38 protein-coding genes, 2 tRNA genes and 3 pseudogenes are annotated in these 49,729 nt (G+C 70.0%); 20 read left to right on the top strand and 23 right to left on the bottom strand.

The genetic code is table 11. From position 1 onward, the window contains the following. The first annotated feature begins 96 nt into the window (after positions 1-96). Positions 97-1,746, top strand: coding sequence for an alpha-amylase family glycosyl hydrolase (locus NBX02_RS07035; RefSeq protein WP_250290520.1), 1,650 nt, complete (start codon positions 97-99; stop codon positions 1,744-1,746). 96 nt (positions 1,747-1,842) lie between these two features. Then, a complete protein-coding gene (locus NBX02_RS07030) occupies positions 1,843-2,256 on the top strand; it encodes a globin (protein ID WP_250283515.1) in 414 nt (137 codons plus the stop codon). A gap of 64 nt (positions 2,257-2,320) precedes the next feature. Here NBX02_RS07030 and ettA read toward each other — a convergent pair whose 3' ends face one another. From ettA to ssb, 3 genes are all read right to left on the bottom strand, one after another. Then, entirely contained in the window at positions 2,321-4,003 is a 1,683-nt protein-coding gene (gene ettA / locus NBX02_RS07025; protein WP_250290518.1) for an energy-dependent translational throttle protein EttA, read from the bottom strand. Positions 4,004-4,250: 247 nt separating this feature from the next. Next, positions 4,251-6,200 carry a DUF7846 domain-containing protein gene (locus NBX02_RS07020; RefSeq protein ID WP_250283521.1) on the bottom strand — a complete coding sequence of 650 codons (1,950 nt, stop codon included), beginning with the start codon at positions 6,198-6,200 and terminating at the stop codon, positions 4,251-4,253. A 312-nt stretch (positions 6,201-6,512) separates the two neighbouring features. Continuing rightward, positions 6,513-7,139 (bottom strand): single-stranded DNA-binding protein, encoded by a 627-nt coding sequence (ssb, locus tag NBX02_RS07015; protein ID WP_250283523.1) that lies wholly within the window; start codon positions 7,137-7,139, stop codon positions 6,513-6,515. A gap of 325 nt (positions 7,140-7,464) precedes the next feature. Here ssb and NBX02_RS07010 point away from each other — a divergent pair. After that, positions 7,465-7,537, top strand: a tRNA-Arg gene (locus tag NBX02_RS07010). 154 nt (positions 7,538-7,691) lie between these two features. On the opposite strand, the pseudogene NBX02_RS22985 reads toward NBX02_RS07010, so the two are convergent. Further along, a pseudogene (locus NBX02_RS22985) lies at positions 7,692-8,159 on the bottom strand (Fic family protein); the annotation flags it as partial. Between the two features lie 242 nt (positions 8,160-8,401). On the opposite strand from NBX02_RS22985, the gene NBX02_RS07000 reads away from it, so the two are divergent. The 4 genes from NBX02_RS07000 to NBX02_RS22980 all read left to right on the top strand — a co-directional run bounded on the left by NBX02_RS07000 (position 8,402) and on the right by NBX02_RS22980 (position 12,659). Further along, the gene (locus NBX02_RS07000; protein ID WP_250284772.1) at positions 8,402-9,151 is read left to right on the top strand and encodes an NUDIX domain-containing protein; all 750 of its coding nucleotides are present in this window, start codon (positions 8,402-8,404) and stop codon (positions 9,149-9,151) included. Next, a complete protein-coding gene (locus tag NBX02_RS06995) occupies positions 9,148-10,326 on the top strand; it encodes a 5'-methylthioadenosine/S-adenosylhomocysteine nucleosidase (protein WP_250284774.1) in 1,179 nt (392 codons plus the stop codon). Before NBX02_RS07000 ends, NBX02_RS06995 begins: the two co-directional genes overlap by 4 nt. Next, positions 10,323-12,278: a hypothetical protein gene (locus NBX02_RS06990; protein ID WP_250284776.1), complete on the top strand. Its 1,956-nt coding sequence runs from the start codon at positions 10,323-10,325 to the stop codon at positions 12,276-12,278. The genes NBX02_RS06995 and NBX02_RS06990 overlap by 4 nt, the downstream gene beginning before the upstream one ends. A 249-nt stretch (positions 12,279-12,527) precedes the next feature. Then, a complete protein-coding gene (locus NBX02_RS22980; protein ID WP_445548303.1) occupies positions 12,528-12,659 on the top strand; it encodes a hypothetical protein in 132 nt (43 codons plus the stop codon). A gap of 103 nt (positions 12,660-12,762) precedes the next feature. On the opposite strand, the gene NBX02_RS06985 is transcribed toward NBX02_RS22980, so the two are convergent. Both NBX02_RS06985 and NBX02_RS06980 read right to left on the bottom strand, forming a co-directional pair. Further along, on the bottom strand, positions 12,763-13,611 hold the full coding sequence (locus NBX02_RS06985) for an ImmA/IrrE family metallo-endopeptidase (RefSeq protein WP_250284778.1): 849 nt from the start codon (positions 13,609-13,611) through the stop codon (positions 12,763-12,765). Then, complete coding sequence (locus NBX02_RS06980) at positions 13,608-13,985, bottom strand: helix-turn-helix domain-containing protein (protein WP_250284780.1); 378 nt, start codon at positions 13,983-13,985, stop codon at positions 13,608-13,610. The genes NBX02_RS06985 and NBX02_RS06980 overlap by 4 nt, the downstream gene beginning before the upstream one ends. Positions 13,986-14,650: 665 nt before the next feature. On the opposite strand from NBX02_RS06980, the gene NBX02_RS06975 reads away from it, so the two are divergent. After that, a complete protein-coding gene (locus NBX02_RS06975) occupies positions 14,651-15,889 on the top strand; it encodes a PP2C family protein-serine/threonine phosphatase (protein ID WP_445548305.1) in 1,239 nt (412 codons plus the stop codon). 125 nt (positions 15,890-16,014) lie between these two features. On the opposite strand, the gene NBX02_RS06970 is transcribed toward NBX02_RS06975, so the two are convergent. The 3 genes from NBX02_RS06970 to NBX02_RS06960 all read right to left on the bottom strand — a co-directional run bounded on the left by NBX02_RS06970 (position 16,015) and on the right by NBX02_RS06960 (position 18,098). Beyond that, entirely contained in the window at positions 16,015-16,362 is a 348-nt protein-coding gene (locus tag NBX02_RS06970) for an aldo/keto reductase (RefSeq protein WP_250290516.1), read from the bottom strand. Positions 16,363-16,435: 73 nt separating this feature from the next. Continuing rightward, complete coding sequence (locus NBX02_RS06965; protein ID WP_250284783.1) at positions 16,436-17,242, bottom strand: alpha/beta fold hydrolase; 807 nt, start codon at positions 17,240-17,242, stop codon at positions 16,436-16,438. A gap of 10 nt (positions 17,243-17,252) precedes the next feature. Next, positions 17,253-18,098: an alpha/beta fold hydrolase gene (locus tag NBX02_RS06960; protein WP_250284785.1), complete on the bottom strand. Its 846-nt coding sequence runs from the start codon at positions 18,096-18,098 to the stop codon at positions 17,253-17,255. A 112-nt stretch (positions 18,099-18,210) separates the two neighbouring features. Between NBX02_RS06960 and NBX02_RS06955 the strand changes: the two genes are divergently transcribed. Further along, on the top strand, positions 18,211-18,681 hold the full coding sequence (locus tag NBX02_RS06955; RefSeq protein ID WP_250284804.1) for a MarR family winged helix-turn-helix transcriptional regulator: 471 nt from the start codon (positions 18,211-18,213) through the stop codon (positions 18,679-18,681). Positions 18,682-18,692: 11 nt separating this feature from the next. Here NBX02_RS06955 and NBX02_RS06950 read toward each other — a convergent pair whose 3' ends face one another. Beyond that, positions 18,693-18,905, bottom strand: a complete 213-nt coding sequence (locus NBX02_RS06950; protein WP_250284787.1) for a GNAT family N-acetyltransferase — start codon at positions 18,903-18,905, stop codon at positions 18,693-18,695. 163 nt (positions 18,906-19,068) lie between these two features. Between NBX02_RS06950 and NBX02_RS06945 the strand changes: the two genes are divergently transcribed. The 3 genes from NBX02_RS06945 (at position 19,069) to NBX02_RS06935 (ending at position 22,995) form a co-directional block, all read left to right on the top strand. Then, entirely contained in the window at positions 19,069-21,249 is a 2,181-nt protein-coding gene (locus tag NBX02_RS06945; protein ID WP_250290514.1) for a serine/threonine-protein kinase, read from the top strand. Between the two features lie 111 nt (positions 21,250-21,360). Beyond that, a complete protein-coding gene (locus NBX02_RS06940; RefSeq protein WP_250290512.1) occupies positions 21,361-22,449 on the top strand; it encodes an ImmA/IrrE family metallo-endopeptidase in 1,089 nt (362 codons plus the stop codon). A gap of 3 nt (positions 22,450-22,452) precedes the next feature. Beyond that, positions 22,453-22,995: a hypothetical protein gene (locus NBX02_RS06935; protein ID WP_250290510.1), complete on the top strand. Its 543-nt coding sequence runs from the start codon at positions 22,453-22,455 to the stop codon at positions 22,993-22,995. A 28-nt stretch (positions 22,996-23,023) separates the two neighbouring features. On the opposite strand, the pseudogene NBX02_RS22975 reads toward NBX02_RS06935, so the two are convergent. Further along, positions 23,024-23,131, bottom strand: a pseudogene (locus NBX02_RS22975) (hypothetical protein); the annotation flags it as partial. 195 nt (positions 23,132-23,326) lie between these two features. On the opposite strand from NBX02_RS22975, the gene recQ reads away from it, so the two are divergent. Next, positions 23,327-25,234: a DNA helicase RecQ gene (gene recQ / locus NBX02_RS06930; RefSeq protein ID WP_250290525.1), complete on the top strand. Its 1,908-nt coding sequence runs from the start codon at positions 23,327-23,329 to the stop codon at positions 25,232-25,234. A 95-nt stretch (positions 25,235-25,329) separates the two neighbouring features. Here recQ and NBX02_RS06925 read toward each other — a convergent pair whose 3' ends face one another. Both NBX02_RS06925 and NBX02_RS06920 read right to left on the bottom strand, forming a co-directional pair. Continuing rightward, entirely contained in the window at positions 25,330-25,581 is a 252-nt protein-coding gene (locus NBX02_RS06925) for a Txe/YoeB family addiction module toxin (RefSeq protein ID WP_047223211.1), read from the bottom strand. Continuing rightward, positions 25,581-25,826, bottom strand: coding sequence for a type II toxin-antitoxin system Phd/YefM family antitoxin (locus NBX02_RS06920; RefSeq protein ID WP_047223212.1), 246 nt, complete (start codon positions 25,824-25,826; stop codon positions 25,581-25,583). The genes NBX02_RS06925 and NBX02_RS06920 overlap by 1 nt, the downstream gene beginning before the upstream one ends. Positions 25,827-26,820: 994 nt before the next feature. Here NBX02_RS06920 and modA point away from each other — a divergent pair. The 3 genes from modA (at position 26,821) to NBX02_RS06905 (ending at position 30,346) form a co-directional block, all read left to right on the top strand. Beyond that, positions 26,821-27,627, top strand: coding sequence for a molybdate ABC transporter substrate-binding protein (gene modA / locus NBX02_RS06915; protein WP_250284886.1), 807 nt, complete (start codon positions 26,821-26,823; stop codon positions 27,625-27,627). Positions 27,628-28,417: 790 nt separating this feature from the next. Beyond that, the gene (locus NBX02_RS06910) at positions 28,418-28,651 is read left to right on the top strand and encodes a ferredoxin (RefSeq protein ID WP_250284884.1); all 234 of its coding nucleotides are present in this window, start codon (positions 28,418-28,420) and stop codon (positions 28,649-28,651) included. 525 nt (positions 28,652-29,176) lie between these two features. Further along, a complete protein-coding gene (locus NBX02_RS06905) occupies positions 29,177-30,346 on the top strand; it encodes an aminotransferase class I/II-fold pyridoxal phosphate-dependent enzyme (protein WP_445548302.1) in 1,170 nt (389 codons plus the stop codon). A gap of 313 nt (positions 30,347-30,659) precedes the next feature. Here the strand turns inward: NBX02_RS06905 and aat are convergent, their stop codons facing one another. From aat to NBX02_RS06885, 4 genes are all read right to left on the bottom strand, one after another. Next, positions 30,660-31,640: a leucyl/phenylalanyl-tRNA--protein transferase gene (gene aat / locus NBX02_RS06900; protein WP_250290506.1), complete on the bottom strand. Its 981-nt coding sequence runs from the start codon at positions 31,638-31,640 to the stop codon at positions 30,660-30,662. A 35-nt stretch (positions 31,641-31,675) separates the two neighbouring features. Further along, entirely contained in the window at positions 31,676-34,042 is a 2,367-nt protein-coding gene (locus NBX02_RS06895; RefSeq protein WP_250290522.1) for a GGDEF domain-containing phosphodiesterase, read from the bottom strand. A gap of 644 nt (positions 34,043-34,686) precedes the next feature. Continuing rightward, a complete protein-coding gene (locus NBX02_RS06890) occupies positions 34,687-35,682 on the bottom strand; it encodes a pirin family protein (RefSeq protein ID WP_250290504.1) in 996 nt (331 codons plus the stop codon). A 318-nt stretch (positions 35,683-36,000) separates the two neighbouring features. Continuing rightward, positions 36,001-37,104, bottom strand: a complete 1,104-nt coding sequence (locus tag NBX02_RS06885) for a ferritin-like domain-containing protein (protein ID WP_445548304.1) — start codon at positions 37,102-37,104, stop codon at positions 36,001-36,003. Between the two features lie 863 nt (positions 37,105-37,967). Between NBX02_RS06885 and NBX02_RS06880 the strand changes: the two genes are divergently transcribed. The 3 genes from NBX02_RS06880 (at position 37,968) to NBX02_RS06870 (ending at position 40,747) form a co-directional block, all read left to right on the top strand. Further along, positions 37,968-39,527, top strand: a complete 1,560-nt coding sequence (locus NBX02_RS06880) for a CoA transferase (RefSeq protein WP_250290503.1) — start codon at positions 37,968-37,970, stop codon at positions 39,525-39,527. 118 nt (positions 39,528-39,645) lie between these two features. Then, a complete protein-coding gene (gene orn, locus NBX02_RS06875; RefSeq protein WP_250284873.1) occupies positions 39,646-40,404 on the top strand; it encodes an oligoribonuclease in 759 nt (252 codons plus the stop codon). A 270-nt stretch (positions 40,405-40,674) separates the two neighbouring features. Next, a tRNA-His gene (locus NBX02_RS06870) sits at positions 40,675-40,747 on the top strand. Positions 40,748-40,906: 159 nt separating this feature from the next. Here NBX02_RS06870 and NBX02_RS06865 read toward each other — a convergent pair. The 4 genes from NBX02_RS06865 to NBX02_RS06850 form a co-directional block, all read right to left on the bottom strand. Next, entirely contained in the window at positions 40,907-41,908 is a 1,002-nt protein-coding gene (locus NBX02_RS06865) for a 2-hydroxyacid dehydrogenase (RefSeq protein WP_250290501.1), read from the bottom strand. Positions 41,909-42,047: 139 nt separating this feature from the next. Beyond that, positions 42,048-43,127: a hemolysin family protein gene (locus NBX02_RS06860; RefSeq protein WP_250284870.1), complete on the bottom strand. Its 1,080-nt coding sequence runs from the start codon at positions 43,125-43,127 to the stop codon at positions 42,048-42,050. After that, on the bottom strand, positions 43,124-44,641 hold the full coding sequence (locus NBX02_RS06855; protein ID WP_250290499.1) for a hemolysin family protein: 1,518 nt from the start codon (positions 44,639-44,641) through the stop codon (positions 43,124-43,126). Before NBX02_RS06855 ends, NBX02_RS06860 begins: the two co-directional genes overlap by 4 nt. 386 nt (positions 44,642-45,027) lie before the next feature. Next, on the bottom strand, positions 45,028-45,729 hold the full coding sequence (locus NBX02_RS06850) for a response regulator (RefSeq protein ID WP_250283122.1): 702 nt from the start codon (positions 45,727-45,729) through the stop codon (positions 45,028-45,030). Positions 45,730-46,240: 511 nt separating this feature from the next. Between NBX02_RS06850 and NBX02_RS06845 the strand changes: the two genes are divergently transcribed. Continuing rightward, positions 46,241-47,809, top strand: coding sequence for an aldehyde dehydrogenase family protein (locus NBX02_RS06845; protein WP_250283124.1), 1,569 nt, complete (start codon positions 46,241-46,243; stop codon positions 47,807-47,809). Positions 47,810-47,887: 78 nt separating this feature from the next. On the opposite strand, the gene NBX02_RS06840 is transcribed toward NBX02_RS06845, so the two are convergent. Both NBX02_RS06840 and NBX02_RS06835 read right to left on the bottom strand, forming a co-directional pair. After that, a complete protein-coding gene (locus NBX02_RS06840; RefSeq protein ID WP_250290497.1) occupies positions 47,888-48,748 on the bottom strand; it encodes a polysaccharide deacetylase family protein in 861 nt (286 codons plus the stop codon). A 199-nt stretch (positions 48,749-48,947) separates the two neighbouring features. After that, positions 48,948-49,729: pseudogene (locus tag NBX02_RS06835) on the bottom strand (hypothetical protein); the annotation flags it as partial.

Here is a 49,729-nt window from a genome sequence, read left to right as displayed (position 1 = left end):
GATGACGTTTGACGACGTTTGACGAGGACGCCGGGAGGACGCCGGACTGCGGCGGATCCCCCGGACTGGATGAGGTCCCTCGGATTGGATGAGGCCATGGGTGACTGGTGGCTCGACGCCGTGCTGTACGAGGTCTACATCCGCAGCTTCACCGACTCCGGCTCCGACGGGGTCGGGGACCTCGCCGGTATCACCAGCCGCCTGCCCTACCTGCGCGACCTCGGCGTGGACGGGATCTGGATCACCCCGTTCTACCGTTCCCCCATGGCCGACCACGGCTACGACGTCGCCGACCACCGTGCCGTCGACCCGCTCTTCGGCGATCTGGCCACCTTCGACACGCTGCTCGCCGAGGCGCACCGGCACGGGCTGAAGGTGCTCGTCGACCTCGTCCCGAACCACTCCAGCAACGCCCACCCGGCCTTCCGCGCCGCGCTGGCGGCCGGTGCCGGCTCCCCCGAGCGGGACCTGTACATCTTCCGCGACGGACGCGGCGCGGACGGCGACGAGCCGCCCAACAACTGGGTGTCGGTCTTCGGCGGGCCGGCCTGGACCAGGGCCACCGACGGCCAGTGGTACCTGCACCTGTTCGCCCCGGAACAGCCCGACTGGAACTGGCGGCACCCCAGGGTCCGCGACGACCACGACGCCACCGTCCGGTTCTGGCTCGACCGCGGCGTCGACGGTTTCCGCATCGACGTCACCCACGGCCTGATCAAGAACGACCTGCTGCCGGACAACCCGCCGCCCCCGTCCGACGGCATCCCCTTCTTCCGCGAGCGGGCCGAGCCCCACCACTGGGACCAGGAAGGCGTCCACGAGATCTACCAGCGCTGGCGCGCGATCGTCGAGGACTACCGCCGCCGCGACGGGCAGGCCAGGGTGCTCGTCGGCGAGACCTGGGTGGCCGACCCCCGGCGGCTGGCCCGCTACGTGCGTCCCGACGAGCTGCACCTGACGTTCGCCTTCTCGCTGCTGGCCGCCTCCTGGTCGGCGCCGGCCTGGCGGACGGCGATCGCCGCGGACCTGGCCGCCACCGCCGAGGTGGGCGCGCCCACCACCTGGGTGCTGGCCAACCACGACGTCACCCGGCCGGCGAGCCGGTACGGCAGCGGCGAGAGCGGCCTGCGCCGGGCCCGCGCCGCGCTGCTGACCCTGCTCGCGCTGCCCGGCCCGGTCTTCCTCTACCAGGGCGACGAACTGGGCCTGCCCGAGGTGGACGTGCCGCCGGCACACCGGCAGGACCCCGTCTGGGAGCGCTCCGGGCACAGCCGTCCCGGCCGGGACGGCTGCCGGGTCCCGCTGCCCTGGTCGGGGCGGGAGGCGCCGTACGGGTTCAGCGCGGACGGCGTGCCACCGTGGCTCCCCCAGCCCGACGGCTGGGCCGAACTGGCCGCCGCCGCGCAGGCGTCCGACCCGCTGTCGACGCTGGTCCTGGCGCGCGGGGCGCTGGCGTTACGGCGGGCGCTGCCCATGCTCGGCGCCGGCCTGCTGCGCTGGCGCGACGACACCCCACCCACGGTCCTGGCCTTCGACCGCCCGTCCCCACCGGGCCCGCCCGGCACACCGCCGGGCCCCTTCTCCGGCGCGACCGGTCTGACCTGTGTGATGTCCACCGCCGGCACGGATGTCGACCTGGTCATACCGGGGCGTCTCGTCCTGGCCAGCAGCCCGGTCGGCTACGACGGAACCACCCTCACGCTCCCCCCGGACACGACGGTCTGGCTCGCGCCGCACCCCGGTTGATGCGGTTGATGCGGTTGATGCGGCGGGCGGCAACCGATGATCTGAAAGAATGCCGTTGGCCGCATCGGGCTCGCCGCCCACGATCCGTCCAGCACAATGGTCGCTGTGACCCAGCAACCGTCCGCGGCCCGTCCGACAGACACCTTCTACGACGCGGTAGGAGGCGAGGAGGCCTTCCGCCGGCTGGTAGCCCATTTCTACGCGGGGGTTGCCGAGGACCCGCTGCTGCGCCCGCTCTACCCGGAGGGGGACCTCTCCGGCGCGCAGGAGCGGCTGCGGATGTTCCTCGTCCAGTACTGGGGCGGGCCGTCGACCTACAGTGAGCAGCGCGGGCATCCCCGGCTGCGGCTGCGGCACGCGCCGTTCGCGATCGGCCCCGCCCAGCGGGACGCCTGGCTGGTCCGGATGCGGGCCGCCGTCGACGAGCTGAACCTGCCCCCGGAGCACTTCCAGCCCCTCTGGGACTACCTGACGATGGCCGCCGGCTCCCTGGTCAACCGCCCGGAGTGATCCTGGCGGGCACGATCGTGCCCGCCAGGATCTCCGCCCATGTCCACCAACGGCCGCACAGCGGCTAGTCCCGGGTGAGTTTGCGGTAGGTGACCCGGTGGGGGCGGGCGGCTTCGGCGCCCAGGCGGTCGACCTTGTTCGCCTCGTAGTCCGCGAAGTTCCCCTCGAACCAGAACCAGCGGGCCGGGTCGGCGTCCGTGCCCTCCCAGGCGAGGATGTGGGTGGCGACACGGTCGAGGAACCACCGGTCGTGCGAGATCACCACCGCGCTGCCCGGGAACTCCCCGAGCGCGTCCTCCAGTGAACGCAGGGTCTCGACGTCGAGGTCGTTGGTCGGCTCGTCGAGGAGCAGCAGGTTGCCGCCCTTCTTGAGGGTCAGCGCGAGGTTGAGCCGGTTGCGCTCCCCACCGGAGAGGACACCGACGGGCTTCTGCTGGTCGGGCCCTTTGAAGCCGAACGACGACACGTAGGCGCGGCTGGGCAGCTCGATCTTGCCCACGACGATGTGGTCGAGCCCGTCGGAGATGACCTCCCACACGTTCTTCTTCGGGTCCAGGCCCGCACGATCCTGGTCCACATAGGAGATCCTGACGGTCTCCCCGATGGTGAGCTCACCGGCGTCCGGGGCCGCCTGGCCGGTCAGCAGGGTGAACAGGGTGGTCTTGCCGACGCCGTTCGGGCCGATCACGCCGACGATGCCACCGCGGGGCAACGAGAACGACAGGTCGTCGATGAGGAGCCGGTCACCGAAGCCCTTGCGCAGCTTCTTCGTCTCGATCACGACGCTTCCCAGCCGCGGGCCGGGCGGGATCTGGATCTCCTCAAGGTCGCGGGGACGCGCCCTGTCGGCCTCGGCCGCCAGTTCCTCGTACCGGGAGAGCCGCGCCTTGCTCTTGGCCTGGCGGGCTTTCGGGTTCGAGCGCACCCACTCCAGTTCCTGGGCGAGGATGCGCTTGCGCTTGGCGTCCTTGCCGCCTTCGACCTTGAGCCGGGCGGCCTTGGTCTCCAGATACGTACTGTAGTTTCCTTCGTACGGATAGGCATGACCACGGTCGAGCTCGAGGATCCAGCCGGCGACGTTGTCGAGGAAGTAGCGGTCGTGGGTGACAGCGAGCACGGCTCCCGCGTAGCGGGCCAGATGCTGCTCGAGCCAGGCGACGCTCTCGGCGTCCAGATGGTTCGTGGGCTCGTCCAGCAGGAGCAGGCCGGGGGCTTCGAGCAGGAGCTTGCACAGCGCGACCCGGCGCCGCTCACCGCCGGACAGCTTGGTCACGTCGGCGTCGCCGGGCGGCAGGCGCAACGCGTCCATCGCCTGGTCGAGCTGGCTGTCGAGCTCCCAGGCGTTCGCCGCCTCGATCCTGTCGATGAGGGCCGCCTGCTCGGCGAGGAGGGAGTCGAAGTCCGCGTCCGGCGCGGCCATCTTCTCGTTGATCTCCTCATAACGGGCGAGGACCGCGCGGATCTCCCGGACGCCGTCCTCGACATTGCCGCGGACGTCCTTCGTCTCGTCCAGCGGCGGTTCCTGCGCGAGCATGCCGACGGTGAAACCGGGGCTCAGCGTCGCGTCCCCGTTGCTCGGCTGGTCAAGACCTGCCATGATCTTGAGCAGCGACGACTTGCCAGCACCGTTCGGGCCGACGACACCGATCTTCGCGCCGGGCAGGAAGGACAGGCTGACGTCGTCAAGAACGACTTTGTCGCCGTGGGCTTTGCGCACTTTGCGCATCTGGAAGACGTACTGCGCCATGCGGTCAACCTTATGGGTCTGGTGGGCCTGTCCGTCCGGCGGACCTACTGACCGGGTGGATTCGGACGGATACCGCGGGACGGCCATAACCCGCGGCCCGCCCGGCCACCCCCCGCCCCGTGCGCCGCCCGCCTGCCCAGCCCGCCGCTGTCCGGCCCATCACAGCCCCGGTCCGCCGGTACCCCGCATCTCGTAGACGGGCCGGCTTGCGGCCCGGTTCGCCTGTCAGCAGCCCTTGGTTCGCCTGTCAGCTCGCTCTGAGCCGGATCGTCGGCGTCACTCCCGATCCCACCGCGCCGGCCTGGCTCTCCGACACCAGGACGCTGACCGTGCCCCGCCTGGAATCGACCCGGACGGGCAGGTCCACCTGGTCGAGGAGGCGTTCACGACCGTCTCCCGACGGGGTGTAGAACACCTTCAGCGTCACCGAACGATCCTCCACGGCACGATCCTTCGCGGCACGATCCTTCGCGGCCGGAACATCACCGACTTTTGCACGGGGCCCGAGGCCGGTCGTGTCCACCCCGCCGGGGCTGATGGTGAGCTGGCTGGCCAGTGGCCGGTCCGGGCTCATCGGGAAGGAGCTGCGTCTGCCGTCCGCGGTCACCTCGATACGGGCCGCTCGGCTGCCGGCCGGTACCGACGCGCTGACGCCGACGGCGACGCTCGCGCCGTCGACCACCCGCAGGCGCTCCAGCCACGCCGCCGACGGCGATGACAGCGTCCGGTTGTAACCGAGGGCCAGCCTGAGCAGGTATGGCGACCGGTCCGGATGGTCGGCGACGACGTCCAAGTCGGCCTGCCCCCGCGACACCGCGTACAGCACCTGGCCATCCAGCGCCGGCGAGTTGGCCACCACCGACGTCGGGTGCATGAGAAAGGCCGGGTCGGCCGAAACGATGACCAGTGTGTGACCAGGCCGAGCATTGATCATGTTCAACAGATCACGATCACGCTGGGTGAAGTCCATGTTGTCCCGCAGCGCGACGACCAGGATGAACCCGCTGAGGACAAGACCCGCGCCGGCGACGAGACCGCTGGTACGCGGCCACGCCGACGCCATGTCCACCAGCCCGCGGGCTCCGAACAGGACGAGCGTGACCAGCACTGGCATCAGGTAGAATGGGCCGATGTAGCGGGTGCCGCCCCACAGTTCGGCGGCGTTCCAGGCGCCCCAGAACGCCACATACCCAATGATCAGGAGCAGGCTGCCGACACCGATGGTGAGCGCCGGTGCGGACGCCCGCCGGCGGACGACCGTCGCGACCGACAGGACCGCGAGAACGGCGCCGCCGCATGCCCAGGCGCCGAGCAGCCACAGATGATCACCGATCGCGGTGAGCCCTTCGACCAGCCCGAAGTGGTGGGCGGTGTCGGTGGGGAACAGCCGGCGGACCCCGAAGCCCAGCTTGTCCTCGGGCTCCAGGAGCGCGAACGGAAGCTGGAAGGGGCTGCCCGTCGCCGCCGCGTTGTAGCTGAGCAGCAGCGCGGCCGGAGTGGCCAGCCCCGCGCCCACCCAGCGCAGCATCCACCACCGCCGTCCCCGCGCGCCCCGCCACACCGCCCACAGCGCAAACGGGCCGAGGACCAGCACAACGTCGTACGGGCGTATCGCCGCCGCGAGCCCCAGTGCCAGCCCGGCCCCGGCGAGCGGCACCCGACGGTGGGTACGCAGGCCACGGAGCAGCCCGAACACCACGCATTCGGACAGGACGAGCACCGGCAGGTACGGCAGCAGCATCGCGCTCTGGAGGAGCACCAACGGTGACAGAGCCAGCAACCAGGCGGCGACGGCGGCGGCCCGCCGGTCGTCGAGCACCTCGACCCCGACAAGGTAGGTCATCCCGACCGCGGCAGCCGCGACAAGAGCGAGCGCCGTGGCCGTCCCACCCGTGATCACCAGGCTCATGGCCAGCCATCCGGCGACCACAGGGGTGTATTTCAGCACGTAGTGACCGTCGGTAACCACCGCCAGCCACGGTGCGTAGGAGTCGGCCGACGGTGGCGCCGACGGGAACAGGTCGCCTCCCGCCAACGTCCGGGCCTGCAGCAGGTAGAGCGCCTCGTCGTTGTTGATCGACAGGTAGGGGAACAGATGCCGGTTGATCAGCATCGCGGCGACGGCGCTGAGCAGGGCCGCCGCCGCAACCGTCCAGCCGGGCCTGGATACCGCGGCCAACCGCGACCGCGCAGCCACGAGCGGAGCCCGTCGCCCCGGCCCGCGATCCGGCTGACCAGGCAACCCGTGGTCGGGCGGATATCGACCGGAGAGCTTCGCGTGCTGGTCTGTAGACGGGTCCGTGGGTTGCGCACCCGGCGCGTCGCCGTCCGTCCGGGACAGATCCGTCTGCCCTTGTGGCGCTCGGATCGGCATCGGCGTCTCGGCCCCCCGCGTACTGGTCACGGACTGACGCTACCGACAGCTTCCGCACCGGCCGGGTACGGGTCCGCGTCCACACGGGCAGGGAGCCGACACAACGAACAATTCGGATCCGCCGAAGCAGCCACATCATGCCGCGGCCGGATCGAGAACCGTCACCGATGGTGATATATCGGCGAACTCTGCCGCTGGCGCAGTGACGTTGGGCAACGACTCGCCGAACGGCCCCTCTTCGGCCGTGTCCGTGCGATTTCCATCACGGTACCCCGTGCCGGTATCGAAGCGGGCCTCATCCCCGCCAGCGGGCTCATCCGCCCCGTCACGCGTGCCAACAGGCTCCCGTGCCGATGCCGCCTCACCCGCGGCCTGGCCGCCCCCGTTCTCCCCGCTCGCGCGTACCACCCGCCGGACCTCCGCGGTCTGCCTCGCAAGATCGACCGCCACGGCGTCGGCATCGACCTCGTAGACGACCCGGCGGTTTCCCTCGTGCGTCTCGAAGGACCTCTGCCGCAGCCGCCCGACCACGAGCGTCCTGTCCCCCTTGCGCAACGACGCGCTGACGTTCTCCGCCATGTGCCGCCAGCAGGTGACGGTGATGAAGACGCTGTGGCCGTCCACCCAGCGATTCTGCGTGCGGTCGAACCGGCGCGCCGTGCTGGCCAGGCGGAGGGAGCAGACGAAGTTCCCGTTCTGCGTGCAGCGCAGCTCGGGGTCGTCGACGAGGTTGCCAAGCAGCGTGACCGATGCCTCAATCATGGTTCCTCCCGGATCATGGGGTAGCCGGCCTGGTTCCGTGTGGCGGACGGTGGCTGTGACCTGATTAGCCCCTTACGTCCCGTCTCACACTCTCCAGCTCCGCGGCCGGCTTGGCACCCGCGATCCGCTACCTGTGGACAAACCGCATCCATCCACAGGCGCGAAGCCGCACGGATGCGCGATCCACCCTCGCCATGGCAGGGTGAGAGCTTTGACCACCGAAGGAGCATCGGACCAAACACGCAAAGTGCCCATTTGGTCTCATTCCGCTATCACCAGTAACCGCACTACGTGATCGCGACAGGAGACAGCACAATGGTGGTGCGCGCCCGTAGCTCAGCGGATAGAGCGAGTGCCTTCTAAGCACCAGGTCGCAGGTTCGATCCCTGCCGGGCGCACCGATATCCGCGTATTGCGCGGACAGATCTTCCCCGCCGCGCCAGCAGCTCTGGACGCGCCTTCGACGGCGAAGACGGCGACAGCCGAGGAAGCTTCAAGCGCTGACGCGGCCGTGACCACCGATCGGGCCTCGGCGGGCCGGCGGGTTGCTTGTCAGCTGGTGTACGGGTTCCTCGAGGTCATGGGCGTGCGTGCGACGTCGAGCACCGGCGGTGGGAAGCGGGGCCGGCCGTGTAGTAGCGGGCGCGGGTTCGGCCGACCGGTTCCAGGACCTGTGCGGTGGTGAGATCACGCAGGTTGCGCTGCGTCTGCTGCAGGCTCAGGCTCTCAGCATGCTCGTAGCGTGAGCGGCGGACGCGCCCGGCCATGGCCACATCGTGCAAGGCCGTGACCACCCGCTCGTCCAGACCGGAGGTCTCGGCGAATTCTGAGAGCGCGCGCCAGACCCGCCCGGAGCGGTCGAGCAGGCCCACGGTCTGGGCCTACTAGTGATAGACGGGTCAGGTTGAACCGGATCCAGCCGGAGATGTCCTGGTCGGGAAGGTATGTCGGGCCCTGGTCGGCGAGTTCGCGGTAGTACTCCCAGGCGTTGCCGGGACGGCCGAGCCCCACCTCGAACGCGCCGGCCGTGGACCGCGGACGCCGAACGCTCGGGCCAGCCGCGAGATCGCCAGCCGGGCTCGGGAGTGGCACGGGCGACCACACCGCGGGGCCCGTACGCCGTGTCACCCATGGCGCCCCGGCGCCCCTAGGCACCTCCGTCGTTCGAGACGCCCGGACCGCATCGACCCGGTGGGCCATCCCTGACTGTCCACTTGCCGACAGTTATTCCTGTCGTCGACACAAAAATTTAGTCTTGCAGCGTGATTCATGATCCGTGGGAGCCTCCAGAAGTTCCGCTCGCCGTCGACCTCGTGATCCTCACACTGCGGGGAACGAGCCTGCAGGTGCTATTGATCGAACGTGCGATCGAGCCGTACCAAGGTGCGTTCGCGCTCCCGGGTGGCTTCCTGGCCCACGTCGAGGAGGACCTCGGGACGGCGGCGCGGCGGGAGCTCGCCGAGGAGGCCGGCATCGAGGCCGGGAGCCTGTATCTGGAACAGCTCGGCGTCTACGGCGAGCCCGGCCGTGACCCGCGGGGGCGGGTTGTCTCGGTGGCCTACCTTGCCGTCACGCCGCGGTTGCCGGAACCGGTCGCAGGATCGGACGCCGCGGATGCGAGCTGGCAGCCGACGAACCGAGTCCTCTCAGGCGAGTTGGTTCTCGCTTTCGACCATCGTCGAATCATCACGGACGGCGTCGAACGCGCCCGGGTCAAGCTCGAGAACTCAGCACTTGCCACCGCCTTCTGCGGTCCCGCCTTCACCATCGGTGATCTCCAGGAGGTGTACGAGGCGGTCTGGGGGACGCCACTCGACCCCAGGAATTTCTACCGAAAGGTCCAGAAAGCCAGCGGGTTCATCGTTCCGGTGGGCAGGGAGCAACGGATCACTGTCGGGCGGCCCGCCCGCCTGTTCCGAGCAGGCCTCAGCTCCGTCCTCTCACCACCGATCACCCGGCCCGTCGCCCCTGCGGCAGATGCCGCCGACACGCACCCGGAAGAGGAGGGATGAGCGTGGCGAACACCCGGCCGATCGTCGTCCTGACGGCTCTCGACCTGGAGTACCAGGCAGTTCATGAACATCTGGTAGACGCGCGGCTGCACCGCCATCCGCAGGGAACCCGTTTCGAGGTCGGCCGATTGGCCGGCGGCCAATGCCGGGTGGCGCTGGCACACGTCGGTGTAGGCAATCAGTCGGCAGCGGTGCTCGCCGAACGCGCCATCGCCGAGTTTGCACCGGCGGCTTTGCTCTTCGTCGGCGTCGCCGGCGGCCTTCATCGCCATATCGCACTCGGTGACGTCGTCGTGGGCACTCACGTCTACGCCTTCCACGGCGCCACCAGCGAGGACGAAGGGCTCTGGGGGCGACCCCGCACGTGGCCGCTCTCGCACCGCGCCGAACAGATCGCACGCCACCTGTCTCGGACGAGAAGCTGGGCCCGGCCGCCAGTCAAAGCGGACTCCCTCCCACAGGTGCACTTCGGGCCGATCGCGGCGGGCGAGGTGGTGTTGAACTCCACCGTGTCGGCCCTGGCCCGTTGGCTTCACGACCACTACAACGACGCACTCGCCATCGAGATGGAAGGCGCGGGAGCCAGCCAGGCCGGGCTGCTGAACAGCTCCCTGCCCGTGATCGTGATCCGTGGCGTCAGCGACCACGCCGACGGCACCAAGGAGTCGACCGACCGCCACCTGTGGCAGCAGCGAGCCGTGGCGAACGCGGCCTCGTTCGCCGTGGCACTCGCCGAGGAACTGGCCGTGGACATCGGAAAGACCGATACCGCGGAAACGAGGATCGGGAGGAGATCCACCATGCAGGTACCGAACCAGAACATCCGCAACACCGCGTCGGGGAACGCCCGAGTTGGTGTGCAGGCCGGAGCCCTGCACGGGGGCGTGACCATCGGCGCGACCGGTGAGCAAGTCCCGGCGGACCTGTCGGCGGCGCTTGTCGGCTTCCGCAACGACCTGCAGAACGCACGCAGCGCCGGAACCGTGGACGAGGACACCTACGCGGTCGCCGAAGCCGAGCTCGCCGCAGCTGACGAGGCACTCCAGACGGATTCACCAGCGACCCGCCGAGCGCTGCTGGTCGCCCTCAAGAAGGTCCGTGGGCTGATCGGTGACGTGGCCGACCTCGCCACGAAAATCGGTGTGGCCATCACCATAGCGCAGGGATTGTCGTGACCGACGACTGGGGTTTCTCCTCCGGGTCAGGCGCCCAGCCCAGCCCGGTTTCGTCCTCCAACATCGCCGACGGTTCCTCTCAGGTCGGAGTCCAGGCCGGCGTCGTCCACGGCGGCGTCCACCAGTACACGGTCGCCCCCAATGCGAGTCCGGCGGAGAAGTTCGAGGCCGGTGTCCGCCACCTGGACGGGCGCATGGCCGACCAGGCACGCCAGCTCATGCGCGAGTTCGTGGTCAGCTCCGCGAAGTCTGACCGAGTGCGCTTCCACTGGCTGCTGGCACTGGTCAGCGGACGGTCGAGGGACGAACTGTCAGCCGACGAGTCCAGGCAGCTACGCGACTTACAGGAAGACCAACCCGAGCAGGGCGATGACCCCTGGGCACAGGGCCTGCGTGTGGTGCTCCTGCTGATGGACGCAGCCAAAGGCAGGAACACCGACATCACGGTGGCACTCAAGGAGCTCGATACTCTGCCCGACCAGCAGAAGGGCATGATCCTCCGCCACATGGAACAGTTCCTCGATGGTCCACTCGAGGATGAAGTGTGGAACCGCGCCATCGCCCAAGCCAACGACGAGCAGATGGCCAACGCACGTCTTGACCGGGTCAAGAAGTTTTTTCACCCGAACCCAGCCGAACCACGGACGCGCCCTCCACGCCCCGTCGACATCTCCAGGGAGACTCGGCTGCGCGCCACGGTTTCGGTGGTGGTTCTCGCCGCCTGGGCCATAAACGTCGCCGTGCGCCTGACGACAGCCGGACGGACGTGGACGATGCTTGGGTGCATGCTGATTCTCGCCATCGGCATTATCGCCGTCCGGCACGGGGTGTCCTGGAAGATCGAGTACATCGAAGACGAAGCCGATGCACTGCAGTCCTCCGGAACATTCGCGAAAAGCATCAATCGCGATCTCGAGTACTACGTGGCCAGATACCCACCGAGTGGTGTCACCCCCGCCGAGTGGCTGCAGTGGACGGCCAGGGCGCGGCGCAGCATCGCCAACGAGATCATCGGCATCTACTGGGAGCGTTGGATCGGCGCCAATCGGGTCGCCTGGCTGCTGCGGCACGAAGCATGGCAGATTCAGAAGATGCGGAGGGACGGGACCCACCTCTCTTGGAGCAGAGCGCAGCGTGCCGTGCCAGAACTCGGTGCGTACGGGCTGGTCGGGGTCACCGTACTCGCGGGCGGAGGTCTGTGGGCACTGGTGGCTACGGCCGGAATCGAGGTACTCTTGGCCCTGGAAACAACATTCGTCGTCACTGTGGCGAGCTACATCCATGTTATCGCCCGACTGGAGAAAGAATGCGAGAAGCGGCGATTCGCCGCCGAACAGGATCAGCACGAAAAGGTCAAGGCGGCACGACAGGCAGGATTCGAGCGGTGGAAGGCCTACCTAGCAGACCGGCCGGACGATCAGGAGATGGCACGGTGGCTCGACTGCGACCGCAGAATACTCCTCGACCGGGCGCTGCACCATTACCGACTGAAAGCGAGCAGCGTCATCGCCCACGCCTTCGTCGAGACACAGGCCGCATCAAGTAAACGAGGGCGAGTCCACCGAGGCCCGTGGCGTTACAACAAATACCAGATCTCGGTCTTTCTCCTCACCGCCGGCGGGGTTCGAAATTTCGTGTCGACCCTAGATTTCACCACGGGACGTTTCACCGAAAATGGACGGCTGAACTACCACTTCGACTCGGTCGCCTTGATTCGCGTCGACCGTGACGCCGAAAATGTGCAGAAACTCGAAATCGTCCTGGTGAACGGCCAGGTGCTCCGGATGCAGATGGCAGACACCTCACCGGAGGAGATCACGACGGGCGAGACGGTTGGGCTGGTGGCCAGCCTCACCCAGGACGCCGGCGGACTGCAGCACACCATTCACGTCCTCGAAGGAATCGCCGCCGAGGGCAGGAAATGGTTCCGGCGGACGGCGTCCGGTTGGTGACATAACCTCGCCGACGAGAAACGACTGTGATGGATGGGCGCTGCCGGGGTCTGTGGATGCCTGGGGCCGCCGGGTCGTAACGAGACGTCGGGCTTTCCGGCATGGAAACTACGTCTGTGGCCGGGCCGAAGGCCGGCAGGGCTCCTGCACTGACTGCATGAGCATGCGCGACGAAGCACACCAGCTGCTTGACGCGCTGCCGGAGGACCGGCTATCCGAAGCCGTGGGCTGCTGCGGCAGTGGGCGGCGGTGGAACGCGGCGAGCGCCCCCGTCGTCAGTTCCGTACGACGGCCGTCTTCGATGGCGAGCCGGATCTGGGCGAGCACGTCAAGGGAATCATGCGCGAGGCGTGGGGCGACGAGGATCGCCGCAGCGCGTGATCGTCGTCGACACCGGCCCCGCCGAGAACACTGATGAGCAGCCTTTCCTTGTTGACGGCGAGGAAGCTGAGAGCGGGCCCGGCGTCGATGACCGGCCGTACGGTCACCGTGTGGGGGCCGGGGAAGACTCGCCAGCCGCATCGTCGAGACCGCTCAGATCGATGTCGACGTCCGGCAGGTCGGCGCCGTCAGTCCACGCCCGGGGCGGCTCCCCTGCTTCGATGCCTGCCTCGCGTAGCTCCGTCTCCACAGTCGCGATCTCGATGCCGCGGAGCGTGGCCAGAGCCTGCGCGGAGACAACGTGTTCCAGATAGCCGTTGATCGCACGGGCGAGGAGCCGCTGCGGAGCCCGCCGCTGATCGGACCCGGCCTGCAGGGCACGGTACTGGTCGATCCAGCCGAACCGGGCCGCCAGCCACGGCGTGGCGACAGCTCGCCACTCCACTTTCACGGCTTCCGTGATGTATCCAGCCTGCTCCAGGGCGATCGCGGCGATCGGCGGGGATACCAGGAACCGTTGCGTCACCTGCGAAAGCAGCGCGAGGTCCATACCCTCAGGACCGCGGTCGCCAAGGAACCCGCGCAGCCCCTCCGCCGGTATGAGCAGGTGCCGGGCGAAGGCATCCGCCCGTACCTCCGCCGGTCGACGCTCGCTCCACGTTTCTTCCGGTGCCTCCGACCAGTCCTCGAACAGGACATGCGCCAGTTCGTGGGCGAGGGAGCTGCGCTGTCGCATGGGCCGGTCGGTCCGCGCCACGCCAATGAACACCGAGTTCCGGACTGGATCGCGCACTGTGAGCCCGTGCTCGTCCGGGCCTGCGTCGAGTACGGCCACGTCGATCCCGGTGGTCTGCTCGACGAGTGACACAAGATCGCCCAGGGCCTGTGTCCCCAGGCGATGGTCGCGGCGGAACTGCGCTGCCGCGTCCCTCCCGTCCGACTCGGCGTTCATGCCACCACCGGAAGCGGCGGGATGCCCTGGTCATCCAGATAGGCGTCCAGATCCAGGTAGTGCAACAGCTCCCGGCGCATCGCGGCCATCTCGGCATCGTTCGTGGCGCGGGCCGCGTACTGGGCACGGTCGGCCACCGATCCGACACCAGTAAGCTCCGCCACGGAATGACCGGTTGCGCCCGCGATCGCGATGATCTCCGTCATCTTGGCTACCCGATCACCAGCGACGATCCGGGACAGCGTCGGCTGCGAGATACCCGTGACCTGAGCCAAGGCCCGTTGGGTCAGCTGGGCAGCACTCATGGCGTGCCTGATCCGTTCACCCACACCGATTGAGTCCATACCACCACCCCCTTGAATCAGATCAAGCATACCCGATTCACGGCTGGTTCCGGCCCGTTCAACCGCACGCTTTGCAGGTCACCGAATCCGCTTCGGCTTCTCCGCCCCGGCGGGCATCGAAGATGCATCGCCGGGGCTGGTGGACCTTCAACGGCCCTGATCACGCGACCAAAGCACCACCGCGGACCGCGGACGCCGAACCTTCGGGCCGGCCGCGAGATCGCCGGCCGGGCTCAGGCGTGGCACGGACGACCACACGGCGGGAACCGCACGGCGAGTCACTCCACCGCCCCGGCACCTGGCACGCCCACCCTGGGCCACGTGCAGGCTGAACCGCTCCGGCGTCCGCACACACGCCCCCGGGGCTACCTGGTTCTTGTGGCATTCGTGTTGCCGCTGTGGCCGGCCCGGCGAATCTTCGCGTGAAGGGGTTCGATGGACACGGCCGGGCCGTCCGCGGCGGGTACGTGGGATCGGGCGGCTCGTTCCGCGTAGATCCTTCGTCATGTTCGTAGCTGCGCCGACAGGTTAGGGGTACGAGTCCCCTCGTCTCCACCGCCACGAACCAGGGCTTTCGCTGTCCTCCTCCCCCTCGATCAGGGGTGAAGCAGGGTGTCGACGTGACCGGCTGACGCGGCCCAGGGAGGCTCGCACAGCTATGAGGGGCCAGAGCGAGGGGGAGGGAGGGGGTGGCCGTGGTGGCAGGCGAACAGGACTACCGCAAGGCCATGGTGGATCTATCGGAGGGGTTCGGCGAGCGGCTGCTGGGTGTGCTGCTGGACCGTGCTCACGAGATGCCGCCGCAGCTGATCGCCCCACTGGTCGCGGAGGAGGTGAACAGGATCGGTGGCCGGGACATCTCGATCCTTCTGCAGGACTATGAGCAGCTGATGCTGACGCCGCTGCCGGGCCGGAGCCTCACGGTCGGGGAGCCCGAGCCGATCGACGCCTCCCCGGCCGGTACGGCATTCCTCCGCGCGATGGCCGTCGAACAGCCGCAAGCTGACGGCATACGAATGTTCCTGCCGCTGCTGGACGGTAGCGACCAGGTGGGGGTGCTGGCCCTCACCCTCGACACCGTCGACGATGACGACCGGCGGTTGCTGCGGCGACTCGCCGGCCTCGTCGCCGACATACTGGTCACCAAGAGCAGTTACACCGACCAGTTCTTCCAGGCCCGGCGCCGCGAACCGATGAGCGTGGCCGCGGAAATCCAATGGTCACTGCTGCCCCCGCTGACCATGATTACCCCGCAGGTCGCGGTAGCCGGCATCCTCGAACCCGCCTACAACATCGCAGGCGACAGCTTCGACTACGCCCTCAACGACGACATCCTGCACGTGGCCGTCATCGACTCGATGGGTCACAGCCTGGACGCCGCCGTGCTGGCGACGGTCGCGATCGGCGCCTACCGGCACGCCAGACGCGCCGATATCGGGCTTGCCGAGCTTTACATGTTCATGGACGCGGCCATCGACAAGCAGTTCGGGCCCGACCACTTCGTCACAGCGCAGATGATGCGTCTGGATATCGGAACAGGCCACCTGCAGTGGGTCAACGCAGGCCACCCGGCAGCACTGCTCATCCGCGATCATCAGGTCATCCGGGCACTGGAGAGTCCGGGAACCCTGCCGGTCGGCTTCGGTGGTGACATACCGCAGATCAGTGAGCAGACGCTCTGGCGCGGCGACCGCGTACTGTTCTTCACCGATGGCCTCATCGAGGAGCATGAAACCGGCGGAGAGCAGTTCGGCGAGGAACGCCTGATCAGCTCTGTTGAGAGTATCCGGGGCAGAAGTGTGCGGGAGATGGTGCGGGGTCTGTCCCATGCGTTGATGCGAGAACGGCGCGGGGTCACGACCGACGACGCGACTCTCTTCCTGGTCGAGTGGCGTGGGGGCACCGCCGACCATCTCGCCAGCGCAGATGTGTAACCAGGAAGAGGCAGGCAGGGGACGCCCGGTCGTCTCGGTTTCCGCTCGTTCGCGTGTGTCCGCTGCCGTCCGCAGATCCGTTTCCGCTACCCATACGACCTCGTGCACCGCGGACGTGGTCTGGGTCATGTCGGGCTTGGGGTCTCGCGTTGGACCCACGTCATGCCGGGGTAGCGCAGTCCTTCGGGCTGGAGCTGGCTCAGCTCTCGGATCTCCTGGACGGTGAGGGTGAGGTCGAGTGCGGCAAGGTTCTCCTCGAGCCGCTCGCGCCGTCGTGTGCCGGGGATCGGGATCACGTCGGGGCCTTGGGCGTGGAGCCATACGAGCGCTACCTGCGCGGGGGTGGCGTCGTGGGTTGTGGCGATTTCGCGGACGGCACGCAGGAGTCCCAGGTTGTGCTCGAGGGCGTCTTGCTGGAAGCGTGGGAGGCTGCGGCGGAAGTCGCCGGGGGCGGCGCCGTAGGCGAAGCTCATGCCCATCACCCGAGCCCCTGCGCGGAGGCGACCAGCCCGTGACCGCCCAGCGCACGTGTCGGCACCGACGTCCTCATCGACCCGCCGCCTCCGGCTTGGCGCTGAGTTCTTCGAGGAACCGCGCGAGTTCTGCGGATACCCGTGCTGGATCCTCGAGGTGGGGCATGTGCCCGCAGTCCTCGAGCACGACCAGCCGCGCGTTCGGCAGTAGCGCCTCCGCGGCCTGCGGGACCGTAACGGGAACCTCACGGTCGAGGCGGCCGTGCAGGAGCAGGACGGGAACAGGCAGCTCGCCGAGCTGGTCGCGGCGATCGTGCGTGGCGGCGTCGGCGAGCAGGTCGTCGATGAACCAGCCCGAGCGCAACAGCTGCTCGGACGTCCAGCGGCGGACACCCTGGCCGGCCTTCGGGCCGAACCAGGTGTCAACCATCTCGTAGAAGAGATCGTGGCGGCGGGTGCGCATCGAGGCGTGCCAGGCCGAGAACCGCTCCTTGTCGACGCCGTCGGCGAAGAAGTGCTGCGGCGCGTCCAGAAGCGCCAGCGCGGCGATCCGCCCATCGGATCCCAGCGCCGCCTCCAACGCGATGTTCCCACCCAGGGATGAGCCGACGAGGACAACGTCCCGGAGATCGAGCAGATCGACCAGTTGGAGGATGTCGCCGGCCACCGTCTCGACCGTGTTCCCGTGCGCCGGGTGGTCCGAGCGGCCGCAGCCACGCCAGTCAGGCGTCACGCAGCGAGCCTGCTCGTGCAGCGTCGCGACCTGTCCCTCCCACACACGGCCGCTCGTGCCCCAGCCGTGCAGGAACACGATCGGCCGGCCGTTGCCGCGGTCCTCGTAGAACAGCTCAACGCCGTCGCTCAGCTTTACCGTCGCCATCGTCGGACGCTCACCGTGCCGCGCTCTTGCGTGGAGCGCTGGAGCGGCGGTCGTCGGCCTGGCACGTCGCCTGCTGCGCGTCGAGGAAGCCGACGATGATCGACACGAACCGCTCCGGATCCTCGAACGGCAGCCCGTGTCCGCCCGGAACCTCCTGGTAGCTGGCACCGACGATCGCCCCAGCCAACGCCCGCTGATGACGAGAGGGGACGATCTGGTCATCAGCGCTGGCCAGCACCAACGTCGGCGCCCTGACCGCCGCGAGCAGGCCGGAGATGTCGATCCGGCCGTCAAGCTCGATCTGCCCGGCGATCCGCTGATCGACCAGCCCCTCGAAACCCGCGACCAGCTCGCCCAGCTCCCGCTGTCCGATCTCGGCCAGCAGCCCGGGGCTCATCGCCGAGAGCACCAGCGACCGGGCCAGCAACGCCGTATCAGCTTCCAGCAGACGCGCCCACAGCTCGAACATCAACCGCTCCCGCGGCCCCGACCTCACCCAACCCGCGTGCAAGAACAGCGACCGCACCCGCTCAGGCGCCGCCGCGGCCACCGCGGCCGCGAGCACCGCCCCCAGCGAATGCCCGACCAGGTCGAACTGGCCTTGCACCCCGCCCGCGTCCACCGCCACCAAGAGCTGCTCGACGAGCACCTCGACGTCGAGCGGCGCAGCGCTCGCCGGCGTGTCGCCAGCACCGGGAAGGTTCGGCGCCACAACCCGGCGACGGCCGCCCACGGCATCTATCAGCGGCTCCCAGTTCGATGTCGCATCGGCGCCGGTCCCGTGGACCAGCACGACCCCCGGACCGTCGCCAACCGCGACGAAGTCCAGCGCACCGCGACTCCCAACAGACGGCAAGGCAGCTCTCCTTAGGCCAGAACACAGATCAAGTTATGTCCCCTGAGCTTACACAGAACTCTGATGATGGCCAAGACACTGTCGATCGGGACTGTATGCTCTGGCTGTGTCGATGCCACCCGAACAGCGGATCGGCCTGCACATCAAGCGGACCGAGCAGGAGCTGATCGCCACCAAGACCGCGGCCCTGCGCCCCTACGGACTCACCGTCCCCCAGTACTCAGCACTTATGTTCATCGCCGACCAGCCTGGGATCTCCGCCGCCGCGCTCGCCCGCGCCTGCCTGGTCACGCCCCAGACGATGGCGACCGTGCTCACCAACCTGGAAACCAAGAAGCTCATCACCCGCCAGCCGCACCCCTGGCATCGCAACGCCACCGAACTCACCCTTACGCCCGACGGCCAACAACTTCTCGAACAGGCCGACGCCGTCGCCAGCGCGATCGAGCAACACATCGCGGACACGTTTACCCCCACGGAGCAGGCTCAGCTCATCGAGATGCTGAGCCGCGTCTCCAAGGTCCTCGCCGAAACCCACAGCGACACAGCCACGACTCCACTCACAGACGATTCACCAGCCTGAACCGCCCCGGGCTACCTGGTGAGAATGTGGGTGAAGTGGTGCGCGGCGATGGCCATACCCGCGTCCAGGTAGAGCCGGTGGGCGTCCGTCCGCGCCGGCCCGATGCCGGAGCCCGGCCGTACCTGGCCGCATCCGAGACGCCGGGCCTCCGCAAACAGCCACTCGAGGAGACGCCGGCCATATCCCTGGCGGCGGGCCTCGCCAAGCGTCGAGAGATCATCCATATACAGGTAGCGTCCGAAGGACAGAGCGGGCCCGACCCGGATGGGGCAGAACGGGCCACCCGGCCGTGTCGGACACCGCTAGGATCACGCCTTGTACGCGGAGTATCGGGGGGCGGATGGTGCGCGGTCGACGTTACCGCCAGCGTGGGGCGGCTCCCACGTCATGATTGTCGACAGGGCCCGGGTGGCCGCGGCGCTGCCCGGCTACGACCTGGGCGGGCCCCTCGGCCAGGGCGCGTTCGGGCTGGTGCTGGCCGGCCGGCACCGCGGGCTGGACCGTCCCGTGGCCATCAAGATTCTGGCGGCGGGACGCGACGGGGCAGAAGCGGGGTTCGCCCCCGAGGCGCGGCTGCTCGCCGCGCTGAGCCATCCGCATGTGGTGCAGGTCTATGACTACGCCGCGACCGACGGCCTGCATCTGATCGTCATGGAGCTTCTCGACGGGGGGAGCCTGACCCGCCGCCGGGCCGGTATGCCACCCGAGGACGCCTGCGCCGTCGGCCTGGCCGTGGCCGCGGCCCTGGCCTACGCCCACGGCCGCAGTGTCCTGCACCGTGACATCAAAGCCGACAACATCCTGTTCGACGCCACCGGCCTGCTCAAAGTCGTCGACTTCGGCATCGCGAAAATTGTCGAAGGGCCCGACACCACCGCCAGCAAGATCATCGGAACGCCGAAGTGCATGGCTCCCGAGCAGATCGCCGAAGGCCGGCTGAGCCCGGCCACCGACCTCTACGCGCTCGGGGTGCTCCTCTACGAACTGTTCTCGGGGGCGCCGCCGTTCGACCCGCAGCTACCGCTGCCCGTGCTCTGGCAGCACCACCTGCACACCATCCCCGCCCGGCCCTCCGGAGTGCCCACTCTCATCGCCGACGTGGTCCTCCACGCCCTGGCCAAGAACCCGGCCGACCGCCCACCCTCCACACGCGCCTTCGCTCTCGACCTGGCCCACGCCGCCGCCGGCGCCTTCGGCCCGGGCTGGATCACCCGTACCGGCATCGGGCTCCGCCTCGACGACGACATCCGCACCGCCGGCGACCAGCCCTCTACCGCCCCGCGGGCACCGACACCGCCCGGGACGCGGAGGGATGCGCCACCGGGCAGGCCGGGCGTACCCGTCCCGGTATCCACCGACCGCGATCTCTATCCGACGATTGTCCGTGACGCGGGCCGTTCCTGGCCACCCACATCGGCCTCGGACAGGTCCGCCCCGTCCGAGCATGCTGACCCGGTCTCTTCGTCCCGGCGCCGACCGCGCCGGCCACGCACCACCGCGCTTGTCGTGTCCGCCGCGGCAACGGCGGTGCTGCTCGCCATCGCCATCGCCATCGCCGTCACAGCCTCCCGTGGCGAGGACTCCCCTGCCTTCAGCGTCAGGGCCTCCCCCGTCCCCCAGCCGCTGGGCTCCCCCCTGACCAGCCACACGAGCTGGGTGGAGTCGATAGCCTCCGCCCCGGACGGACACACCCTTGCCAGCGCCAACGGCGATGGGACCATACGCCTGTGGGACGTCTCCGACCGGACCGCCCCTCGCCCCCTGGGCGCCCCCCTGACCGGCCACACCGACAGGGTGCGGTCGGTGGCCTTCAGCCCGGACGGGCAGACTCTCGCCAGCGCCAGCCACGATCACACGGTACGGCTGTGGGACGTCTCCGACCGGACCGCACCCCACCCCCTGGGCGTCCCCCTGACCGGCCACACCAACACGGTCGTCTCGGTCGCGTTCGCTCCGGACGGGCGCACCCTCGCCAGCGCCGGCGAGGACCGCACGGTACGGCTGTGGGACGTCTCCGACCGGACCGCACCCCACCCGCTTGGCGTCCCCCTGACCGGCCACACCGACTGGGTGGGCTCGGTGACGTTCGCTCCGGACGGGCGCACCCTCGCTAGCGCCAGTGGCGACCGGACCATACGCCTGTGGGACGTCTCCAACCGGAGCACACCCCACATCCTGGGCACCCCCCTGACCGGCCACACCAGTTGGGTGGTGTCGGTGGCCTTCACCCGGGACGGGCGGACCCTCGCCAGCGCCAGCGACGATCACACCATACGGCTGTGGGACGTCTCCGACCGGAGCGCACCCCACCCCCTGGGCGCCCCCCTGACCGGCCACACCGGCTGGGTGTGGTCGGTGGCGTTCACCCCGGACGGGCGCACCCTCGCCAGCGCCGGCGGCGACCGGACCGTGCGGCTGTGGGACGTCTCCGACCGGACCGCACCCCACCCCCTGGGCACCCCCCTGACCGGCCACACCAACGGGGTGCGGTCGGTGGCCTTCACCGCGGACGGACGCACCCTCGCCAGCTCCAGCGACGAGGCGATACGGCTGTGGGACATGGGCTGACCAGCCCCGCGAACATCCCTGGGAGCCCGCGGTCACGCCCTGGCGGCACCTGAGGCCCGCCAACGACAACGGGCGTTGGGATTTTCCCAATCGATCAGGTAATCTGGCCGTATGGACAGCATCGGGGACCGGGTGTTGGAGCACATCCGGCGGGTCCGCCACACCACCCCGCAGCGGGACATCGCCGAGGAGATCGGGATGACGCCTGACGCGTTCTCACGCGCTGTGAACGGCAAGCGGGCTTTCTCCTCGATCGAACTGGCGCGTCTGGCCGACCTCCTGGACGCGGACATCCACTGGCTGATCACCGGGCAGCCCGACCCGAACCGGCTCGTTGTCGCGGCCCGGCACCGTTACGACCATGAAACCGGCCACCGGGACGTGCCCGGACGCGACGCCGACGACCGGGTGCTGCGCGACATCGCGTTGGCCTACCGGCAGGCCAGCCTGCGGCGGCAGCACGTACCGGCGCTCCCAGGCACTCCCGAGGGGATCAGAGCCGCACTGGGCGCGGATTTCGTGCGACCGTTCGCGGAACGGCTGGAAAGCCGTCTCGGCATCGACGTCGTCCGGGTCGCGGACCTGTCCACCGCGTACTCGTTCACCCTTGGCGGGCATCGGGTGATCGCGCTTCCGGCGGCGGGCAACTGGTTCCGGGAGAACTGGTCAATGGCCCACGAGCTGGGGCACCTCACTCAGGGCCACCACGACCAGGATCTCTCCCGGACGGAGTGGGACCAGTGCGAGGCGGCCGCGAACGCTTTCGCCGCCGACCTTCTGCTCCCCCGCGGCTCACTGGCCGCGATCGACTGGAACCGTCTCGATGCCGCCGGGCTGGCCGATCTCGTCTGGCGGTGGGGCGTATCCACCGATGCCTTGGCTCGCCGGCTGAACGCGCTGAACGGCCAGCTGCCCCCGGTGGTGGGCGAGTGGGCCGAACAACCGACCCAGCGCCTGTTGCGCCGTCACTGGGTGGCCGAATCGGGCATCGATGAGATCACCCTGCGCATGGATGCCGCCGCCCAGCGCCGGTTCCCCCTCACCCTCCAGGAGGCGCACCTCGCCGGAATCGAGTCCGGCGCACTCGGCAAGAACACGCTTGCCTGGATGCTCGGCATCGACCCGGACACGCTCGATGTCGACGTACCGTCAGTACCCGAAACAGACGTTGGCGACCTCGCCAGGGCGCTGGGCCTGTAGACCGTGGCCGTTCTCCTGTTCCCCGACAACACAGTTCTGATCAACTTCGCGATCCTCAACCGCATGGACCTGCTGGAGCGGCTGGCGAACGGCAACGGCCGCTGGTGCGCCACTGTCGCGGCGGAATGCGACGCCTCAGCCCGACAACCCGGTCTCGCCACGCTGGCCGAGGCCACGAACATCTTCGGGCCGCCCTGGTTCCCCGATCCGACCGAACTCCAGAACACCCAACTCCTGCGCGACGAGCTCGCAAGCCCCCGCGATCGCCCCCACCGCCACCTTGGTGAGGCCGAGACACTCGCCATCATGATCCACCGCCAGGTTCACGGCTTCTTCGTGACCGACGACAACGACGCCGCCCGGCTCGCCACCCGCAACAACATCCACGTCGTCAGGACCTGGCATTTACTGAAGATCGCCGCGAAGGCGGACTGGATCGACGCCGACACCCTCTGGGGCTACCTCCAGACGCTGCGCGCCCGACGACGAGGCAGCTCGTCCGGCGTCACGGACAGGCCCTCTTTCGACAAATGGCTGGCATCCTGACACCGACCACAAAGCCGAGGACCACGACTTACGTTCCGGCTGTTCCGTGTGTTGGCGGGCTGTACAGGGCGGCGAGCGCCTTTGCGGCTTGGGCCATTGTTTCCCGTAGCTCCGGAGGGTCGAGCACTTCCAGGTCGGGGCCGAGGCGATTCCATGGGTTTCACCGGTTTATCCGTTGTGGTGACGCCCGCGACCAGTGTCCACAGGGGGCTATCCGCGGAGGTGCCGGTTGTCCACAGGTACGGACCGGCGGACGCGGCTGGTGGCCGGACGCCCATAGAGTGGCCGGGTGACCTCCCCTCTGGTCGACAGCCCGGCCGACGCCCCGCCGCTGGCCGACAGCGATGTCCGGCTGACTGACGGCGCGAGCGACGCCGCGCGGGTGCTGCGCCGTGTCTTCGGGTACGAGTCGTTCCGGGACGGCCAGCAGGAGATCATCGATCATGTCGTCGGCGGTGGCGACGCGCTCGTACTGATGCCGACCGGTGGCGGCAAGTCGCTGTGCTACCAGATCCCCGCCCTGGTACGGCCGGGCACCGGCGTCGTGGTGTCACCGCTGATCGCGCTGATGCAGGACCAGGTCGACGCGTTGCGGGCGCTCGGCGTACGGGCGGGGTTCCTCAACTCCACCCAGGAGTTCGACGAGCGCCGCGAGGTGGAGTCCGCCTTCCTCGCCGGTGAGCTCGACCTGCTCTACCTGGCGCCGGAGCGGCTGCGCGTCGACGCGACGGTCACGCTGCTCGACCAGGGCACGATCGCACTGTTCGCGATCGACGAGGCGCACTGCGTCGCGCAGTGGGGTCACGACTTCCGGCCCGACTACCTTCTGCTGTCCGAGTTACGCGAACGCTGGCCGGACGTGCCGACAGTGGCGCTGACCGCCACCGCGACCCCGGCGACCCACACCGAGATCACCTCCCGGCTCGGCCTGGAGGGCGCCCGCCACTTCGTGGCCGACTTCGACCGCCCGAACATCCAGTACCGCATCGTGTCGAAGAAGGAGCCGAAGGCGCAGCTGCTGGCGCTGCTGCGCGCCGAGCACACCGGGGACGCGGGCATCGTCTACTGCCTGTCACGCTCCTCCGTCGAGAAGATCGCCGAATTCCTGGTGGCGAACGGCATCGCGGCGCTGCCGTACCACGCCGGGCTCGACGCGCGCACCAGAGCCGAGCACCAGGCGCGCTTCCTGCGGGAGGACGGCATCGTCATGGTCGCGACCATCGCCTTCGGCATGGGCATCGACAAACCGGACGTACGCTTCGTCGCCCATCTCGACCTGCCCAAGTCCGTCGAGGGGTACTACCAGGAGACCGGGCGTGCCGGACGTGACGGGCTGCCCTCGACCGCGTGGCTGGCCTACGGCCTGCAGGACGTCGTGCAGCTGCGCAAGCTCATCGACGCGTCCGCGGGCGATCTCACGCACCGTCGGCGGCTGAGCGCCCACCTCGACGCCATGCTCGCGCTGTGCGAGACGGTCGAGTGCCGCCGCACCGGGCTGCTCGCCTACTTCGGGCAGCAGCGCACCGCCCCGTGCGGCAACTGCGACACCTGCCTGACACCCCCGCGGACGTGGGACGGCACGATCGCCGCCCAGAAGCTGCTGTCGGCTGTGCTCCGGCTGCAGCGGGAGCGCCGCCAGAAGTTCGGCGCGGGCCACCTCGTCGACATCCTGCTCGGCAGGAAGACCGCCAAGGTGATCCAGCGCGATCACGACACCCTGAAGGTCTTCGGCGTCGGCACCGAGCTCGGCGAGCCCGAGTGGCGCGGTGTGGTGCGGCAGCTGCTGGTGCAGGGGCTGCTGGCGGTCGAGGGTGAGCACGGCACCCTTGTGCTCACCGACACGAGCGCCGACGTGCTGCGCGGGCAGCGCACGGTCCTGATGCGACGCGAGCCGGAGCCCGCCGCCAGGGCCGCATCCACATCCACGGGCACGGCCGCGTCCGCGGGCACGGCCACATCCGCGGGCACGGCCGCGTCCAAAGGCACGAGGTCCCGCCGCGTTGCCGTGGCCGAACTGTCGGAAGAGGCGATGCCGGTGTTCGAGCGGCTCCGCGCCTGGCGCGCGGCCGTCGCGAAGGAACAGGGCGTCCCGGCATATGTGATCTTCCATGACGCCACCCTGCGTGAGATCGCGTCACGCCCGCCGGCCACGTTGGCCGAACTGTCCACCATCAGCGGCGTCGGCGAGCACAAGCTCGCCAGGTACGGACAACAGATCCTCGACACCCTCGCCGAGTGAACAGCCCCTGTTCGCCCGGTCCCACCCGGGACGGCCGTCGGTATGACCGCTGTTGCCACTCATGCCATGGTGGCCAGGGATCACGGTCGGCACATTCAGTAGTGGTAGCGCACCTGAACGATGACCAGATCGTCGCCGCGCACCTGGTACACCAGCCGGTGCTCCTCGGTGATGCGCCGCGACCAGTATCCCGACAGGTTCTGGGCCAGTGGTTCCGGCTTACCGATCCCGACGGCCGGGTCCCGGGCCGACTCCTCGATCAGACGGTTGATCCGGCGGAGCATCTTGCGATCGTCTGCCCACGACGCATAGTCGGCCCACGCCCGTGCGGTGAACACGATCCTCATCAGGTCAGTAGATCGTGTTCCTCGGCCGCACCGGCGTCGGCCTCGGCGATACTGGCCGCGAGGTGCGCCGCGTTGGCGGGCGACCGCTGTAGATAGGCGGTCTCCTGCATGGAGCGGAACTGGGCTTCGGAGACCAGGTAGGCCGAGCCGTGCTTGGACAAGATCTCGACCGGCTCCTGGTCGGCATTGACCTGCTCGATCAGCGGGAACAGACGCTTGCGGGCCTCACTGGCGGTGACAGCCATAGCACCCTCCAAAGTAGTACAAGATATTGTACCACTCTAGTCGACATCCAGCCCCGCCCCGCCGACCATGCCAGCCGCGCTGACGATCGTCCCAATGGATGCCAACGACCGCTGGCGCGTACGTAGCGCTACCACCTGGGACTCGGGGAGCCGTCCGCACACCCGGTGAGCACCGGTATGAAACCCGGGGTGACCGGGATGTCGGATGGCTTTCCGCCATGGGATCCGATTGTCGAATCTCCGGTCCGGTCCGGGCCACGTGGCCGCGGATTTCCACTGGGTGTCCCAGCTGTGTCCTAACGATTATCAACCGCATCCTCGACCGTCTTTTCCTGTAACGGGAAGACCCGGCCGTGACATCCAAAATACATGATCATGCATTCCTCACGTCTCCGCATCCGCCGGGAGCACGTCCACATCGCGGATCAGGGGAGAGAGGGGGAGACAAACCGTGGATGCGCTCGATAAGGTGCCTGGGTGGTGAATCTGCGGATCTCGGATGAAGCCGGCCGACCGGTGGCGCTGACGGCGCCGGCCGGCAGCGGACAGGCGCCGGCGGGCTGCTCCGCTTCAGGACGCAGACCCTCGGCGGGACGTCGGCGGCTCACCGTCGCGCTCCGGGCGGGCGGGGAGCGCACGGCATCGGCCCACGGGTTTCCGTGAGCATGACCGCGGACGCGGCGGTAACAGGCAGGTCTACCCGCAACTAACGACCAACATCATAATCTGTGCCAGGCACGACGGCGTGCCAGCTCAGATGGGGATCCGGACCGGTCCGCACCGGATCGCGTCCTCGGCGTGCCGTGCGCCCACGGCCGGCCCCGGTTCCGGCCCTGACCCCGGTTCCGGTTCAGATTCCGGCTCCGGCTCGGTCACCGCGATTTCGGCGAAATCCGCCGACGTGGTGACGGAATTTTCTCAGCAACGTCGCTGAACCATTGTCCGGCCGGCATCGTGACTCCGGCGGATATCTCGACGACAGTGAGGGGGACGCGTGAGGACACGTTCGAAACTCTGGGCGCTGTGCGCACTGCTGTGCGCGCTCCTGGTGGGCTGTGGCTCGGACACGGACAACACCGGTCCGACGACTCCGTCCGGCGCGGCGACGGCGACACCGTCTGTAACCGGGACAGTGACGGTGTTCGCCGCCGCGTCGTTGACCGAGTCGTTCACCGAGCTCGGCAAGCAGTTCGAGGCGGCGCATCCCGGTGTGACCGTGAAGTTCAACTTCGCCGCGAGCTCGGCCCTGGCCACTCAGATCAACCAGGGGGCGCCGGCGGACGTCTTCGCCTCGGCCAGCCCGACGAACATGACCACGGTCGTCGACGCCGGCAACGCCACCGGCCCGAAGACGTTCGCGCAGAACAAGATGGCGATCGTCACTCCGCCGGACAACCCCGCGCACATCGCCACCGTGGCCGACCTGGCGAAGCCTGGTGTGAAGGTCGCGCTCTGCCAGGCCCAGGTCCCGTGCGGCGCGGTCGCGGCGAAGGTCTTCTCGAACGCGGGTGTCACGGTCACGCCGAAGACCTACGGCGCCGACGTGAAGGGCGTGCTGACCACCGTCGAACTCGGCGAGGTCGACGCCGGCGTGGTGTACGTCACCGACGCCCAGGCCGCCGCGGCGAAGGTGAAGAGCATCGAGATCCCCAAGGAGCAGAACGCCTCCACCACCTACCCGATCGCGGCCCTGACCAAGGCTCCGAACGCCAGCGGCGGGCAGGCGTTCACCGAGTTCGTCCTGTCGTCGACCGGCCAGGAGGTACTTGCCAAGGCCGGTTTCGCCTCTCCCTCCTCATAAGGGCTCCCTCCCCGCAGCCGGCATCCGCCTCCCTGCGCGAGCCCCGTTCGGGGGTGTCTCCGGTTCCCGTGAGCCGGAGGCACCCCCGAAGACGTCATCGGGGGCAGCTACGCCGCCTGCCCGACGCGCCCCGGTGCGCCGCTCGGCCGGGGCGGTGGTGGCCGCGCCCGGAGCACGGCCATGAGGATTCCAGGCCGGCACCGCCCGGCATATGTCCTTTTTCACCGAGACATCCGTCCGTTCTTCGCCAGGCATTCGACACGTCAGGTATGGTGCGGCCCGGCGGGCAGCCCGTCGATTCGCGCACATATCGTGTTTCCAGCTGGTAAAAGCGGGATGACCCGGTCGTTCCCGACGGCGGACGGCGGACGGCGGGTAACTGCTCCCGCCCGGCCCGGAAAACCCGTGACCGCGGCACCACCGGGCCCACAGCCGATGGGCACCGGAGCTCCACGGGCTCCCCGGCAGCGGCAGCGGCTGCCCGATCAGCCCTGGGAGCTGCGGCTTCATCCGGACGACAGCTGTACGTACCAGCAATGTCACGTATTTCCCGCCGCCCGGAAACGGGCCGGGCCAATGTTTCACGGGCCCGCCGCGAATGGCTCCCGAATCCCGGGTACTCCGGCCCGGGATTCTCCGGCCACAGTGCCCGGGCGCGCTTTTTCACCGGCACCGCCCGGCGACCGGCAGCGGCCGACAGCCGGTGCCCGTCGCAGCTAGAATCTGCTGAGCAGCCACCGCGAACGCGCCACAACGAATGCACGGCGCCACAACGAATGTGAGGTGTGACGTGGCGAGCGAGAAGCGCCGACTTCCCATGAACGTCGAGGGGCCTTTCTTTGTCGATTCCGAGTGCACCGACTGTGAGAACTGTCGGGGAGTCGCACCGGACTTCTTCAAGCACGACGAGGAGCGCGAGGTCCACTACATCTGCCGGCAGCCGGTGAACGAGGACGAGGAGGAGATGCTGCTGCAGGCTCTCGAGTTCTGCCCGGCCGAGGCGATCGGGCGCGTGGCGGCCTGACGGGCCGGGACAGCACGCTCACAACCGCTCCTACCAGGGGTTTCGCCGGGCCGCCCCACCGGCTCGGCGGGCCCGGCGGGCCGGGCAGGATCCGGCCCGCCGGACGGGGCACTGGCGGAACGGCCGGCGGGCGAAGCGCCGGCGAGCCGCCGGCCGACGGGCCGTGACATGCCGGCGACGAGAATCCAGAAGGATTCATCTGGTCTCGTCGGGTGACATTACGGGAACATTTTTTGCCGGCCATCACCAAGGGTAGATCAATATCTATCAGCGGGTAGTCGTCCGACAAGCGACTGACATACAGCCGACACAATGGCCGGTTACAAGCCCCGTAACGCTGCGATCATCGAAAATACGGTTAGCGTGGAAACCCTCGCCTGCTGAGGAGGGAAGTTGTCAAAGACCGCGCAGGATTTACCCTCGCTCCACGCTTCTTCTGAGCGCCCGGAAGCCCACCGTTGGTTACCGGCCCGGCCGCTCGGTCCAATGTCGGAGATGGCACGGTTACGGAAAACGCATCCAATGATGGAGGCGATTGTCGACGAGGTGGACGGTCGCCAGATGCGGGTCGGCGACCACTGGCTGACCGACTTCGCGTCCTGCAACTATCTCGGCTTCGACCTCGAGCCAGAGATCATCGCGGCGGTGCCGGAGTACCTGGCCAGGTGGGGCACGCATCCGAGCTGGTCACGGATGATCGCGACCCCACGGCTGTTCGTCGAGATCGAGCAGGAGCTCACCGACCTGCTCGGCGCCGAGGACAGCCTGGCACTCCCCACGATCACGCACATCCATCTGTCGGTCATCCCAGCCCTCGCCGGGCAGGGAACGATCTTCATCGACCGCAACGCGCACCGCTCCATCCACGACGGCTGCGTCATGGCCCGGGCCTGGGGCGCGACCGTGCAGCGCTTCGACGACAACAACCCCGCCGAGCTCGAGGAGATGCTGCGGGCCTGCCGCAGCCACCCGCGGCTGGTGTGCGTCGACGGGCTGAACAGCATGACCGGCAACATCCCGCCGGTGGCGGAGCTGGCCCGGGTGACCCGCGCGAACGACGCGCTCCTCTACATCGACGACGCGCACGGTTTCGGCGTCATCGGCGAGCGCCGGCCCGACGAACTGAGCCCCTACGGCAGCCAGGGCAACAGCCTCATCCGCCATGTCGGGGAGAGCTACGACGGGATCATCCTGGTAGCGGGCTTCTCCAAGGCCTACTCGTCCCTGCTGGCCTTCCTCGCCTGCCCGACCGAGGTGAAGAACCACCTCAAGGCGGCCACCTCCCCGCACACCTTCTCCGGGCCGTCCCCGGTGGCCTCGCTCGCGACCGTGCAGGCCGGGTTCGCGCTCAACGCCCGGCGGGGCGACGCGATCCGCGCGGATCTCCACCGCAAGACGGCCCGGATCCTCGACGGGATGGGGCGGCTCGGGCTGGCCTCGCCGAACCGGTCGGGCAGCCCGATCATCGAGATACCGGTCGGCGCCCCGGACCGTATCGACGCCATCGGCGACCATCTGTTCGACCGGGGGATCTACACCACCCTGGCGCCGTACCCGATGGTGCCGCGCGAGAAGGTGGGGTTCCGCATCCAGGTCACCGCGGCCAACACCGACGAGGAGATCAGCCACCTGCTCGAGGTGCTCGCCGAGGTCGCCGACATGCTGTCGGACGCCGCGCCCGCCCAGGACGGATAGCACCCGTACCCACCGTAACGCCACGACGGTCGTCCAGGACCGCACCGGGGAAACGGCGGAAGCGTAAGAAGCCATAAGAAGCCATAAGAAGCCATGAAGGGAAGCCCGACGGGGACCGGCGAGCAGCCGGTCAGGCCGTGCCCGGCGCGCGGATGGCCGGGCACGGCCCCAGACCTCCGGCCGGCGGACACCGGCCCAGCGGGGCTGTGCCACCGCGAGCCACCGCGGGCCACTGCCACGCCTGTCCCGCCCGGATGCCCACGGCACCTACCGAGCGTCGTGCCGACCTGCCGGGCCTACTGACCTGCCGGGCCTACTGGGCCTGCCGGGCCTGCCGGGCCTGCCGGGCCTGCCGGGCCTGCCGGGCCTGCCGGGCCAGCTCGGCCAGCCGGGTGACCGGTAGCCGGCCGCGGTCAAGCCGCACCTCGGCATCCCGTGCCTGCCGCAGCTCCGTGAGAAAACGCACCCGCGGGATCTCGACCGCTCCCATGGACTTCGCGTGCGCGGTGACGAACTGCACGTCGACGAGCCGGCCACCGGCCGGCGCGAACCGCGCGTCGAAGTCGACGAGCGCGGCCTTGGACGCGTCGGTGCGCACGTGGAACATGGACTCGGCCATGAAGGCGGCGCCGACGAGCACGCCGAACATCCCGCCGATGAGCTCGTCGTCCTGCCACACCTCGACGCTGTGCGCCCAGCCGAGCCGGTGCAGCTCCTGGTAGGCGCCGGCGAGCTCGGTGGTGATCCAGGTACGCCGGGTGCCCTGGCCGCAGTTGTGCACGACGTCGACGAACGCGTGGTCGAGGGTGGTCGTCCAGTCGCACGCGCGCATCCGCTTGAACAGCGAGTCGGCCACGCGCACCCCGCCGACGGGCAGTACACCGCGCGGATCCGGGCTCCACCAGGCGAGATCGGCCCGTCCCCGGGTATCCCGCGACAGTTCCTGGACGTCGGGGGACAGTTCCTGGGCGTCGCGGGACAAGATGGGCGGCCGGCCGCCGGCCGCCGCCGGGTCACCGGGCCCCAGGGCATTCGCCACCGCGACCGGACCGCCGGCCGGCTCGTCGGGCGGCTCGTCGGGCGGCCAGGGAAAGACGCCCCGTCGGTAGGCCCCGACCAGGGTCGCCGGGGAGAGATCACCACCGAAGGCGAACGGAGCGTCACCGGGATCGGCCGGACCGACCTCCGCCACGGAGTCCCACACCGACCGGCCAGGATGCCGGGGCGGGCCGGTCAGGTCCGCGCCGCCCCCGCCCGGGTCCATGCCGCCCGGGTCCATACCGCCCGGGTCCATGCCGCCTGAGCCTGTGCCGCCCGCGTCCATGGTGGTCAGGTCCACGGGTGACCGGCGCGGGCGGGCTCGGCCCCGTCGGCCATCAGGTCAGCCGCTGTCACCCGCTCTAATCGGGACGGCGGGTATCCGCCCTCCCCGGAGGAGGAATACGCGCGGCGATTGTTGCGGTGCCACAGCAGCGGGGTCAGCTTGTCGGCGGGCTGGGGTGCGCCCAGGTAGAAGCCCTGGGCGAAGTCGCAGCCGTAGTCGGCCAGCCGGCCCATGGCCGTCTCGGTCTCAACCCCCTCGGCCACGATCCGTAGGGCCAGGGAGTGCGCCAGCCCCACCGTGGACTGCACGATGGCCGCCGAGAGCGGGTCGGAGTCGAGGTGGATGACGAACGACTTGTCCAGCTTGAGCACGTCCACCGGCAGTTCCCGCAGGTAGGCCAGGGACGAGTAGCCGGTGCCGTAGTCGTCGACGGCGATGCGGACCCCCATCTCCCGCAGGCTGCCGAGCACGGCCGCGGTCCGGATCCGGTCGAGCATCAGAGCGGTCTCGGTGATCTCCAGTTCGAGTGCCCTCGGCGGCACCCCCTTCGCCGTGAGGAGGTCCCTGACCTCGGCCGGGAATCCCTTGTCGAGCAGGTTGGGCGCGGAGAGGTTGACCGCGACACCGATCTTCAGGCCGGCGTCCCACCACTGGCGGCACTGGTCGAGGGCCAGCCCGAGCACCTCGAGGGTCAGCGTGCGCATCAGCCCGGTGTGCTCGGCCATGGGCAGGAACTCGTTGGGCTGGAGCAGCCCCCTGGTGGGATGCTCCCAGCGCACCAGGGCCTCCACCGCGTGGCAGATGCCCGTGCGCAGGTCGACCTTCATCTGGTAGTGCAGGCGCAGCTGGTCCTGGCCGAGCCCGGCCCGCAGGGTCTCGATGACGTCGAGGCGGTCGAGGATGTGCAGGTCGGCGCCGGGCCGGTAGTGCTCGATCCGGGTACGGGCCGCCTTTGCGGCGTACATCGCGATGTCTGCCCGCTGCAGCAGGACGTTCCCGGCCACCGCGTGATCGGGATAGACCGCGACCCCGATGCTGGCGTCGACGTGGAAGCTCACCCCGTCGACGTCGAACGGGCCGTCGAGGGCGGCCAGCACCCGCTCGGCGACGGCCCGCGCCGCGGTGGCGTCGGCGTCCTGGAGGAGCACGGCGAACTCGTCGCCGCCGAGCCGGGCCAGCAGGTCCGTCGGGCGCAGCGCCGTCTCGATCCGGCGGCCGACGAGTTTGAGCAGGTCGTCGCCGACCTGGTGGCCGAGAGAGTCGTTGATCTCCTTGAAGCGGTCCAGGTCGAGCACGAGCAGCGCGAAGCGCGTGGCGCCGCAGTCGCGTGCCTCCTCCTCGCTGAGCAGCTCGAAGAACCCGCGGCGGTTGGCGAACCCCGTCAGCTCGTCCGTGCGCGCCTGCATCTTGCTGTCCACGAGCTGGCGGACCTCGGTGAACGTGATGCCGGCACGCACGATGGCGGACAGGATCGTCCCGGCGGCGAGCACGACGGTCAGCGGCGGCAGCCTGATGAAGGCCCCGACCACCAGCAGCGTGAGCGCGCTGACGGCGAAGAAGAACGGGATGAACAGCATCTCCCAGCCGGCGACCCGGTCGGACATCTCCCGTGGGGCCCGTTGCCACGCGGCGCAGGCCGGCAGGACGAGCGCGAGCGCCCAGAGCGCCTCGACCGGGCCGCCCGGAGTGTAGGTGCCGCCCGCCATCGCGCCGGTGACGATCGTGTCGGCGACCGCGAAGCCGGCGAGGGAGATCCCCAGCAGCCACCAGGCCTTCTCGGGGCGCCAGCCCCGCAGCCCGAACGCACTGGCCACGAGCACGAGCAGCATCAGGTCGGCGAGCGGGTAGGCGATGTTCAGGCCGAGGACCGACAGCCCCGCCGGGTTGTCCACGCCGATGACGGCGGCGGCGAGCCCGCTCGCCAGCGCGGCCACGCCGAGGCCGCCCACCAGCGCGTCCAGCCACAGGCTGGGGTGAAACCGGGTGACCCGCCCACGCAGCAGGAGGATCACGGAAATACAGGTGGTCGCGTAGAACACGAGCCAGCCGATGTCCGCCGGCGACGGCGACGGCGCGTCGGCATGGTTCATGATCTCGGTGAAGTAGATGCTGCCGGCGCCATAGGACAGCAGGCCGGTGCCGAGCACAGCCCAGGCGAGCCGCTCACCGCGGACCAGAATGGCACGCAACATACAAAAGCCACCGGCGGCGATGCTGAAGCTGTTGCCCAGCCACCTGTCGGCCTGGTTGACGATGGACGACACATCACGTAGGCCGACGAGCGTCGTGACGGCGAAAAACACGGCCGCCACCAGCAGCACGACCTGCCCCGCACCGATCAACCGCAGCCGACGAGCGGTGTGAACTGACATCGTCAAGCGGTCATCTCCCCATTATCGCGTCAGCGGGATACATTCTGGCATCACGACACCTATTCATCCTGAACCACCCACCCGGTAACCCCGGCCCGGGTCAGCGGCTCGAGGGCACCAGGGCCACCCGCGGTACCGGTGAGGGTCATTCCCGGGCTGCCGTCGCCCCGCCGGGATGCGGCTGGACGGCCCTGCCAGCTCCCATGACCCCGGTGGGCCAGGTGTGGCGTGACGACCACGCTCCCACCGCGCCCGGAACACCTGGATCACCAAAGGCGGGTTACTTCCGCGGGGAACGCTCCCGCACCGCTAGTTCAACACCGTCTCGCCACGACGGCACGCCGAAGCCTCCCGGCATCCAGCCAAAGACGTCAAGAGGTCGACGAAAAGTCGAGCAGGTAAACACACATCGTATAAGCGGACGCCAACGGGCCGCAATCGACATGAGCCCGTCACGCTCCGTACTGTCGAAGCGTGGCGGGCTCAAAGCGTGCGCACCGGAACACGGATATGTATCGCCCCGGCATCTGCACCTGCATCTGCATCTGTTTTTGCACCGTATACCGATCTCCGGCATTACCGAAAGAAGGCTCGATTCTTCGGTTGACTGCCGATAATCGATCAACTACGGATTTCGCGTCCGATCACTCCGACCGGCGGGCGGCCCGGTGCGGCATAAGGGCGTTCGGGGGAATGACGCCGAGCCGGCCCTCCTGGTAGTCGGCCACCGCCTGGCGCAGCTCCTCCTTGGTGTTCATCACGAACGGCCCGTACATCTCGACGTGCTCCCGGATCGGGCGCCCGCCGAGCAGCAGCACCTCCAGCCGGCCATCCGCCCCGGGCTGCCGGTCGTCGGCCGCGAGCGCCAGGTAGTCACCGGGGCCGAACACGGCGAGCTGCCCGGTGCGGACCGGCCGGCCCTCGCCGCCGGCCCGTCCCGAGCCGGCAAGGACGTAGGCCAGCGCGCTGAAACCCGGCTCCCAGGGGACCGTCAGCCGCGCGCCCGGGAACAGCGTCGCGTGCATCATCGTGATCGGCGTGTGGGTGGCACCCGGCCCATGGTGACCGGCCGGGTCACCGGCGAGACCGCCAGCGATGATCCGCAGCAGCGCGCCCGCGTCCGGCGACGCGAGCAGTGTGACCTGGTCGCCTTCGATGCTCTGGTAGCGCGGCGGGCTGAACTTGTCCCGCGCCGGCAGGTTGACCCACAGCTGGATGCCGTGGAAGAGGCCGCCGCTGACGACGAGCCGCTCGGGCGGGGTCTCGATGTGCAGGATGCCGGCGCCCGCGGTCATCCACTGGGTCGCCCCGTCCGTGATGACCCCGCCCCCACCGTTGGAGTCCTGGTGCTGGAACGTCCCATCGATCATGTACGTCACGGTCTCGAAGCCGCGGTGCGGATGCCACGGCGTGCCCTTGGGCTCACCGGGCGCGTAGTCGACCTCACCCATCTGGTCCATGTGGACGAAGGGGTCAAGATCGGCAAGGCTGACCCCGGCGAACGCGCGGCGGACGGGAAAGCCCTCGCCCTCACGGCCTGACGGCGCGGTCGTGACCGACCGGACGGGCCGCTCCAGCTGGCCGGGCAGAGGTACGGCCAGGCGCGGCAGGGTGGTTGTGTCGGCGGTAACGGCAGGCATGCTGTCCCTCCCAGATTCTCGTTGCTGTTGCAACTATCGGAGGATGACAACCCCGGATCGTCCGGATCCCTTCCCGGCGGCCATGGACGACCGCCGGATCCACGGGACCCTGGACGGCCACCGACCGGACCGTGGACGGCCGCGGACGGCCGTCTACTACGATCATGACCGTTACTGTCCACGGCTGTCCACGGCTGTCCACGGCCGCCCGCCCGGAGCCGGTCGGCCGCGCGTCCGGCCGACCGGTCCGTCACATACCCATCCGGCCGGTCACGCATCCGTCAGACCAGAGCCGGTCCTGGAGCAGGGCCGCCCGGGTCAGAGCGCCGTGGCGATCGTCTCCGCCACCTGCTCCCGCCGCCTGGCCAGGTCGGCCTCCTGCGCCCGCGCCCGGTCGAGGCCGTCGGCGATGTCGGCGTCCCGGCGCATCAGCGCGGCGAGATCGAGACCGGCCAGCTCGAGGACGCCCATCCGCTCGTAGGCGGTGCGGACTTTCTCCCCCCACAGGCCGATGTCCTTCACGCACGGCACTATCCGGCTGAACAGCAGCTTGCGGAAAGCCCGCATGTACTCGGAGGTCTCCACCGCGGCGAGACAGGCGTCCACGTCGAAGCCGAGGTTCTCCCAGACCTCGGCGCCACGCAGCCGGTCACGCATCAGCCAGCAGCTCTCGGCGACGAACTCCTCGCGTTCGTCGAGCTCCCGGCGGGACAGCTGCGCGTAGTAGTCGCGCAGCGCCAGCCGCCCGAACGCGATGTGCCGGGCCTCGTCCTGCATGATGTAGGAAAGGATCTGCTTGGGCAGCGCCGCCGTGGCGACGTCCCGCAGGACGCCGAAGGCGGCCAGCGCGAGACCCTCGATGAGCACCTGCATGCCCAGGTACGGCATGTCCCACCGGCTGTCACTCAGCGTCGTCGCCAGCAGGGAGCGCAGCTCGGGGTTGATCGGGTACAGGAGGCCGATCTTCTCCGTCAGGAAGCGGGAGTAGATCTCCGCGTGCCGCGTCTCGTCGATCGTCTGGGTCGCGGCGTAGAACTTCGCGTCCATGTCCGGGACGGACTCGACGATCCGGGCGCTACAGATCATCGCGCCCTGCTCGCCGTGCAGGAACTGGCTGAACTGCCAGGCCATCAGATGCTGGCGCAGCTCGCCGCGCTCCCGCCGGCCGAGCTTGTCCCACAGCGGGAGCCCGTAGATCGGGACCGTCCGGTCCGACAGCCCCAGGGGGTGGTGCGGATCCACCTCCTGTGACCAGTCGATCCTGGTCGTGGCGTCCCACTGCTTGTCCTTGCCCTGCTGGTAGAGGGCCAGCAGCCGGGCCCGGCCGTCGGCGTAGTCCCAGGAGAACCGGGCGTCGCCGGCCATGGGGATGCTCCAGGTGCGGTCGCCGGCCGACGCGTCGTAGCGGTCATGTGCGCTGATGGGCCGAACCTCCAGTCACCAGGCCCGGGCCGGCCGGCCGGCAGCGCGATCCCGGTCGTCCGTACCGCCGGCGGCCGCTCGCGCGGACCGGGGAGGCAGCCCCGACAGGACGCCACGACGAACCGGCCGCCCTCGGCCGGGCCTGTCGCATCCGCCCACATCGTCCATGCCCACATCGTCACGGTACCTGGTGAGTCACGCCACCCGCTGGACAGCCGCCGTGCCGCTGGACGGACAGCATGTCGTGGAACAGCCGCCGGACAGTTGTCCCATCGACCGCCGCGTCGATTGCCAGTCGAGCGCCACGTCGATTGCCGCACCGACCGCCGCATCGGCTGTCATGCCGAGGCCACGCCGGCGGGCTCACCACACACTGACATCGGGTGGTGACGCGGCCGGGCATCATCCCGTCCGCCCCCGCGGGCTCATCTCCTGGGGGGGGTGAAGATGCTCGACACGCCGCCGGTAAAGTTAATGGTTTGTGACAACTGGCCCCGAAAGCCGGCTGGACCGCTACCGTCGGGGCCGTGGACCGCATCTGCAGTCGACCGGATTTCCTGCGACAAGAACGCCTGCGAGCGGCGGGACGGCTCCGGAGCCGTCAACGTCCCCGTGACAGCCATCGCCACCGCCGGGTGGCGGTCCGGCCGCCGGGGCGCCCGGCCTGGCGCCGCTGACACCGGACGGTCCGCCCCTTCGCGGGCCGGTACAGCGGCCCGGAGCGCCCACCGGCTCGACGGCCCGCCGTACGCGATGTCGCGGAAGCCGCACGCGATGTCGTCGCAAGGGCGCGGGTGCCGACGTCCGTGCGCGAAAACGGCCCATCGATGAGTGACAAATCACATTTTCGTCATGTTCGGGAGATGATCGCCGAAGCCGCGCGAGCGCTCGGCGGCGAGTTTCCCGGCCAGGACACGGTGACGATCATCGGTTCGCCGCAGGCCCTGCCAGCACGGCTGCCGGTCAGCGCGCTCGCCCAGGCGAGCGTGGCCGTCGTCGGGCTCGCGGCCGGCGAACTCAACGCCATACCCGCGGAGGCAGCCATACCCGCGGGAGCGGGCCCACGCGGCGGGGAGCCGCTGACGATCGACAGCGGCGCGGTGGCCGCGGCCTTCACCAGCGAACGGCATCTGCGCCTCGACGGCCGGCCGCAGATCGGCATGGATCCGCTGTCGGCCTTCCTGCCCACGGCGGACGGCTGGGTGCGGCTGCACGGCAACTACCCGCACCATCGGGCCCGGCTGCGGGCGGCGCTCGGGATCGCCGACACCGCGACCGACCCGACAGCCGCGGTCAGGGCGGCCGTGGCCACGCTGCCCGCGACCGAGGTCGAGGACAGGGTGGTGGCGCACGGCGGCGTGGCCGCGGCCGTACGGGACACCGCCGGGTGGCGAGAGCACCCGCAGGGCCGTGCCCTCGCCGGGCTGCCCCTGGCCGGTATGCACCGCCTGGGCGACGGGCACCCGCCCGGCGCGGGGCATCGCCCGGCCCGCGAGCGCGGCCGGCCCGCCGCCGGGATCCGCGTCCTCGACCTGACCAGGGTCATCGCCGGCCCGATCGGCACCAGGACCCTCGCCTTCCTCGGCGCCGACGTCCTGCGGGTCGACAGCCCGCGGCTGCCCGAGATCCCGGCCCAGCACCTCGACACCGGCCCGGGCAAGCGATCGGCCTTTCTCGACCTCGGACGCCCGGCCGACCGACGGACGTTCGAGGAGCTGCTGGCGTCCGCGGACGTCGTCGTGAGCGGGTACCGCCCCGGGGCACTGGACCGCTTCGGGCTGTCGCCGCGGGCGCTGCACGAGCGGCGTCCCGGCATCGTGGTGGTGACGCTGAGCGCATGGGGACCGGCCGGGCCGTGGGCCGGCCGGCGCGGGTTCGACAGCATCGTCCAGGCTGCCACGGGCATAGCCACGACAGAAGCCGGCGACGATCCGGGCAGCGGCCGGCCAGAGGGCCGCTCGGAGGGCCGGTCAGGAGATCGGTCAGGAGATCGGTCAGAAGGCCGGTCAGAAGGCCGGCCAGGGGTGCTGCCCGCCCAGGCGCTCGACCACGCCACCGGCTACCTGACGGCGGCGGCCGTCCTGCGCGCTCTCACACTGCGCCACCGGGAGCCCGGTTCCTGGCATGCTCAGCTGTCACTCGCCCAGACCGCCACCTGGCTGCTCGCCCAGCGCGCGAGGGCTGATGGGAAGACCGGTGAAACCGGTGGAGCCGTCACCGGCGGTGCCACGGCCGGTGGCGCGGCCGTGGCGAGCGCCTCCGGGAACGCCCCGGCGGTCGACGTGGCGCCGTGGCTGGACACGGTTGACAGCCACGGCGGGCGGCTGACCTACGTGCTTCCGCCCCTACGGGTGGCCGGCGGCCCGCGCACCTGGTCCCATCCGCCGCTCCCGCTCGGCGCCTCGTCCCCGGCCTGGCTGTGATCAGGCTGCCTGCGATCAGGCTGCCTGTGATCACGATGTGGCGACCGGCGACCGGCGACCGGCGACGGACGGGCCCGCGCGTGACGTTCCGGCCCGGAGACCCTATGGTCAACCAGATATGGATCGCCTCGTCTGGATCGACTGTGAGATGACCGGGCTCGACGCCGCCTCGGATCTCCTGCTGGAGGTCGCCTGCCTGGTCACCGACAGCGAACTGCATGTTCTTGGCGACGGCGTGGACGTGGTCGTGTCCGCGCCGGAGAGCGCGCTGGCCGGGATGGATGCCGTCGTCCAGCAGATGCACGCCGCCTCGGGACTGACCGAAGCCGTACGGGCATCGACGCTGACCGTTGCCGACGCCGAACGGCAGGTGCTCGACTACATCCGCGATCAGGTCCCGGACGCGGGCAAGGCCCCGCTGTGCGGCAACTCGATCGCTACCGATCGCAACTTCCTCGCCCGGTACATGCCGGCGCTCGACAGCTACCTGCACTACCGGATGGTCGACGTGTCGACCGTGAAGGAACTCGCCCGGCGCTGGTACCCGCGGGCCTACTACGCGGCACCGGCCAAGCGCGGTGGGCACCGCGCCCTGGCCGACATCCAGGAGAGCATCGACGAGCTGCGCTACTACCGACAAGTGATCTTCGTGCCGCAGCCGGGACCCACCAGCGAGTTCGCCCGGGCGGCGGCCCAGGAGATCACCCAAACGGCAGGCCGGGAGACCGGCGCGGGCGACGACGCGGGCAGCCTGCCATCCGCACCGACGGGCGCCGCCTCGGCGGAGACCGCTCCCGCAGCGACCGCTCCCGCAGCGACCACTCCCACGAGCCGCGCCCCGGCGGATGCCGCGCGGACCCCACCGGCGGCCGTCTGAACGGCCGGGGCGGCCGTCCGGGCACGGTCACCATCCACCGGGGCAAGGTCACCGTCCGCCGAGCGCGGCCGCCATCGGGAAGTGGTCACCGTCCGGGCACGAGCCCGGCCCGCCGGTGGCACCGCAAAGCGTTTCGCCAGAAGGACAATCGACCGGTACTATGGGCCGGGCCTGAACAGTTGGCCGGCCAGTCATGGGTGTACGCCCCAGCGGGTGCGCAACCGCTGACGGCCAGCGGTTCGGTTTTGATGTGTGGTTCTTCAGCACGTGGTGGGTGTAGCTCAGCTGGTAGAGCACCGGGTTGTGGTCCCGGGTGTCGCGGGTTCAAGTCCCGTCACTCACCCTCGGTTGGATCCTGTTCGGTGGCCTTCGGCCACCTTCCCAGGCTCCCGCGTCATGCCGGCCCAGGGGGAACCCCCTGGGACCCCCATGTCAGGGGGATTCCGTCCCCCCTGCACCCCCTGGCGGCTGGTCGAATGCCTGCCTGGTACTGAAATATCGATCATTGTGTCTGGTTATGGCGCTGGGATGGCGATCTCGGAGGGTGACCCGGGGCCGGCGGGCCGGCGACGATCGCCTGGAGCGTGTCGCCGGCGGCGAACCGGGCGATCTGGTCCCGGAGAAACGCGGCGGCGCGGGGCTTGAACGCGCTGGTGTTGCCGCCGAGATGCGGGGTCAGCAGCACACCGGGCGCGGACCACAACGGGTGATCATCGGGCAGCGGCTCCGGCTCGACGACGTCGAGGGCCGCCAGCAACCGCCCGTCGCACAGTTCGCGCAGCAGGGCGTCGGTGTCGACGACCGCTCCCCGGGCGACGTTGACCAGCAGCGCGCCGTCCGGCATCGCGGCGAGGAACCGGGCGTCGGCAAGGCCGCGGGTGCTCTCGTTGAGCAGGCAGGCCAGAACGACCACGTCCTGCTCCGGGAGCAGGGCCGGCAGCTCGGCGGCCGCGTGGACATGGCCGCGCCCGTCGTCCCGGGCCCGGCTCGCGACGCGGGTCAGCGACACCTCGAACGGCTCGAGCCGGGCGGCGATGGCCGTCCCGAGGCCGCCGGCGCCCACCACGAGCACCCTCCGGTCCGCCAGTGAGCGCAGGGTGCGCGGCTGCCAGCGCCCCCGTTCGGCCCCGGCCGCGTGGACCGCGGCCGGGATCCCCCGCAGCTGCGCCAGGGCGAGCCCCACGGCCAGTTCGGACGTGGAAGCGTCGTGCACCCCCGCCGCATTACACAACGTGACCCTCGGGGACACGTTGGCGATGGCATCCTCGTAACCCGCGGTAAGCGTCTGCACGACCCGGAGCCGGGGCAGGCCGTTGACCAGGGACCAGTCCGCCTGCTTCATGTACGGGGGAACGAGGAACTCGGCGTCCAGCACGCCCGCCCGCCGCGGGTCGGAGCCGGCGTCCCACACCACGGCCCGCACGGCCGGGACCGGGCCGACCAGGTCGATCCAGCGCCTGTCCGGAAGGCTGACCACGACCGTGCCCGCTTCGGTTCCTGCCATGGACGAAGGCTAACCGGCCCGAAATATCACGATCACTCTCCCTGCGCCCTGGACGCCGGCCGCCCGGGAGCCTGGTCACCCGAGGGCCGGGTCACCCGAGAGCCGAGTCACCCGAGAGCCGAGTCACCCGAGGGCCGGGTCACCCGAGGGCCGAGTCACCCGAGAGCCTGCCCGCCTGGGCGGCCGGCTGGTTGTCGTCCCGGATCTCGCCGACAAGCTCCTCCAGGACGTCCTCCAGCGCGACGACCCCGAGGATTCGTCCTCCCTGGTCGGTGACCCGGGCCAGGTGCGCCCCGCTGCGCTGCATCGTGGCGAGCACCGTCGCGAGCCGGTCGTCGGCACCGACCCTGGCCAGCGGGCGGACCCACTTGGTGGGGACCGGCGCCGCCCGCTTGCGCGGGCTGGTTTCCAGGACGTCCTTGAGATGCAGGTACCCGATGAGCTCGCCGGTGGCCGCCCGGACCGGGAAGCGGGAGAAGCCGGTCCGGGCGGCCATCGCCTCCACCCCCCGGGGGGTGACCCCGGCCTCGACCGTCTCCAGGCTGTCGAGAGGCAGCAGGACGCTGCGCGCGCTGCGTTCGTCGAAGTGCAGCGCCCCGGAGAGCAGCCCGTGCTGGTCGGCGTCGAGCAGCCCCTCCCGGCGGGACTCCTCGACGAAGCCGGCGACCTCGTCGCGGGTGAAGGCGCTGGCCACCTCGTCCTTCGGCACCACCCGGACGACGCGCAGACTGAGGTTGGCGACCGCGTTCAGGGCCGCGATCGCCGGGCGCAGGTAGCGCACGATGCCGACGAGGGGCGGGACGAGCAGCAGGGCGCCGCGGTCCGGCCCGGCCAGGGCGATGTTCTTGGGCACCATCTCGCCGATGACCACGTGCAGGAACACGACCGCCGTCATGGCGACGGTGAGGGCGACCGGGTGCAGCAGGGCGTGCGGCATCCCGGCCGCCTCGAGCGGGCCTTCGAGCAGGTGCGCGACCGCGGGCTCCCCGAGCGAGCCGAGCCCCAGGGTGCAGACAGTGATCCCCAGCTGGGTGCCGGCCAGCATCAGGGAGACCTCCTCCATCGCGCGCAACGTGATCCGCGCACGGGCCGAACCGGCCCGTGCCAGCGGCTCGATAGCGCTGCGCCGGGCCGAGATCAGCGCGAACTCGGCTCCCACGAAGAAGGCGTTGGCGAGCAGCAGGACGACGGTGAGGAAGAGCGCGAGCGGGACGTTCACCGCAGCGCCCCCATCGCGTCCGGGGCGGCGGAGCCGCACCACCCGCCCCCGGGACGGCCGCCGTTCCCGGAACGGTCGTCATCCGCGGAACGGCCACCGTCCCTGGGGGCTTCATCCCTGGGGGCTTCATCCCTGGGGGCTTCGCCGCCCGCGGGAGGGCCACCTCCCGTAGGAGCCGTAGAAGAGCCGCCATCCGCTGGAGGCTCGCCGTCGGCACGGACGTGCGCGGGAACCAGACGGACCCGGTCCACCCGGCGGCCGTCCATGAGCTGGACGGTGAGGGTGACGCCGTCGACCTCGACCGCGTCGCCGGCGACCGGCACCCGGCCGAGGCGGTCGGCGACAAGCCCGCCAAGCGTCTGGTACGCCTCGTCCACCGGCAGGTGGACGCCGACGGTCTGCGCCACCTCGTCGAGGCGGAGCAGGCCGGAGAGCAGCCACGTCCCGTCCCGGCGCCGGGCCGCGCGCAGCCCGACCCGGTCGTGCTCGTCGACGACGTCGCCGACCAGCTCCTCGATCAGGTCCTCGATGGTGACCAGGCCGTCCGTGCCGCCGAACTCGTCGATGACGACCGCCATCTGCAGCCCGCCGCGGCGCAGCGTCTCCAGCAGCGGGTCGAGCTCGATCGTGGACGGCACGCTCAGATGAGGGACCATCACGTCGCCGACGGTCACGACGCCCCGGTCGTCCTCGGGGACGGCGACCGCGTGCTTGACATGGACCAGACCGACCACGTCGTCGAGGTCCTGCCCGACGACCGGGAAACGCGAGTGCCCGGTCCGGCGGGTGAGCGCGATCACCTCACTGACCGGGTCACCGGCCCCGACCGTCCACATGCGGACCCGGGGGGTTAGGACGTCCGCGGCCTGCTTGTGCCCGAACGCCAGCGAGCGTTGCAGCAACGTCGCGGTCTCCGGCGCGAGCGTGCCCTGCTCCGCGGACCGGCCGACCAGGGAGAACAGCTCCTGCGCGGAGCGGGCCGAGGCAAGCTCCTCCTGCGGCTCGATGCCCAGCCGCCGCAGCAGAGCCTCGGCGGCGCCGTTGAGCAGGCGGATCAGGAAGGCGGCCACCCGGCTGAACCCCCGCTGGAACCCCTGCACCATCCGCGCGGTCGCCAGCGGCCGGGCCACCGCGAGATTCTTCGGGACGAGCTCGCCGTAGATCATGGTGACGCCCGTGGCGAGCAGCACGGCGATCGCGACGGCGACGCCGGTGGCCATTCCCGCGGGTATCCCGGCGGCCTTCAGCGGGCCGTGGAGCAGGCGCGCGATCGCCGGTTCCACGAGAAACCCGATCGCCAGGTTGGTGATGGTGATGCCGAGCTGTGCGCCGGAGAGCTCGGTCGAGAGCTTCGTGAGCGCCTTGAGGACGCCTCCGGACCTGCGGTCACCGGCTGCCGCGGCACGTTCGACGGTCATCCGGTCGACCGTCACCAGGGAGAACTCGGCGGCGACGAAAACGCCGCAGACCCCGACCAGCACAACGCTGATCAGGATGAGGAGCCACTCGATCACTGTCGCCTGCCCAGGTCGGCCCGGTCCAGGGCAGGCGTCGGACTATGACTGGGTATATCGGGACTAGGCATGGCCCTCTCGGAGGTAGGCGTGACAGAACCCGCCGCGGGCGGGAAGGCGGCCCACCGGCGGTGCCCGAGTGCTCCCGCGGGGCGCCTGCACGTACACATCACCAGGATGCCCGCGTCCGGCCGCCTTGGACAGCCGTCCGAACAGGTCGGAGCAGCCCGCGCGCCGTACGTGCCCCCACGCTCCCCCAGCCCGCGACGCCTCGGCCACGATGACGGCCGGCCCGCGGAGCGGGGCCCGGAAGCGCGCGGAAAACACGGTTCACCAACACGCTCCAGGGGGAGCCCCTGGCCGGCCCCGCCCTGTTCGGCCCCGCGCTATTCGATCTCGAAGAGGCCCTGCCGGACGGCGTACATGACAGCCTCCATCCGCGAGTGCAGCTGCAGTTTGTCCAGGATGTTGCGGACGTGGTTCTTGACCGTGTTCTCGCTGATGAACAGCTTCCGGGCGATCTCCCGGTTGGCCCGCCCCTCCGCGACCAGCTTGAGGACCTCCAGTTCACGGGCGGTGAGGTGGGGTGCGGGCACCCGGCTGGGCCGGTCCTCGGAACCACGGGCGAGCGCGGCGAACTCGACCATGAGCTTGGACGCCATCGACGGGCTGATCAGGCTCAGCCCGTTGTGCACCGCGCGGACCGCGCTGGCCACCTCGTGCGGGGGGATGGACTTCAGGAGGTAACCGACCGCCCCCGCCTTGATCGCCTCGAAAAGATCGGTTTCGTCGTCGCTGACCGTCAACATAACGATCTTCGCGGTCGGCACCTCACGCTTGATCGCGCTCGCCGCGTCGATGCCGTCGCGGTAGGGCATCCGGACGTCCATCAGGACGATGTCCGGCGTGGTTCCCGTGGCTATCGTGACGGCCTGTCGGCCGTCGCCGGCGCGACCGACGACGGTGATGTCCTCTTCAAGATCAAGAACGGTTTCCAGACCCTGGAGGAACAGCTCATGGTCGTCGACCACGAGCACCCGGATGGGCTCGGACTGAGGTGCCACAGGTGGCAGAACACCAATCATCATCACAGATCGGAGCTATCTGGCACGGATGGTCCAACAACGGGCTGCCGGGCGGACGAGCTGCGATCGACGCATGTGCCCACTCTATGTGATGGGGTACTTACACAGAGCCGTGTCTCCACACCGGCACCGATCGAGTCATGCACGGATACCGCTTCCGACATATCGGAATGATACGCGCCGCCTTCCTGCTACGGCGCTTGCTATGACGCTGACGACACACCGTCACCATACCCGCGAAGAGGGCGAATCATCAACCCCGAACTGGGCATATGACACATCCCCCAACGGGCCCGCGACCATGGCCAACAGGCCCACGAGAGTGAGCTCGGCACCGAGCCCGCCGTCGCAACAACTACTCTGTGTAATATTTTGGACGCCCAGATGACGATACTCGCCGCCGTTGCCCGAACGCCCGGCATGCCACCCGCCGCTCGCGGCCGAGCCCCGGCCGCTCGCACTTCGCGGTGTGGCGCCGGTAGCGCTCAGGGCCGATCACGGGCAGCCTGTGGTCATGGTCACACCTTCCCGCAACACGTTCCATCGTCACGTCAAGCCTGGTAACAGCTGGTCCGAGGCGTACGCCCGATGCCACGAGGCCGCGCCCGAGGCCTTCGGCCCGGACCGGCTGCGCAACCTGTGGGGCGGCCAGTGGCGCCGCACCGGAGAGCCGCTGCGCAGCGTCACCCCGGTTGACGGCTCGCCCATCGCCGGCCCGCCGATGATCGAACCGGACGAGGCGCGCGAGGCGATCCGCGCCACCCTCGACGACCACAAACACTGGCGGGACGTACCGCTCCCCGAGCGCAGGGCGCGGGTCACCGCCGCGGTGGACGCCATGGACGATCACCGCGACCTGCTCGCGCTGCTGCTGGTCTGGGAGATCGGCAAGCCGTGGCGGCTGGCGCGCACCGACGTCGACCGCGCGCTCGACGGCGTCCGCTGGTACCTCGAGGAGATCGACCGGATGATCGACGGGCGCGGCCCGCTGCCCGGCCCGGTCAGCAACATCGCGAGCTGGAACTACCCGATGAGCGTGCTCATGCACGCCATGCTCGTGCAGGTGCTCGCCGGCAACGCCGCGATCGCCAAGACCCCGACCGACGGCGGGGCGGCCTGCCTGACCCTCGCCTGCGCGCTGGCGCACCGCGCCGGGCTCCCGGTGGCGCTGGTGTCCGGGTCCGGCTCCCGGCTGTCGAGCGCGCTGGTGCGGGCACCGGAGATCGGCTGCCTGGCGTTCGTCGGCGGGCGTTCCGCCGGCGGGCAGGTCGCCGCGGCACTCGTCGACACCGGCAAACGGCACTTCCTGGAGCAGGAGGGCCTCAACACCTGGGGCATCTGGGAGTTCTCCCAGTGGGACCTGCTGGCCAGCCACCTGAAAAAGGGCTTCGAGTACGGCAAGCAACGCTGCACCGCGTACCCCCGCTACGTCGTCCAGCGCCAGCTCTTCGACCAGTTCCTCGCGGCCTACCTGCCCGTGGTCACATCGGTGCGCTTCGGGCATCCGCTGGCCGTCGCGCACGATGACGACCCGCTGCCCGAACTCGACTACGGGCCCGTCATCAACGCGGGGAAGTCCGCCGAGCTCGCCAGGAAGATCGACGAGGCGATCAGCAAGGGCGGTGTGCCGCTGTACCGGGGGGCGATCGCCGACGGCGCTTTCGTGCCCGGGCAGGACACCTCGGCCTACGTGCCGCCGGTGGCGATCCTCGCTCCCCCGCCGTCGTGCGCGCTGCACCATGCCGAGCCGTTCGGCCCGGTGGACACGATCGTGGTGGTCGACTCCGAGGCCGAGCTCCTCGCCGCGATGAACGCCTCCAACGGTGCGCTGGTCGCCTCGCTCGCCTGCGACGACGAGACGCTCGCCCAGCGGCTCAGCGGCGAGATCCGGGCGTTCAAGATCGGCATCAACAAGCCGCGGTCCCGGGGCGACCGGGACGAGCCGTTCGGCGGCCGCGGCGCGTCCTGGAAGGGGGCCTTCGTCGGCGGCGACCACCTCGTGCACGCCGTCACCGTGGGCAGCGACCCCGGGGAGCGGCTGTACGGCAACTTCCCCGGCTACTCGCTGTACCCGGAGACCTGACATTCCTGGGAAGCGAGTACGTGAACGACCACCGGGGCGACCGTTTGTTCCCTCGTTCCGCGGTCCAGCAGGATGCGATCACATGATTCCGGGGCGAAGGCCGTGCTCGGCCAGCGGGCCGAGGCGAAGGCCCAGGTCATGGCAGCGGGCGGCAAGCTCGGGCAGTGCGCCGAGGGCGCTGCGCCACGCCCGCGGCGCGGACGTGCAGTCGCAGTCGTGCAGCAGGACGGTCCCGCCGCCGCGCAGGTCCGGGGCGAGAGTGTCGAGGACGGTCAGCGGCGTGGCCGTCGACGTCCAGTCCCGGCCCCAGGCCGTCCACAGCACCGGGGTCAGCTCCAGCCGGCGGGCTGCGAGGAGGAACCCCGCGGACAGGATGCCGTGCGGTGGCCGGGCGAACCGCGGCGGATGCCCGGCCACCGTCGTGATCAGCTCCCGGGTCCGGTACAGCTGCCGGTAGGTGGAGCGCGGCCCGCGCAGCAGCATCGGCCGGTGGTCCCAGGCGTGGACGGCCAGCTCGTGACCGGCGTCCACCATCCGCTCGGCCAGGTGTGGCGCGCGCTCCAGCATCGTCCCGAGGACGAAGAAGGTCGCCCGCAGGTCCAGCTCGGCCAGCACGTCGAGGAACAGCGGGGTGGACGCCGGGTCCGGGCCGTCGTCGAAGGTGAGCGCCACGTGGTCCGGCGCGCCGATCCCGGCGAGCCCGGGCATCAGGTGGAGCCGCAGCCGGCGCAGGGTGGCCACCGAGGGGACCGCATGGGTGAGAAGCGCGGCGGCACCAGCGCCCGCGACCGCCCGGACGAAGCCCGCCCGCCCGGCGTTCCCGGCCCGCCCGCCGGCATCCCCGGCCCGGTTCCCGGCCCGTCCGGCCTGCCCGGCACGCCCGGTCGGACGGGCCGGCCACCACGACGCTGCCTCCTCGACGCCTGGCAGGTACGTCATGCCGGACACCTTCCCACACCGTTCACGAGCCTGACGAAACCCGGGGGCACGAGGCCGGACGCCAGGGGCACGAGGCAGGACGCCGCCGCGGAGCGGAGCACCGGGCGGGAGGCGCGACAGGCCGGTCCGACCGCCGCCGGGGCGCCCCGCGCGGGGCGAGACGCCACCCCCGCGCCGGCCCCTGCCGGCAGCCGGGGCCCTACAGGTACGACGAACACGTGGGCACCCCGGGGATCGGCTCGTCCTGCCCTCCCTGGGCCACCACGGTCGCCGGCAGATACCCCCAGGCGGCCGGGTAGCCATGGGTGTTGGGCCGGGAACTATCACCCTGGGTGTACAGCCACCAGGTGTTGGTGTTGCCCTGTACCACGGGATTAGCCCGGCCCCGCAGCTGGCAGACCACCCAGACGGCTGGCGCGGCGTTCATGTAGCCGCTGTCGTCGAGCTCCTGCGGCTCCTGCCCGGCCTGGACGTTGGCGTAGACGGCCGAACCGACGTAGGTACGGCAGTTGTACGTGGGGAAGGTCCGTCCGGCGTAGTCCGTGACGTTCCGGTTGCGTGGTGCGCAGCTTGTCGCAGGATCCGGCTGCGACGGGACGGCGCTGGCGGGCACCGACGAAGCCGCGGGGGGAGGCAGGACGACCGGCGCCCCCGTACCCGGGACCTGGCTGCCCGGCGGCCCCGCGACGGAAGCCGATGCGGCCGGGGCGGCCGAGGCGGCGGCGGACGCGCTGGGGGTGGCACCGCCCGGCGCGGACGGCGGAGCCGCCGAGATGGTCACCCTCGGATCCGGGGAACGCAGCCCGAGCCCCGGTACCAGCAACAGCAGCAGTGCCGCCAGCGCGAAGCCGCCCACCACCGGTACCAGCACGCCCAGCGCACGGCGGCGTTTCCCCGGCCCGGCGGCGGCCGGCACGACAGGCTCGGCGGTGCCGGCCGCCGGCGTGGCGGACGCCAGGCCGGCCGGGTCCGGCACAGCCG

The organism is Protofrankia sp. CiP1_Cm_nod1 (assembly GCF_920888515.1).
Classification (GTDB): domain Bacteria; phylum Actinomycetota; class Actinomycetes; order Frankiales; family Frankiaceae; genus Protofrankia.
Note: the sequence above shows the minus strand (reverse complement) of the source record. Positions and strands in the feature narration are given on the sequence as shown.

Bases quoted from the DNA above. Each gene is read 5' to 3' on its own strand.
- NBX02_RS06925 (WP_047223211.1), bottom strand. From the start codon at position 25,581: ATGAGGATCGTGTTCACCGCACGGGCGTGGGCCGACTATGCGTCGTGG.
- NBX02_RS06845 (WP_250283124.1), top strand. From the start codon at position 46,241: ATGGTCACACCTTCCCGCAACACGTTCCATCGTCACGTCAAGCCTGGT.
- ssb (WP_250283523.1), bottom strand. From the start codon at position 7,139: ATGATTGAGGCATCGGTCACGCTGCTTGGCAACCTCGTCGACGACCCC.
- orn (WP_250284873.1), top strand. From the start codon at position 39,646: ATGGATCGCCTCGTCTGGATCGACTGTGAGATGACCGGGCTCGACGCC.
- NBX02_RS06905 (WP_445548302.1), top strand. From the start codon at position 29,177: ATGGAGGCGATTGTCGACGAGGTGGACGGTCGCCAGATGCGGGTCGGC.
- NBX02_RS06985 (WP_250284778.1), bottom strand. From the start codon at position 13,611: ATGAACGCCGAGTCGGACGGGAGGGACGCGGCAGCGCAGTTCCGCCGC.
- NBX02_RS06955 (WP_250284804.1), top strand. From the start codon at position 18,211: ATGCCACCCGAACAGCGGATCGGCCTGCACATCAAGCGGACCGAGCAG.
- NBX02_RS06980 (WP_250284780.1), bottom strand. From the start codon at position 13,985: ATGCTTGATCTGATTCAAGGGGGTGGTGGTATGGACTCAATCGGTGTG.
- NBX02_RS06840 (WP_250290497.1), bottom strand. From the start codon at position 48,748: ATGACGTACCTGCCAGGCGTCGAGGAGGCAGCGTCGTGGTGGCCGGCC.
- NBX02_RS06940 (WP_250290512.1), top strand. From the start codon at position 21,361: ATGGACAGCATCGGGGACCGGGTGTTGGAGCACATCCGGCGGGTCCGC.
- NBX02_RS06865 (WP_250290501.1), bottom strand. From the start codon at position 41,908: ATGGCAGGAACCGAAGCGGGCACGGTCGTGGTCAGCCTTCCGGACAGG.
- ettA (WP_250290518.1), bottom strand. From the start codon at position 4,003: ATGGCGCAGTACGTCTTCCAGATGCGCAAAGTGCGCAAAGCCCACGGC.
- NBX02_RS06970 (WP_250290516.1), bottom strand. From the start codon at position 16,362: ATGAGCTTCGCCTACGGCGCCGCCCCCGGCGACTTCCGCCGCAGCCTC.
- NBX02_RS06995 (WP_250284774.1), top strand. From the start codon at position 9,148: ATGAGCGTGGCGAACACCCGGCCGATCGTCGTCCTGACGGCTCTCGAC.
- NBX02_RS06895 (WP_250290522.1), bottom strand. From the start codon at position 34,042: ATGTCAGTTCACACCGCTCGTCGGCTGCGGTTGATCGGTGCGGGGCAG.
- aat (WP_250290506.1), bottom strand. From the start codon at position 31,640: ATGGACCCGGGCGGTATGGACCCGGGCGGCATGGACCCGGGCGGGGGC.
- NBX02_RS07030 (WP_250283515.1), top strand. From the start codon at position 1,843: ATGGTCGCTGTGACCCAGCAACCGTCCGCGGCCCGTCCGACAGACACC.
- NBX02_RS06920 (WP_047223212.1), bottom strand. From the start codon at position 25,826: ATGGCTGTCACCGCCAGTGAGGCCCGCAAGCGTCTGTTCCCGCTGATC.
- NBX02_RS06945 (WP_250290514.1), top strand. From the start codon at position 19,069: ATGATTGTCGACAGGGCCCGGGTGGCCGCGGCGCTGCCCGGCTACGAC.
- NBX02_RS06950 (WP_250284787.1), bottom strand. From the start codon at position 18,905: ATGGATGATCTCTCGACGCTTGGCGAGGCCCGCCGCCAGGGATATGGC.
- NBX02_RS07035 (WP_250290520.1), top strand. From the start codon at position 97: ATGGGTGACTGGTGGCTCGACGCCGTGCTGTACGAGGTCTACATCCGC.
- NBX02_RS06880 (WP_250290503.1), top strand. From the start codon at position 37,968: ATGATCGCCGAAGCCGCGCGAGCGCTCGGCGGCGAGTTTCCCGGCCAG.
- NBX02_RS06965 (WP_250284783.1), bottom strand. From the start codon at position 17,242: ATGGCGACGGTAAAGCTGAGCGACGGCGTTGAGCTGTTCTACGAGGAC.
- NBX02_RS06850 (WP_250283122.1), bottom strand. From the start codon at position 45,729: ATGATGATTGGTGTTCTGCCACCTGTGGCACCTCAGTCCGAGCCCATC.
- NBX02_RS06890 (WP_250290504.1), bottom strand. From the start codon at position 35,682: ATGCCTGCCGTTACCGCCGACACAACCACCCTGCCGCGCCTGGCCGTA.